The following is a 57,671-nucleotide window of genomic DNA, read 5'->3' as shown; positions in this document are numbered from 1 at the left end:
GCTACATGCACACGGTCCATAACAACACGCCGCGCACGGACGTCCATTGGGTCGACGTGCTTTCGATCGGAGGCTTCGGGATCGCCGCGCTGATCACGCTGATCGTCGCAATCCTGCTGCTGCGCGAATCAAGCAGCGGCTCTCCCGTTCCGGCGCAGGGGCCTCTTGCGAGGATTTGAGCACCCGGCGCGACGCTGCCCGCGATCACGCAACGCTTACTGCGCCACCATTTCGAGACGATCGCGCGCCGGCAGGGTCGACGCGAAGGCCCTCAGCGCGCCGGCGACGAGCTCCGGCTCCGCGGCCGGCGTGACGTAGAAGCTTACGTCACCGCGCGCGCCGGTCACCGGAATCGTGTGCAGGATCGCGACCTTCCTCCAGCTCGCCGGCACGCCCTGCGCAAACCAGCTGTCGTAGATCATGGCGACGCCGACATGATACTCGTCGGCGAGCGCGGCCATCTCGGCCGGGCCGTAGCGGCCGGCGCGCTTCGCCTTGCGCACGCGCTCCGAACCGAGCCCCCACAGATCCAGGACGAAGTTCGGATTTCCCCAGGCGACGAGTCCAAGATCGTTCACGGCAACCGGCCGCCGGTAGAGCTGCTGGGCGAAGCGGCCCAACTGATAATGCTGCTCGTAGACGCCGCGCGAGGCAAACGGCGTCTCCAGGGCGGCGCTGACATAGCCCACGCTGGCAAAACCGGCCAGCCCGACGCTGGCGAGCGTCGCGGCGGTCCATTGCGGGACGCTCAAGACCGCTCGCGCGCGTGCAACCGCGTAGAGCAGAGCCAGCACCGCAAGTGCAACGATGTAAACCTCATACCGGTAGAACCAGCCATATTGGCCAAAGCCGAGATGCGCAGCGATCGCGGCGAGCACCGTCGCACAGACGATCAGGGCGCCGCGGTCGGAGCGGAGCAGCGCCATCACGGCGGCGAGCGCAAGACCGAGCAGCATCAGCCTGAAGCCGGCGGGATCAGCGAAGCTGTCGCCGAGATTGCGGAGGATGGAGGCGATGACGCCGGTCCCTTCATAGCCGGATTCGGCGATGCGCGATTTGAGCAATACCGAACTCGGCAAAAGCGGGAGACCGAGCGAGGCCATTCGCGCGAAATACGCGGCGAACGCGCAGAGCGTGACGGCAGCGGCCGCGGCGGCAAAACGGCGCTGGCCGAGCAGGGCAAACCCCATCATCGCCGCGATGGCGAACGCGATTCCCTCGAAGCGAATCAGCGGCAGCAGCACCAGCGCCGCGAAGTGCATGGCGGTCGGCGGCCGTCCGCGCGCGGCTTCGGTCAGGCCGCCGAAAGTCGCGACCGTGGCCCAAACGTGAAGACTGTGCTCCATGCCGGTCATCGGCAGGGCGATCGCGCTTGACGAAAAAATGGCGAGCAACGCGACGAAAAACAGCAGCGACTTCTCCCGGCCGGGGCCAAGCAGTTCAGCCGATTCAAGAATGCGCAGGAAAGCCACGACGGTCGCGGCCGCTGCCGCGGCATTGATCAGGAGTGGACCGAATGCGCCAAGATGCAGCGTCTCGGTCACGGCCAGCAGATAGGGCCAGATGATCGACGAGCTTGGCGACGAGACCTCGGACGCAGTGACGCCGTAGCCGCCGGACAGGATGTGATCGGCGACGGCGAGGTGGATGTAGGGATCGTCGAGGGTGAAGATCAGCCTGCCGTCGCAGAGCATGACGCTGAAGATCAGCGTCACCGCGAACAGCACGAGCCACAGCGATGCCGTCACGAGCGGGACGCTCGGCCGGATCGCGCTGGATCGCGGGAACGACGCGTGGTTGGCGGCGACGCCGGGCATCAGATACGCATCCGTTTGAAGATCGTCTCCGGCAGCGCGCAGATGATCGCCATCACCAGCCGGAAGCGGCGCGCCACATAGATCACGTCACGCGGCCTGGTCACATCGGCCCGGAAGATATCCTCCGCGACCCGATCCGGCTGCACCGTCAGGGGAGCCGGCAGCTTCATATGCGCCGTCATCCTGGTCCGCACGAATCCCGGCTTGACGGTGACGACACGGACCTTACCCGCAAGCGCCAGGCGATTGCGCAAGCCGGACAGGAATTGCGAGAAGCCGGCCTTGGCCGCGCCGTAATAATAGTTCGAGGCCCGCCCGCGATCGCCGGCGACCGAGCTCACGCCGACGATGGTTCCCGAGCCGCGCGTCGCGAAGGCTTGCGCGAACAGTTCGAGCAGCAGGCTGGGCGCCTCGAAATTGGTGCGCATGATCTTCGTCGCAAGCTCGGGATCGGTCTCGGCACGCTGCTGATCGCCGAGCTCCCCGACAACGCATACGACGGTGTCGGGAAGTGGGGAAAGACCGGCGACGAAGCCGGCAAGCTGCCCGGTCTGCAGCACGTCGAGCGCGACAACCGAGATTTCGGTACCGCTTCGCGTCTTGATGTCGTCCGCATTGCGCTGTGCCGCGGCGATATCGCGGGCGGCGAGCATCACGCGCCATCCGTCCCTCGCATAGCGCAGCGCGGTCGCGTGCCCGATGTCCGAACTGCCGCCAATCACCAGAATTGATTTTGTGCCGGTCATCAAATTCCAAGCCGTGCTGAAAGATGGGACACGAGGCGACTGTTCGCCCCGATCTGCTGGCGGATGTCGCGCAAGGCCGCAAGGCCGGGATATCCGGATTCGAATGTCGCGCGGGACTGCCGCGCATCCTTGGCGAGATAGAGCCGGCCGCCGGCATCGACCACCAGCGCGTCGAGCTGGTCAAGAAACCCGAACAGCGCGTCGGTGACCGGAAAGTCCATCGTCAGCGTGTAGCCGCGGAGCGGAAACGACATCGGCCCGCTGCCTTCGCCGAGCTGCTTGAGCACCGCGAGAAGCGACGCATCGCCGCGCCGCGACACACGATCGAGAATTTCGGCGAGAACGCGGCGCGCGCGGCTAGCCGGGATCACGCATTGATATTGCACGAAGCCGCGCCAGCCGTAGATCCTGTTCCAGTCGGCGATCGCATCGAGCGGAAAGAAATACGGGTCCCAATGGACCAGCCGTGGCTTGCCCGGATGCGCGGCGCCGCGGCGGAAGTACAGCTCGTTGAACACCCGCATCGATGCGCGATTGAGCAGCCATCCCGGAAACAGCTCCGGGACCGCGAGCCGCGACGCGCGAAGCCTGGGAAACGTCTCGAGGCCGGGCCCAAGCATATCCTTGTCGCGCCGCGTGGCGTGCTCGGCCAGATAGACCAGCGACCGGCCGAGCGCCGCGCCGCGCGCAAGGCAGTCGATCCAGGCCACCGAATAGGTGGTCGATGCGCTGCTTTCCAGCTGATCGATCGCCGCGTCGAGATTGCCGGCGACGCGGGTGTCCTGACGTAGCCAGGCGGTCTCGATCGGCAGCAGCCGCAGCGTCGCGTCGAGGATCATGCCCGTCAGGCCCATGCCTCCCAACGTCGCCGCAAACAGCGCGGCGTTTTCCGATCGCGAGCAGGTGACGATCTCGCCGCCAGGCAGCGCAATGCGGAACGAATCGACGACGGTGCCGAAGCCGCCATCGCGATGATGGTTCTTGCCGTGAACGTCGGCCGCGATCGCGCCACCGACCGTCACGAATTTCGTGCCGGGCACGACTTTGAGGAAGAAGCCGCGCGGCTCGAAAACGGCAAGGATGTCGGCGATGGTTACGCCGGCTTCGACCGTCAATCGCGCGGTTGCGGCATCGAAGCTCCGCATCCGGTTCAGGCCGCGCGACGAAATCGTGGATTGCGTTCCGATCGCGGCATCGCCATAGGCCCGCCCGGCCCCGCGCGCGACGACGCCGGACCGCGCAAGCAGGTGGTCCCGCGCGCCTGCGGGCGTCTGCGGCGCCAGCAGTTCGGACGACGCCCTGGGATAGTTGCCCCAGCCGGACAGGCCAATGCCGCCCGGACTGGAGGTCGACATCACAGCTCCTGGTAACGCAGCCGCCGGCATCGCTAGATGGCGGCGAGCATGATGGCGCCGATCGCGCCGAGCGCGACCCAGCTGACGCGATCCCTCAGCGCAAAGATGACCGGATCGTCGTCGATCAATCCGCGCTGCGCGAACAACATCACGCGGCCGATCCAGTACATCAAGATCGGACAACCGACCCAGAGCAGTTGCGGATGGCTGTAAAGCGCGCGCACCGTATCGGACGAGATGTAGAGCGTGAAGATCACGACGGCGTTGAAGCCTGACGCGGCGGCGAGGATCGCGATCATCGATTTGTCTTCGACCTGGTAGCCGCGCGCCGCCAGCACGGCGCCGTCCGGCTGGCCGGCGAGCTCGATATAGCGCTTCACCAGCGCCAGCGACATGAAGATGAACAGCGAGAACGCGAGCAGCCATTCCGACATCGGCACGCTGATCGCGACGGCGCCGCCGATCACGCGGACGGTGTAAAGCGTGGCGAGCACGACGACGTCGACGGTCGCGATGCGCTTGAGCCAGAACGAATAGGAGGTGGTCAGCGCGAAATAGCCGAGCAGGACGCCGCCGAACTCGATCGATATCGACATTGCGATCGCAAATGCGGCGACCAGCGCCAGGGCCATCGCGCCGAAGGCCCGCGATGCCGGGATGGCGCCGCTTGCGATCGGGCGGTTGCGCTTGGTCGGATGCGCGCGGTCGGCCTCGACGTCGAGAAGATCGTTCAGGATGTAGGCGCCCGACGCGCAGAGCGAGAATGCGATCACCGCAAGCAGCGACGTCGCCGCCGATCCCAATGCGAATTTGTGTGCGGTCAGCAGCGGCACCAGCACGAGGGCGTTCTTGGCGTATTGATGCACCCTGAACAGCTTCAGCCAGCTGCGCATACTGACGCGCATACTGACCCGCGCGGGCGCGGACGGCTCGGATCGAGCGGAGCGCGCGAGGCGCGATGCGGAATCGGGCAACGCGACCGCCGCGCTGCCGATATAGTCAAAGCCCTGCCGAAGCACGGGCGGCAGCTCTTCGCGCTGCGCCGGCGGCAATCGACGTTCCGGCGCGGCAGCCCAGGCGGTGAAGACGCCAAGATGCTCGGCGACCGCGCTGACGAACGGCTCGGGATGGGTTTCCGAGCAAAGGTAGACCGGGCGGCCTTCGCCCAGCACCTGCAGCAGGAACCTCACCGCGTCGGGGTCAAATTGCGCCCGGGATGGATCGAACCCCGATCGAGCTACACCATGAGTCGATCGCGCTTGCGCTCCAAGGGAAGCGGTGATCGCCGCGGCGAAAGCGCGAAGGCGGCGGATCAGATCGGATGCGATATCGGCCGGGACGGAGCTTCCCCGCACCATGACCTCGTCGACATCGACGACGAGCGGCCGGCCCTTCGAACGCAGCGGATCGCGAAGGGCATCGCCGCCCCCCTGCTCAACCCGTTCTGGAACGCTAGCTCGCATACGTGCGGTCTTCCGGTGCCCCCTCCCCATTGTCCCGGGCTTTCCCTAATTTGGGGTGAACTTGATCTCGGGTGAACTTGGGGGGAGCGAACGCCGGGGCAGATGGCGCCGAAATGCGTGGTGAAAAGCCTCACCGACAGCGCGCGGCGAGCGAAAAATGGCGATCCCGGGAAGACTCGAACTTCCGACCTACGGTTTAGGAAACCGTCGCTCTATCCGGCTGAGCTACGGGACCGCACGGCCCGCAGCGAAAGCATGCGGGCGTCGCCATCCCATAGCAGAGCTGCCGGGTGATCGCCAGCCCGCGCCACATCGGGCGCGCGCGAAGTTGCATGGCGTTTGGCGCGTCGCGCGTTACGCCACCTGGCGTGCCGGATTCGAGGCGGCATCCGCGCTGGCCTGACGCGCCGGGAGAAACTCGATGGCTTCATCCTTCAGCGAGCCGAAGCGCAGCGTCATGATATCGAGAGCATAATTCTGGTAGAGCCGCCACGGCCGGCGCGAGCCCTGCTTGGGGAACCTGGCGGCGGCGCGCTGGATATAGCCCGATGAGAAATCCACCCAGGGCAGTTCGGCGACATCAGGGTCGTTCCGCCGCGGCGTGACCTGCGCGTAGCCGTTCGCCTTCATGTGGTTGAGCATGCGGCAAACATATTCGCAGGTCAGGTCGCATTTCAGCGTCCAGGACGCATTGGTGTAGCCGAAGGCGGCGGCGAGGTTCGGCACGCCCGAGTACATCAGCCCCTTGTAGTTCATGGTCTTCGACAGATCGACGCGCGCGCCGTCGACATTGATCTCGAGTCCGCCGAGCACCTGCAGATCGAGGCCGGTCGCGGTCACCACGATGTCGGCGTCGAGCACATTGCCGCTCTTGAGCTTGATGCCCCCACGCGTGAAGGTCTCGATCTGATCGGTGACGACGGACGATCTGCCGTTGCGCAGCGATTCGAAGAGATCGCCGTTCGGCACCAGACAAAGCCGCTGGTCCCACGGATTGTAGCGCGGCGTGAAATGGGTGGCGACGTCGTAGTCCGGACCGAGTGCATGCCGCACGCCGCCGAGGATCAGCTTCTTGACGCGCTCCGGATCGCGCTTGCAGAGCCGGTAGAAATACATACCGAACAGCACGTTCTTCCAGCGCGTGAGGCCGTAGGCGAGTTTCGCGGGCAGCCGCGCGCGCAGCCAGTTGGCGACTTTGTCCTCGTCGGGCCGCGCCACGACATAGGTCGGCGAGCGCTGCAGCATCGTGACATGGGCGGCGGTCTTGGCCATTTCCGGCACCAGCGTCACCGCGGTCGCGCCGCTGCCGATCACCACCACCTTCTTGGCGGCATAGTCGATGTCGTCGATCCATTTCTGCGGATGGACGACACGGCCGGCGAAATCGGCGATGCCAGGGAAGTCGGGCGTGTAGCCGTGTTCATATTTGTAGTAGCCGCTGCACATGAACAGGAAGCTGCAGGTGAAGCGCTCGATCGTCTTCTCCGGCCCGCGCTCGACCTCGACCGTCCATTGCGAGTCCGCCGACGACCAGTCGGCGCGCACGACGCGATGGTTGAAGCGGATGTTCTTGTCGATGCCGTAGGCGCGCGCGGTCTCGCGCACATAGTTCAGGATCGACGGGCCATCCGCGATCGCCTTCGGCTCGGTCCACGGCCGGAACGAATAGCCAAGCGTGTACATGTCGGAGTCGGAGCGGATGCCGGGATAGCGGAACAGGTCCCAGGTGCCGCCAATGCAGTCGCGGCCTTCAAGAATGGCGTAGCTGCGGTCAGGGCAGTTGGCCTGCAAATGATAGCCGGCGCCGATGCCCGACAGTCCCGCGCCCACGATCAACACGTCGAAATGAACGGACACGCCTTGACCCTCCCGTGGCAGTATTGACAATACATATTGTCAGATAACTTGACATCTGACAATGCCTCGTGTCAATACACTTTCATGGCAAGCAGCCGGAAAGCCCGCCTCTATGGCGGTATGGACGCCGAGGAACGCCGCGCCGAGCGGCGGCTCAAGCTGATCGACGCGGCGATCGAGGTCTATGGCGAGGTCGGCTATCGCGGCGCCACCGTGAAGGCGATCTGCGAGGCGGCCGAGCTGACCGAGCGCTATTTCTACGAGTCCTTTACGAACAGCGAGGCTCTGCTGATCGCCGCTTACGGCCATGTCGTCGGCCACCTGCACGAGGAAATGACCGCGGCCGCTGCAGCCGCAGGCGACGATGCCGAGATGAGGCTGCGCGCGGCGCTGACGCTCTATTTCACGCGGCTGAAGCAGCACCCGAAGCCCGCCCGGGTCTTTCTGCTGGAAATTTCAGGCATCAGTCCGGCGGTCGATGCCGTCAAGCTCGACGCCTTGCGCGTCTTCAGCGACATCCTGGTGCCGCCGGCGCTCGACCCGAAGCGCAGCGGCAAGGGCGCGGCCGCCTCGCTGCTCTCGGTCGGCATGGTGGGCGCCGTCATCTCGATCGCGCTGCGCTGGGTGTCGAAGCAATATCCGCAGGCCGTGGAAGAGGTCGTCGCGATCGCCGCCAGCTTCTGCCGCGTGGCGCTGACCGAGGCCGGCCACCGTGAGGATGGTCACTTATCGTAGCGGCCGGATCGCACCGGCCAGCGGGACCCGCCGATTTTCGATCATGTTTCGCCAGCGCTTGCGGACCCGGCCCCTAGCCTGTCGCTGATTTAACTTGCATATCGGGCCCCTGGGTTTTCTTATGCCCGGTACCGGGCGCAACGAGGTGCAGCCTGTTTCGCCTGACAAAACAACGCTGTTTGCATCGGCGGAGCTGAATTTTGGTCGATCTGCACAGGCTTGACGATGTGACCGCGCGCCTCGGCGATGTGGTTCTCGATCCCTCGACCTGGCCCTCCTTCATGGACGAGGTCTGCGCCGCCGTCGGCGCGACCGGCGCTGCGATGCTTCAGAGCGATATCCGCACTGAAGACATTCCGCGCACGGAGTCGATCACCGAGTATTTCACCAAGACCTACTTCCCGCACAATCTTCACCTCACCGACATCCGCGCGGCCCGCGGCGTGCCGCTGATGCATGCCGGCGTCGATGTCATCACCGATGCGGATCTGTTCGAATCCGAAACCGAGATGCTGCGCGATCCGCTCTACGCCACGCTCGGCGAGTTCGGACTGAAATGGTTCGCGGCGATCGGCTTCCACTCCGGCCCGGCGTTATGGGCACTGACGATCCAGCGTTCGCCCAGAGAAGGCTTGTTCGACGCCGACGAGATCAAGGCGCTGCAAAGGGTGTCGGCGCCGCTCACGGAAGCCGCGACGCTCTCCGCCGTCGTCGGCCGCTCCGCACTCTCGGGCATCACCGGCGCGCTCGATCTGATCCAGGTCGCTGCGATTGCCGTCGGCCGCTTCGGCACCATCATCGGCATGAACAGCCAGGCGGAACGCTGCCTCGGCTACGACCTTGCGATCCGCAACAATCGCCTCACCCTGCTCGACCGACAGGCCAATGCCGATCTGACCAGGCTGATCGATCAGTTGGCCCACAGCTCGGACCTGCACCCATTGCCGTCGTCGCCGATCGTGGTGCGCAGGATCGACAAGCGGCCGATCGTGATCCAGATCCAACCGGTGCCTCCGGCGGCGCGCTCGCCGTTCCTCGGGGCGCGCGCGATCCTGTTGATCCGCGATCTCGAAGGCAGCGCCGCGTTCGATCAGGCGCTGCTGGCGGCGACGTTCGAGCTGACGCCGGCGCAGGCACGCCTCGCCGCGCGGCTTGCGCGCGGCGATTCGGTCGAAGCGGCCGCGCAGGCGGCCGGCGTTGCCCTTGCCACCGCGCGCAATCAGCTCAAGACGATCTTCCAGAAGACCGGCACCCACCGGCAGGCGGAACTGGTTGCGTTGCTGCACAGGGTGAAGTGAACGATTAGAGGCGAATTGTTCTGATCTCCGGCCCGTTCCGATGAGATTCTTCAATTATTCCAATCGCGAAGGCTGTGTTCCATCAGCCGCGGCAACATTCCACAGGTCAGGAAAATCGTCGGGTTCCCGGGTGACAAGTGTCACTAAAATGGCGACAATCTGCTCACTCTGTGTCGTTCGGGTTTGGTCTCAATGTCCGTGATGCCGTCACGATCATCGACGTTGGCTGTTGCCGCTTTCGCCGTCGCTTGCGTGCTGGCGCCGATGAGCGCGCACGCGCAATGGTGGCGCGGCGGCCCGAAGGACTTCGAGGACTGCGCAGACCTCGCCGAGAAGGCGAAGACCAGGGAAGACAAGACCGCGCAACTCGCCGATTGCAACGCCAAGTTCGCCGGCCGTCGCAAGCCTGGCGGTGGCTACACCTATTACGACTTCATGCAGGACCGCAGCTTCGACATCGCCGGTCCCAATCCGACGCCGGACGAGCAAAAGAAGATCGACCAGGAATATACCGGCTATCTCGAGCAGCAGCGCCGCTCGCGTATCGTCGCGGCGTTCAATGCGAAACAGCTCGAGCGGCAGGAGACACAGCCGGTGCGTCCGCCGCAGGTCCAGCAGGCGTCGTTGCACAATGAGCCGGTGCGCAGTGAGACTGCGAAGGTCCCCGTCCCTGCTGCAAGGCCGGTCAAGCCGCGGGGCGCTGCCGTACCTATTCCTGAGCCGCGGCCGCGGGCAAGCAACTGCGTGAAGGGTACGTTCTCCTGCGAATGGCCGCGGCTTTCCGAGGGATTGGACGGCCTGAAGAAGCTGTTCACGCCGACACCGCCGCCACCGACCAAGGTTGCGAAGCGAAACTGACGGTTCGCTTGGTCATTCCGGGGCTCGCGCAAGCGAGAACCCGGAATCTCTCTGCCGTCGAGATTCCGGGTTCGTCGCTTCGCTCCGCCCCGGAATGACACCGCAGGCTCAATCGGTAATCACCATCGCCCAAAACCTGCGGTACGGCGACTTCGGATTGTCGACGAAGGCGACGCCGACGCGCTTGGCGCCCGGCATCAGCAGGTTCTCGCGATGGCCCGGCGAATTCTCCCACTGCTTCAGCATCTCGGCGAAGGCGATGAAGCCGGCGCCGATATTCTCGGCGGCGCGCTGCTTCTTGAGCGGCGCGATGCGCGTGAAGAAGCTGCCGCCCGCGGAGTGGCTGACCGATCCGGTCGCCGACATCGCCTGGGCCTGCTTCAGCGCCATCGCGTTCAGCTTCGCGTCGAGCTTCACCGCGGGCATGCGGTTGGCGCGCCGGTAGGCACTGATCGAGCCGGCATAGTCGGCGGCACCTGAGGCCGTGGTGAAGCCAAACACGAAGGTGAGCGCGAGGAACAGCAGCTTCATCTGAAGTCGTCTCTGTAATGGATCAGTGCGCGTGGGTGCGCTTGTGGTGTCGGGGCGCGACCGATTTGTGCGCAGGCGTGGCCGCTCGGCTGGCTGCCGCAGCCGCCGCGCGCTGCTCCTGCAAGCGCGCATCATAGCCAGGCGACGGTGTCACGGTCGGCGGCGCCGCACGGACCGGGCCGGCCGCGAGCGCAACAAGCGTGAACAGCATGATGCTGGACCATTTCATGATGTCATCTCCTCTGTTGTTCGATCGACGTGGCGGACGATCATCGGCGTTCATGGTCACTGCCATCGCGGATCTGTTCGGGCGTTAGCCCCGGCGAGCCCTTGCCGTCCGCCTCCGCCTTCCGGATCAGCGCGATGACGCGGCGCGACAATGGCGCCTCGAGCCCGCGGCGATCCGCGATCGCGGTAATCACGCCCTGCAAATAGTCGATCTCGGTGCGGCGGCCGCGCTGCAGATCCTCCCACATCGAGGAGCGCGCCTCGGGATCGATCTTCATGGTGCGGCCGAGCAGCATGTCGAACAGCGCATCGGGCAGCCGCAGCAAAGGCGGCATCCAGTTCGACGGCAGCGGCGTCGGCGACACCGGCGCAATGCCTTCGGCGCGCACCGCGGCCAGGCCCTCGGCCATCTGATCGGCAAGCAGTCGTCGCCAGCCGCGCTGCGCGAGCTGTTGCCGCAGCGGAATATTGGACAGCGCATTGAGCGCATTGTTGAGATTGACGACCAGTTTGCCCCACAGCACGCCGTCGATATTGCCAGTGGACTTGATCGCAAGACCCGGCACCGACAGCCGCGCCGCGGTGCCTGCGTCATCCTGCGCGATCACGATGTCGCCGGAGGTCGAGCGATGGAAGCGGCCGTCGCCGAGCGCGACCACGTTGAACGGCACCATGCCGCCGAGCACCCTGCGGCCCGGCAGAAGGTCGCGCAGCAGCGGCACATTGCCGATGCCATTCTGCAGGCTGATCACCGCGGCATCGCCAGGCGCGTGGCGCGCGATCGCATCGGCCATCGCAGCGGTATCGGCGCTCTTCACCGTCACCAGCACGGTCTGAACGTCGGACAAGATCGACGGATCGTCGGACACAATGAGCCGGTCCGCGGATACCGTCCGCTCGGAGCCGTCAAAGCTGCTGACCCGCAAGCCGTTGCCTGCGATCTCCTGGATCAGCCGCGGCCGCGCCAGCAGCACGACACGGCGCCCCGCAGCCGCGAGCGTGCCGCCGACGAAGCAGCCGATGCTTCCGGCGCCCGCAATGCCGATCGGCCGGTCCTCGTTCATGTGGCCAAACGTCCATTCATCATTGGCTCGATAGCAGACCTGGGGTTGCCTGCCTATTTCGACGCACCGCGGGCCGGGTGGCCCGCCTTGTAACCGTCAGGGGCGGAAGCTATGTTTCCCGCTCGGGGCACGGTTGCGGCAGGAGACGATCATGGGTTTACTCGACGTACTCAACGGCATGCAGAACGGCCCGCGCGGTCCGAGCGCGCCAAGCACCTCATCCGACAGTTCGAGCGGCGGCGGAATGTCGCCGATGACGATGGCTATCCTCGCGCTGCTCGCCTGGAAGGCGGTCAAGCATTTCTCCGGCGGCCAGGCGGACGCGAGCGCCCCTGAGCCGAAGCCGGCGCAGGCGCCGCCGCTTCCTCCCGGCAACGTCACCGCAGGCCTGCCTGGCGGCGCCGGCAGCGGCGGGCTCGGCGATCTGCTGAAGGGCGGCCTTGGTGGCCTGCTCGCCGGCGGCGCAGCCGGCACCGTGCTCAGCGGCGGCCTCGGCGATCTGCTCAACCAGCTGCAGCAGAAGGGCCATGGCGACGCGGCCAATTCCTGGGTCAGCAACGGTCCCAACAAGCAGATCGCGCCCGGCGATCTCGCCAACGCGCTCGGCGCCGACCAGATCAACTCGCTGGCATCGCAGAGTGGCCTCTCGCGCGACGAACTGCTGCAGGGCCTCAGCCAGTATCTGCCCGACGCGATCAATCACCTGACGCCGGACGGCCGGCTGCCGAGCGGCGACGAGTTGCACCGCAGGCTCTGACGGTAGCGTTGATTCCATCTGAGGAGGACGACAGTCATGGGCGGCATCATCTGGGTCATCATCGTCGGCTTTGTCGCGGGGATCATCGCGCGGTTCCTGTCGCCGGGGCCGAACAATCCAAGCGGCTTCATTCTCACCACCGTGCTCGGCATCGCCGGCGCGTTTCTTGCGACTTTCATCGGCCAGGCGATCGGCCATTACGGTCCCGAACAAGGTGCCGGCTTCATCACCGCCACGATCGGCGCTCTGGTGGTGCTGTTCATCTGGAATCGGCTGGTCGCGGCGCGCGTGATCCCGGATATCGGAAACAGGTGACGCCGTAGGCGTCATCCTCAACGGTTATTCCGGGGCTCGCGAAGCGAGAACCCGGAATCTCGAGATTCCGGGTTCGATGCTGACGCATCGCCCCGGAATGACCGAATAACCGCAAAGCCTGCCTCAAAATGCAAATGCCCGGGCCTCGCCCGGGCATTTTCGTTTCGGCAAACCGCTCCGCAGCCGTGTCACTGAATCAGATGCATGCCGGCGTCCATGCGGACGAACTCACCGGTCATGTTGCTCGACGCCGGGCTCGCCAGGAAGCAGACCAGGTTGGCAATGTCTTCGGCCGTCGAGGCGACCTTCAGCGGCACGCGCGCCACCACGGCATCGCGCACCTGCTTGGCGCCGGCCTCGCCGCGGCCCTTGGTGAACCAGGGCGTATCTATATAGCCCGGACACACCGTGTTGACGCGGATCAACGGTGCCAACGCGCGCGCCAGCGACTGCGTCATGGTGTTGAGCGCGCCCTTGCTCGCGGCATAGGCGACCGACGAACCACCGCCGGAAATGCCTGCAACCGAGGAGACGTTGACCACAGCCGACGGACGGCTAGATGCCTTCGCGCCGGCTTCGAGCAGCGCGCGCGCGGCACGAACCATCTGGAACGGGCCGATGGTGTTGACGGCGTAGATGCGCTGGAAATCTTCCGCGGTCAGGCCGTCGAGATCGTGATGCGGCACGTGCTTGGTGGTGCCCGCATTGTTGACGAGCACGTCGAGGCGGCCCCAGCCCTGCGCGGCGGCTGCGATCTTCTTGCAGTCCTCATCGCGCGAGACGTCGCCCTGCACCACCAGCACCTCGGCGCCCTGCTTGCGGCAGACTTCCGCGGTCGCCTCGGCTTCCGCCTTGCTGTTGGAATAATTGATGATGAGGCGCGCGCCCTGCGTGGCGAGGATTTGCGCGGTGGCGGCGCCGAGTCCCGATGCCGATCCCGTCACGATCGCGCACAAACCATCCTTGGACATCTGCATTTTCCTTGTTGTTGTGAGCCAGATGAACTCCGGCGGCGGCACACCATATCGCGTGGAACGACATCTGCAAGCCGCGCCCAAAATCCTCACGTGTACGCATTCAGGCCCTTTTGCAGGCTGGCCCACTGCGCTTCGTCATGGCCGCAGATGATCTTGACGCCGGACGCCTCGAGCCTGGCGATCTCGTCGAGCGACTTCAGGAACTGGCCGACGTCAAGGCTGTTCCTCGGCGAGGTCCGCTGGTCGAGATTGGCGCGCACACTGAGCGCGTCGGAGGCGAGCAGGAATTCGCCGCTGTTGTCGAGCTTGACCAGCGCGCCGGTCGTTCCCTTCGAGTGTCCGGGCAGCGGGACCAGCGTCAGCTTGCCGTCGCCGAACACATCCATCTGCTTGTCGAAGATCTCCATCTTCAGCGGATGATCCCAATCCGCCTTGATGTATCCGCGATCGAACGCGTTATCGGCATTCGCGGCCTCGATCTCGAGTGCGTGGACGAAGATCGTCGCCTTCTTGAAGAAGGCGTTGCAGCCGCAATGGTCGGTGTGCAGGTGGGAGCAGATCACCACGTCGATGTCATCAGCGCCAAGGCCAACGGCCTTCAGGCTCGTCAGCACATGATCATCCGCCGGCATGATCGGGCGCATGTATTTGGCGAGCGTGCCGAGCCGCCCTTCAGGATCGGTCGCGACATCGGGATGGCATCCGGTGTCGAACAGCACATTGCCCTGCGCGTGCCGCAACAGCACGCAGGCGACCGGAAGCTCAATCATCTCGCCGCGCGCCGCATCGGGCAGATAGGTCCGCTTCGACATCTGGAGACGGCCGCCCGACAACATATGCATCTTCATCTCGTTACCTCCGCTTTTGGATTCAAACTACATATGAGTTTTATGGAAACTCATAATGGATTTGACAGCATATTATTCGTCCTTATAGCTTCCGCGCAACGTCGCGATCGCATGACAAATGCGCTCAACGAAGCACCCGGGCTCCTTCGGATCGGCATCGTTGGCATCGATCAGCGGCCGTCGAAGGGAAGTTTCGCCACGATGTACACCGTGTTCAGCACGTTCGCTGCGACATCCGATGCGGCAGCGTTCAAACCCTTTCTCTGCATTCCCGCGCGTGCCGACCGCGCATACTTTCCCGATGGCGTCGAACTGTCCTATGGCGGCATTGCGCGGCAGGTCTGCGCATTGCGCGATCAGTACCGCGCAGCAGGCTTCGGCCACGGCCACCGCGCCTGCCTGCTGCTGGAGAACCGCCCCGATTTCATCGTGCACTGGCTGGCGCTCAATGGCATCGGCGTCTCGATCGTTCCGATCAACCCGGCCTATCGCGCAGCGGAAATCGAATACCTGATCGCGCATGCCGAACCCGACCTGATCGTCACGCTGGCCGATCAGAAGGAATTGCAGAAGGCGCTGACCGGCGACGTTCCGCTGCTCACCGTCTCCGGTGACGATCTCGGCGCCAGCGTCGAGACAGTCCCGCACGCCCAGCGGCCGCCACCGCGCGCCGACGGGCCGGGAAGCGAGACCGAGGCTGCGCTGCTCTACACGTCAGGCACGACGGCGCGTCCGAAGGGATGCATCCTGACCAATGAATACGTGGTCTCGACCGGCCGCTGGTACGTCAGCCACGGCGGCGAGGCGACGTATCATGCCGGAATGGAGCGCCTCTACAGCCCGCTGCCGCTGTTCCACATGGCCGGCCTGACGCTGACCCCGATCGCGATGATCTTGACCGGCGGCTGCCTGATCCTGCCGGAACGCTTCAACGCAAAGTTTGCCTGGCACGACATCGTCGCATGCCGCGCCAGCGTGCTGCATTATCTCGGCGTGATCGTCGCGGCCCTGCTGGCGCAGCCGGAGACGCCGGACGAGAAGGCCCATGCGCTGCGCTTCTCGATGGGCGTCGGCGCCAATCCCGAGCAGCGCGCGCGAGCCCGCGAGCGCTTCGGCATCCCCTTCGTCGAAGGCTGGGGCATGACGGAGACCGGGCGCAGTCCGTTCAACACGGTCGAGCCGCGCCATCTCGAGACCAACACCATCGGCCGCAGCGTACCGGGGCTCGAAATGACGATCCTCGATGCCGACGGCAATACGCTGCCGGCTGGCGCAGTCGGTGAACTCTGCGTGCGCCATTCGGAAGCGACGCCGCGGCGCGGCTTGTTCTCCGGCTATCTGAAGGACCCCGAGGCCACCGAGCAGGCCTGGCGCGGCGGCTGGTTTCACACCGGCGACAGCGCCTGGCAGCACGAGGACGGCGCCTTCGTGTTCGTCGACCGGCTGAAGCATCTGGTCCGGCGCGCCGGCGAGAACATCTCGGCGGCGGAGGTCGAGGCCGTGCTGACGACGTCGCCTCAGGTCAAGCAGGCCGCCGTCATCGCCGCGCGCGATCCGATCCGCGACGAGGAAGTTGCGGCCTTCATCGTGAGCAACGACGGCGCCGATGCTTCACGCGAGCTCGCGCAGGACATCTTCCGCTTCTGCCGCGAACGCCTGGCGGCGTTCAAGCTGCCGGCGTGGATCGCTTTCATCGCCGAGTTGCCGCTGACCTCGACCAACAAGATCCAGAAGCACGTGCTGCTCGGCGCGGACAGGGATCCGCAGTCGCATCCGGGCATGATCGACCTGCGGCAAGACAAGACCAACGCCATAAGGCAATCGAACTAGAGGAAACCAGGGACAATGACATCGAGATACGGATGGATCGCCGCGAGCGCTGCAATCCTCTCAGTCGCCTTCGCCGCCGCGCCATCCCACGCGCAGATTTCCGACGACGCGGTGAAGATCGGCGTGCTGACCGATCAGGCCGGACTCTACGCCGACGCCGCCGGCCCCGGAGCGGTCGAAGCGGTCCGGATGGCGATCGCGGATTTCGGCGGCAAGGTGCTGGGCAAGCCGATCGCGATGGTCGATGCCGACCATCAGAACAAGGCGGACATCGGCGCCGGCATCGCGCGGCGCTGGTATGAGCAGGAGAATGTCGACGTCATCGTCGATTTCGCCAATTCCGCCGTCGCCTTCGCCGTGCTCGAGCTCACCAAGCAGAAGAACAAGGCGATGCTGGTGTCGTCGGCCGGCTCCTCCGATCTGACCGGAAAGGGCTGCTCGGCGAATTCGGTGCAGTGGACCTACAACACCTATGCGCTCGCCAACAGCACGGTGCGGGCGCTGGCCAAGGAAGGCGCGAAGAGCTGGTACTTCGTCACGGTCGACTACGCCTTCGGCCACGCCCTGCGCAACGACGCGGCCAAGACCGTGGAGAAGGTCGGCGGCAGCATCGCCGGCGAGGTGCGGCATCCGCTCAACAGCATGGATTTCTCGTCCTATCTGCTGCAGGCCCAGAGCTCGAAGGCTGACGTGATCGCCTTTGCCAACACCGGCGGCGACCTCGCCAACTCGATCCGGCAGGCGCAGGAATTCGGGATGGCGCATACGCAGAAGCTCGCGGCCTTCCTGATGCAGACCAGCGACATCCACGCGATCGGCTTGCAGGCCGCCCAGGGGCTGCAGCTCGCGACCGCCTTTTATTGGGATCTCGACGACAAGACCCGCGACTTTGCCGCGCGCTTCATGGCCAGGACCAAGAAGCGGCCGACCATGGTGCAGGCCGGCCTCTACTCCGCGGTGATGAACTATCTCAAGGCGGTCGAGGAGTCCGGCACCGACGACGGCCCCAAGGTGATCGCGCAGATGAAGGACATGCCGATCGACGATTTCTTTGCCCGCAACGCATTCCTGCGCGAGGACGGCCAGCTCATCCACGACATGTATCTCGTGCAGGTGAAGTCGCCGGCCGAATCGAAGGGTGCCTGGGACTACGAGAAGCTGGTTCAGGTGATCCCGGGCAAGGAGGCGTTCGCGACGCCGGAGGAGAGCGCCTGTCCGCTGCTGAAGAAATGATCGCTCTGACGAAACTCGCAAGTCACAGGCAAGAAACTACAGGCAAGGCTGGACATCCCATGACTGAGCTGCCGCTGCTGTTTACCCCACTGCAATTGCGCGATCTCGAACTGAAGAACCGGATCATGGTCTCGCCGATGGCGACCTATTCGGCGCGGGAGGGGCGCGCCACCGATTGGCACACCGCGCATATCGGCAAGCTCGCCGCCGGCGGCGCCGGCCTCGTGTTCGTCGAGCAGAGCTCGGTGAACACCCAGGGGCGCATCACCCATGGATGCCTCGGCATCTGGGACGATGCGCACATCGCGGACCACGCCGCCCTCGCCGCGCTGATCCACAGCTTCAACGCCAAGGCCGCGATCCAGATCGCACATGGCGGCCGGAAAGGCTCCTCGCAGCGGCCGTGGGAAGGAGGCAACCCGCTCGGCGAAGCTGACATCAAGGCACGCGGCGAAGGCCCATGGCAGATCGCGGCCTCGAGCGGCATTCCCTTGGATGACGGCTGGCCGGCACCGCAGATGATGACTTCAGAGCAGATCGATGCCCTGGTGGACGACTATCGCCAGGCATTTCGTCGCGCCAGGGCGGCCGGCTATGACGTCATCGAGCTGCACTGCGCGCACGGCTATCTGATGCACTCGTTCCTGTCGCCGCTGGCGAACAACCGCAACGACGAGTATGGCGGGTCGTGCGAGAACCGCATGCGCCTGCCGCTGCGGATCGCGGCGATCATGCGCGAGGAGTGGCCCAGCCATCTGCCGGCCTTCGTCCGCATCTCGTCGGTCGACGGCGTCGACATCGGCTGGTCGATCGAGGACTCGATCGCGTTTGCGGCGGAGCTGAAGGCGATCGGGATCGACATGGTGGACTGCTCGTCGGGCGGCATGAAGCTACCGCGCGGCAATTCGCTGGTGTCGCGCACCCCGGGCTTCCAGGTGCCGTTCGCCGAGCGCATCCAGAAGGAAGTCGGCATGCCGACGGTGGCGGTCGGGCTGATCCGCGAACCGGACTACGCCGAAGCCATTTTGCGGGACGGCAAGGCGACGCTTATTGCGCTCGGCCGCGAACTGCTGTGGAATCCGAACTGGCCCGCGCAGACGGCGCTTGCGCTCGGATGCGATCCGGAGTGGACGAGTTGGCCGGAGCAATATGGCTGGTGGCTGAAGCGGCGGGTGGCGCAGCAGGGACGATAGCGATGCCGGTGGCGAAGAAGGATGTAGCGAAGGCCGGCGCGGCTGCCGGCGCGCGGTCTTTCGACGGCCCCGATTTCCCCGGCGACACCTCGCGCGACCTGCCGAAGATGGACAATGCAGTCAAGTCGGCGCGGCGCGTGTTCGACGTGCTCGAATTCTTCGAGGAGCACCAGCGCGCCGCCTCCGCGATCGAAGTCGCGGCCGCGCTCAAGTTCCCGCAATCCAGCACCTCGGCGTTGATGCGGACGATGACGGCGTTCGGCTATCTCCACTATGACACCAGCCGCCGCACCTATATCCCGACGCCGCGGATCTCGATGCTGGGGCACTGGCTGAGCCCGGCGTTGTTCACGAAGGGACGCCTGGTCAATCTGATGGAAGAGCTCTCCGCGCGGACCGGAGAGACCATCATGCTCGCGGTGCGCAACGGGCTCAGCGCGCAGTATGTCCATATCATTCAGGCCAAGCTGCCGATGCGGCTGTATGTCAAGGCCGGAACGCTGCGGCCGCTGGCGCGATCCGCGTCGGGTTACGCGCTGCTGTCGGCCTATCCGGACAAGGAGGTGCGCCGCCTGGTGCGCCTGATCAACGCCAACGAGAGCCGGCCCGATCGTCAGGTCGACATCAAGGCGCTGCTGCTTGAGCTGAAGAAGGTCCGCGCCAAGGGGCACGCTTTCTCGCTCGGCCTGGTCACGCCGGGCGCGGGCGCCGTCGCCATGAACCTGCCGCCGATTGCGGAATCGAACGAACCGCTGGTGCTGTGCGTGGCCGGATTGAACGACGCACTGGTCACCCAGGAGACCGAGTTCGCCGACCTGATGCGGAAGGCAATCGAGTTTCATCTGGCGGACTGAACTTATGTCGGCGGCCGGTTTGCGCGTGTGCGTGGCATACAAACGGGGACAATCGAAAGTTCACTATGCGGAATTCATGCGCCAAGTCCGGCTTCATGCCATCCGCGCAAGTGGCCCTGCGGGCAGCGCTTGTCACGGCTATGGCTTTTCCGCATCATTGAGCGCAAGACAACATCGCAAGCAGGGCATGGCCGAACAGCCAGCCCGAGCCAATCAACACGAGGAACGCTGTGGCGGAGAGTGAAAACATCGTCGCCGAGACCGCGGAAAAGATTTTCGCCGATCTCGCGGATGCCCAAACCATCAATCACGACAAGCAGGGCGCATGGAAGGCGCCGCTGTGGCAGGCGCTGACCGAAGCCGGCCTGCCGCTGTCCTGGGTGCCCGACGATCTCGGCGGTTCCGGCGCCAGCCTCGCCGAAGGATTCAGCGTCCTCAACGTCGCTGGGCGGCATGCGATCGCTGTTCCGCTGGCCGAAACAATGCTGGCCGGCTGGCTGCTGACGCAAGCCAGGATCGCCTCTCCCGAAGGCGAGATGACCGTGCTGCCGGCAAGCCCGAAGGACCGCGTCACGCTGAACGCCGACGGCTCGCTCTCCGGCCGCGCCCGCGGCGTGCCGTTCGCCAAGGACGCAAAACATTTCGCGGTGCTGGCTGAAGGCAATGGCGGCGTGTCGGTCGCGCTGCTCGATGCAGCGAAGTGCCGGATCGAATCCGGCATCGGGCTCGGCGGCGATCACAACGATACCGTCACGCTCGACAAGGTGCAGCCGGTCGCCACCAGGCCGGCGCCGAAGGGTTTTGACCAGACCACGCTGATGCTGATGGGCGGCGTGGTGCGCAGCCTGCAGATCGCCGGCGCGCTGGAAGCGATGCTCGACATCTCGGTGCGCTATTCCAATGAGCGCATCGCCTTCGAGAAGAAGATCTCGAAATTCCAGGCGGTGCAGCACAACCTCGCGCGGCTCGCCGGCGAAAACGCCGCGGCACTGGCCGCTGCGACCTCGGCGGCGGACACGATCGTGAACGCCAAGTCGCTGGACACTGATGCGGTGTTCCTGGAAGCCGCAGCGGCCAAGGTCCGCTGCTCGGAAGCGGCGGAGAAGGGCAGCGGCATCGCGCATCAGGTGCATGGCGCGATCGGCTTCACCATCGAGCACATCCTGCACCGCTATTCGCTGCGGGCGCTGGCCTGGCGCGACGATTTCGGCTCGGAGAGCTACTGGGCGGTCGAGCTCGGCAAGCTCGTCGCGAATCGTGGCGCCGATGAATTGTGGCCGCTGGTGGCTTCGCGCTGAGATCAGGCAGAAAGATCAGGACTGGACATCATGACTGCAGCCCTTCGTTTCGATCCGATCCGCCTGCCGGAAAAATGCGAGCAGCTCCGCAAGGAGGTGCGCGCCTTCCTCGCCGAGGAAATCGCCGCCGGCACCTTCGATCCCCACGCGCCGAACCGCGAGGACAATGACGCGCCGGAATTCTCCCGTCGCGTCGGCGCCAAGGGCTGGCTCGGCATGACCTGGCCGAAGAAATATGGCGGCCAGGAGCGCTCGTTCCTCGAGCGCTACGTGGTCACCGAGGAGATGCGGGTGGCGAACGCGCCGACCCGGCGCTTCTTCGTCGCCGACCGCCAGAGCGGGCCGGTGCTGCTGAAATACGCGCCCGAGCACATCAAGATGGACATCCTGCCGCGCATCTGCCGCGGCGAGGTCTGTTTCGCCATCGGCATGAGCGAGCCGAACTCCGGCTCTGACCTGTTCGCGGCGAAGACCCGCGCCACCAAGACCGACGGCGGCTATCTGATCAACGGCACCAAGATCTGGACCTCGTCGGCGCACATCGCCGACTACATGATCGCGATCTTCCGTACCTCGCCGCCGACCAAGGAAAACCGCCGCCACGGCCTGACCCAGTTCCTCGTCAAGATGAAGCAGCCGGGCATCCAGGTGAATCCGATCGGCCAGATCACCGGCCAGTTCGAGTTCAACGAGGTCGTGTTCACCGACTACTTCGTGCCCGACGATCACGTGCTGGGCGAGGTCGATGGCGCCTGGAAGCAGGCGACGTCGGAGCTCGCCTATGAGCGAAGTGGTCCCGAGCGCTTCCTCGAGACCTATTACGTGCTCACCGAGCTCGTGCGCGCGGTCGGCAAGAACCCGGACACCCGCAGCGCCGAGGGCATCGGACGCCTGGTGGCGCAGGTGCACACCATGCGCCGCATGTCGGTGTCGGTCGCCGGCATGCTGCAGGCCGGCAAGGAGCCGGTGGTGGAGGCCTCGATCGTCAAGGACATCGGCACGGTGTGGGAGCAGCAGCTGCCGCATCGCGTCCGCGATCTCGCCGCCTTCGTCGAGGAGACCGCGACCAACCGCGAGACGCTGGAAAAGCAGCTCGATTTCGCCATCAAGACCGCGCCCAAGCTGACGATCCAGGGCGGCACCACCGAAGTGCTGCGCGGCATCATCGCCCGCGGACTTGGCCTGCGCTAGCCGCGCGGGCTCGCCTGCGCTAATTCAACGAGGACAGATCATGACCAAGTACACTGATATCGGCGTCGAAACCCACGGCCATGTCGGCCTGATCGAAATCCGGAAACCCCCGCTGAACTTCTTCGACGTCGCGCTAATCAACCAGATCGCCGACGCGCTGGAGGAGTTCGACAACAATATCGAGATCCGCGCCTCGGTGCTGGCGGCGCAAGGCAAGGCGTTCTGCGCCGGTGCCAATTTCGGCGATCCGGCCCGCCAGGAGCAGGAGGAGCGCGCCAAGAGCGATCCGGCTTCCAACCTGCCGATCAACCATCTCTACGTTCAGGCGGTGCGCATCTTCCGCAACAAGAAGCCGATCGTCGCGGCGATCCATGGCGCCGCGATCGGCGGCGGCCTCGGCCTTGCCGTCTCCGCCGACTTCCGCGTCGCCTGCCCCGAGGCACGCTTTTCGGCCAACTTCACCAAGCTCGGCTTCCATCCGGGCTTCGGCCTGACCGCAACGCTGCCGGAACTGATCGGCAAGAACAATGCCGAGCTGATGTTCTACACCAGCCGCCGCGTCACCGGCGAAGAGGCCTATCGCTGGGGCCTCGCCAATGTGCTGGTGCCGCAGGATCAGGTGCGGGCGGAAGCGATGAAGCTCGCGCAGGAGATCGCCGAATGCTCGCCGCTCGGCCTGGTCTCGACCCGCGCCACCATGCGCGCCGGCCTCGCCGACCGCGTGCTCGCCGCAACCAACCATGAGCTCGCCGAGCAGACCAAGCTGCGCGCGACCGAAGACTTCAAGGAAGGCGTCAAGGCCACCGCCGAGCGTCGCGTCGCTAACTTCAAGGGGCGGTAGCCGCAAGCGCCGCTCTCTCCACGGGGCGTCCCGGCCTAGTGCGCAATTGCGCACGGGAGCCGGGACCCATACGCCGCGGCCCGCGGAAGGGGCACAAGCGGCGTCGGCTTCTCTTACAACTCACTTCGGTGGTTATGGGTCCCGGCGAACGCCGGGACGACACCGGGGAGATATCTAGCTAACCCCTCGGCACCACCAGCGCATCGACGATCGTGACGCCCTGCCCCTCCGGGTGCACCAGCACCGGATTGACCTCGATCTCGGCGATCTCGTTCGCGTGCTGGGCCGCCAGCACCGAAATCTGCGAGATCAATCGCGCCAGCGCCGCGACATCCGCCTTCGGCGCGCCGCGGAAACCGTGCAGCAGCGGCGCGGCTTTCAGCGTCTCCAGCACCGTGGTCGCTTCTTCCACGCTCACCGGCGCGGGGCGATAGACCACGTCCTTGAACAGTTCGGTGGTGATGCCGCCGAGCCCCACCATCACCATCGGCCCGAAGGTCGCGTCCGTCATGGTGCCGACGATGATCTCGACGCCTTTCCTGGCCATCGGCCCGACCAGCACGCCCTGGATTTCAGCGCCCGGCCGCTGCTTCTGCACCGTCTCCAGCATGTCGCGATAGGCCGTGAATGCCGCGCCCTTGGCGGCGATGTTGACGCGGACGCCGCCGACCTCGCTCTTATGCGCGATCGCGGGCGACTGGATCTTCATGACCAGTGGAAATCCGGCGCGCTCGATCGCAGCGTCGAGCCCGTCGCGGTCGGTCACCAGCACCTCATCCGGCAGCGCAATGCCGGCCGCGCGCAGCAGCGATTTGCTGTCATATTCCGACAACGTCTTCGACGTGAGATGCATGGAGAGATCGTGCGCCGGCGACGCTGATGCCGAGATCTCCGGCGCGGGCTTGAAGCCGGCATAGTCCGCCAGCCGCCGCATTGCGACGCCGACATGGGTCAGTCCCGAGAGCACCACCACGCCCGACTTCGCCAGCTCCTGCCGCGCGAATTGCGACGGCAGCGTGTAGGAATAGAACACCACCGGCTTGTTCTGCGCCGCGATCACCGGCTTCAGCTCGGCTTCCTTGAACGGCATCCGCGTCTCGCTCGACAGCGACAGCACCACCAGCGTCGCGTCCACTTCATCAGACGTGTCGAACAGCTCGATGCTCTTCTGCAGTCCGCCGGATGACACGCCCTGCGCGGTCACGTCGACCGGATTGCCCGCCGCGCCGTAGGACGGCATCCATTGCTTGATCTGGCTCTGGATCGCGGCTGAAAGCTCCGGCACGCGCAGGCCCTGCATCGAGACGGTATCGGCGCCCCAAATGCCGGCGCCGCCGGACACCGTCAGCACCGCGACGCGATCGCCCTTCGGCAGCGGATTGGTGGTCAGAACCGCGGCAATGGTCACGGCCTCGTCGAGGTCGTTGGAGACGATGAAGCCGTATTTCGCGAACACCGCGTCATAGGCCGCCGACCAGCCGGCCATGCTCGCGGTGTGCGAGGCCGCCGCGCGCTCGCCAGCGCCGGAGCGGCCCACTTTAGTTACGATGACGGGCTTTTTGAGCTCTGCGGCGCGCTTCGCCGCCGCCAAAAACTTGTCGACGTCGCGGATACCCTCGATGAACAGCAGGATCACGTCGGTCGAGGCATCCTGCACCATGTAGTCGAGGAACTCGCCGGCGCCGAGATCGCTCTCATTGCCGGCGCTGACGACATAGCTCAGCGCGACGCCGAGCGCCTTGGCGCGATGATAGATCGCAAAGCCGATGCCGCCGCTCTGCGCGACGATGCCGATCCGCCGCTTGCTGGCGACCAGATCGGGCGCATCCGGCTTGACGTCGACGGTCGGGCTGAAGGTCGCGGCGACCTTCTGCGCCTGGCTGTAAAACCCTTCGGCGTTAGGGCCACTGATCCGCATCCCGGTCCGCTTCGCCAGCGCGACGATCGCATCCTGCATGTCAGCGCTGTCGCCACCTTCCTCGGCAAAGCCGGACGAGATGATGACCGCGTTCTTCACACCGGCCGCCGCGCATTGCTCCAGCGCCGGCAGCACTGCACGGGCGGGAATGACGATAACGGCAAGATCGATCGGCGCGCCGATCTCGGCGACCGACTTGAAGCATTTCAGCCCGTCGATCTCGTCATAGTTCGGATTGATCGGATAGAGCGCGCCGGGATAGCCGTTCTTGCGCAGCATCGCGAGCAGCCGCCCGGGAATCTTCTCATGATCGCGCGAGGCGCCGATCAGCGCGATGCTCTTTGGTGCGAAGAAGGTATCGAGCGGATGCGGCATGGGGGCGTGTTCCCAATTGTTGTTGTTGCTCTTGACGATATTGGATCACCGCCGCCGGCTCAACCGCTCTCCCCGCAAGCACCAATCGTTCACCGTCACCCTGAGGTGCGAGCGAAGAGAGCCTCGAAGGGTGCACGGCCACCAGCCGGGCCGTGCACCCTTCGAGACGCCGCTTCGCGGCTCCTCAGGATGACGGGAGAAAGATGCGTAGCCCGGATACAGCGCAGCGCAATCCGGGGGCCGGTCTATCCGCGAAGAACGCGGCGGCCCCGGATTTCCCTTCGCTGCATACGGGCTACGAAATCACGCCGTCAGCTTGAACGTCACGCCGCAGAGCTGGAACTCATCGCCCTTCACCGCACAGCCTCTCGTCTTCGCCGCCTCCAGCACCTTCGCCTTGTCGGCGACCTTGAACGTCAAGCCGCTCATGATCGCGCTGTCGCCCTTGACGAAGCGGAAGGTGCTGTTCGGCAGCTTCACCACGGCACCATCGGCGGGAATGCCGATGATCCTGCCCCAATGCGTCGCCAACGCCTCAGGCTCGGGGCTCTGCATCTCGACCGTGGTCAGCGCCAAAGTCGTGTCCTTGCGGATCGACTTCTGCCAGTCGGGGCCGGCCGGCGGGTACGGTCCCAGCACGTCGTCGCTGCCGTCGGTGTGGTTGAACTCGATGAAGGCGGCTCGGCAGTCGCGCGGATGCAGCTGCACGCCGTGATATGGCGCGTGCGTGATCACGTTGGCGGTGCGCACGCCCATCGCGTTGGCCTTGGCGCCACGCGCGTCGGGATCCTCACAAACGAAGATCGCCATATAGCCGCCGCGGCCGCCGGTCTTCTCGATGAAGCGGCCGGCCGCCGTGCCCGGCCCCGGCTGGAACGGCGCGACGACTTCGAGCAGGATGGTATCGACCGGCAGCAGCGCATTCTCGAGGCCGTATTTCGCGACGTTGCCGTCGCGATAGCAGACGTCGAGGCCCATGATCGCGGAGATGTCCGCGATCACGGGCGCAAGCTGCGGCGCCACCAGGCAGATCTGCCGCAGCCGCATGTACTCGGCCATGGTCTACTGCCCCTGGAAGGTGGGCTTGCGCTTCTCGACGAAGGCTTTTGCCGCTTCCTTGTGGTCCGTGGTCTCGCCGGCACGCGTGTGGTGGATCGCCTCGCCGTCGAAGCAGGCTTCGAGGGTCATGGTCTCGGCATTGTTGATGTTGCGCTTGATGTAGCCGAGCGCCACCGACGGCCCCTGCGCCAGCGACCGGGCCAGCTCCAGCGTCTCGGCCTCGACGTCGGCATCAGGCACCACCTTGGAGACCATGCCGAGATTGTATGCTTCCTGCGCCGACAGCACCGGCGACATCATGTAGAGCTCGCGCGCTTTCGCGCTGCCGAGCATCTTGGTCAGGAAGTAGGTGCCGCCGTAGTCGCCGGAGAAGCCGACCTTGGCGAAGGCGGTGGTGATCTTGCAGGAGGCGCCGGCAACGCGGAGATCGCAGGACAGCGCGATCGAAAGCCCGGCGCCGGCCGCGGCGCCGTCGAGCTGCGCCACCACCGGCTTCGGCATCTGGTGCAGGATGCGCGAGACCTCCATGCCGCGGCGCAGGTTGGCCATCTTGGCCTCGAACGGCAGCGGGGCGCGGCCTTCCGCCATCGACTTGACGTCGCCGCCGACGCAGAAGGTGCCGCCGGCGCCCCGGATCAGCACGGCGCGCACCTCGGTATCGTCCTGCGCCCGCCGCGCCGCCTCGACGAGGCCGCGCGTCATGTCGGGATTGAGCGCGTTGCGCCGATCGGGGCGGTTCATGGTGATGGTGAGCAGGCCCTTGTCGAGGGATTGGAGGACCATCTGATTATCGCTCATGGCGTTTTGCCTTTCGTTGTTATTTTGAATCCGTCATTCCGGGATGGTGCGTAAGCACCAGACCCGGAACCTCGAGATCCCGGGTTCGTGCTTCGCACGCCCCGGGATGACTGCGTGACTTCGTCACTTCGTCACTTCTTCACCAGCGGGCAGCGCGACTCCGACAGCGGCTGGAAGGCCTGGTCGCCCGGCACGGTCGCCACCAGCTTGTAGTCGTCCCAGCGGCCCTTCGATTCCGACGGCTTCTTGACCTCGAACAAATACATGTCGTGCACCATACGGCCGTCCTCGCGGATCTTGCCGTTCTTGGTGAACATGTCGTTGATCGGGCTCTCCTTCATCACCTTCATGACGGCGGCCGCATCGGTGGTGCCGGCGGCCTTCACCGCCTTGAGATAGTGCGTCACCGAGGAATAGACCCCGGCCTGTGCCGAGGTCGGCACCCGCTTGGTGCGCTCCATGAAGCGCTTCGTGAAGGCGCGGCTGTCGTCGTTGAGATCCCAGTAGAAGGCTTCCGCCAGCAACAGGCCCTGCGCGGTATCGAGCCCGACGCTGTCGATGTCGGTGACGAAGGCCAATAGCGGCGACAGTTTCTGGCCGCTCTTGGTGAGGCCGAATTCGGCTGCCTGCTTGATCGCGTTGATGGTGTCGCCGCCGGCATTGGCAAGGCCGATCACCTTGGCCTTCGACGCCTGCGCCTGCAGCAGGAAGGACGAGAAATCCGAGGTGTTGATCGGATGCCGCACGCTGCCGAGCACCTTGCCGCCCGACTTCACCACGACGTTGCTGGTGTCCTTTTCCAGGTCCTGACCGAACGCGTAGTCCGCGGTAAGGAAGAACCAGGTATCGAGACCGGATTTCACCGCGGCAAGGCCGGTCACATTGGCCTGCGCGAAGGTGTCGAACACGTAGTGCACGGTATAGGGGCCGCAGGCCTCGTTGGAGAGGCGGATCGAACCCGGACCGTTGAACATGATGATCTTGTTGCGCGCCTTGGCGATTTCGGCAGCGGCGAGCGCGGTCGCGGAGGCCGCGACGTCGAAGATCATCTCGACGCCCTGGTTATCGATCATGTCGCGGGCGATGTTGGCGGAGAGGTCAGCCTTGTTGAGATGGTCGCCGACCACGATCTCGACCTTGCGGCCGAGCACCTCGCCGCCGAAATCCTCCACCGCCATCTTGGCAGCGGTTTCGCTGCCCGAACCGGTGATGTCGGCATAGAGGCTCGACATATCGAGGATGCCGCCGAGCTTCAGCGGAGGCTTGTCCTGCGCCAGCGACGCATTCGCCGAGATCGCAAACGCACAGGCCAACACGCCGGCCAAAACTCGTCTCATTCCAATCCTCCCTTGCAGCGCGGACCTCGTTCCAGCAGGTCCGTTTCGAGGGCCGGATCATGCCGCATGGCCTGCACTGCAGCAAGCCGCAGCGGCAGCAATCTGTTTTCCACTAAGCGGAATGAAGCGCCGCGCCGGAGCTTTCGGCCGCGCTGCGATCAGAGATGAAAGTCGGGAACGGTCTGATGGGGCGTTCCCGCCGGCAGGCCGAGGAACAGGTACTGCATGCCATAATGTCCGGCGAATGCCGATGCCGTTGCATCCATGATGATGCGACCGCCCAGATCCAGATGCAATTCTGGCCGGGTAATGGCCCCGAGTGTGTAGGCCGGCACGATGGTCTCGTTGATATGCAGGGCGTCGAACACGGCGGACACCGTCGAAAGCGAGGCCGCATTGCCGGCCAGGTCGACGACATCGGCGCCATTGGCGGCGAAGCTGGTCACCGCCAGCGAGCCGGCGCGATCGGTCGACGACACGATGTGATCGAATACCAGCTTCGAGGAATCGCCGAGCAGCGCCGTCGCCGCGGCGTCGTAGATTGCGGTGCCGCCATCGTTCAGCGTCAGGCTCGGCGTGCCGCCATTGACATGCACCGCCTCGTTGAAGCCGACCGTCAGCTGGACCAGCGAACCCGGCGTCGCGACGCCACCGGAGGGCGTCGCCGTGATTCCGGTGAGATGAGGCGCCGTGGTGTCGAGGGTGAAGGTCAGGTTGGACGATGCGCTGACATTGCCGGCGGCGTCGACCTCCTGCACCGTGACGGAGTGCATACCATCAGTCGTAAAGACCGGCGCCGCCGTGGAGAAGCCCGACGCGCCGTCGGCCTTGTAGCGCAGCGTGTCGGCCGCATCGAACTTGGTGTAATCGATCAGCGGATTGCTGGTGATGTGGTCGGCGCTGGCGACGCCGGTGTCGCGGTGCAGTGCCAGCGTCGGCGCCGATGGCGCCTTGGTGTCGCCGGTGAAGCTGACCGCATTGCTCGCTCCGCCGGCATTGCCGGCGATGTCGGTGTAGCTCGCCCCGGCAACCGAAAGGTCAGCCGCCAGATGGTCGGTGACATCGGCCGTGAAGGTCGCGGTGTAGATATCGTGACCTGCGCCATTGATGCCGACATGGACGAGGCTGCCCAGCAGGCCGCCATGGACCGTGACGTCGCCGAGTCCGAAACCTGCGACCGCCTCGGAGAAGGTGAACGTCATCAGCGCGGTGTCGCCGGCGTGCAGCAGGGTGTGATCGGCCGCCACCGATACCGTCGGCGGATGCGTGTCGCCACCGATCGTCGCGGTATTGCTCGCCGCGCCGATATTGCCTGATACGTCGGCATAGCTCGCGGCGGTGACCCGGATCGAGCTCGCCACGACGTCGTTGATATCGGGCGTGAAGGTCGCGGTGTAGACGTCCTGCCCCGACACGTTGAGCCCGACATGGACCAGATTGGTCACCGTGCCGCCGGCGACGACGGTATCGCTGAGCGCAAAGCCCGCGACCTGCTCGGAGAAGGTGAAGGTGACAACCGAAGTCTGGCCCGAAAGCACCGTGCTCGGGCTCGCGGCAACCGACACCGTCGGCGCCCTGGTATCGCCAGTGAAGCTGATGGTGCCGCTCGCCGCACCGGTATTGCCGGGAACATCCGTATAGCTCGCGGCGGTGACTTGCACCGAGCCCGCTTCAGTGTTGCTTTCGTCCGGCGTAAAAATTGCCGTGTAGACGTCCTGGCCTGATGCGTTGACGCCGACATGGACCAGATTGCCCAACGCCCCGCCATGCACCAAGACGTCACCGAGCGCGAAGCTCGCGATTTGTTCGGAGAAAGTGAACGTCACCAGCGCGGTCTGGCCCGCCAGCAGCGCGTGACGGTCAGCCGCGATCGACACCGTCGGCGCCAGCGTATCGCCGCCGATCGTCGCGGTGTTGCTTGCCGCGCCGGCATTGCCGGCCACATCGCTGTAACTGGACGCATTCACCTTCACCGAGCCGGTCTCGGTGTCGCTGACATCGGGCGTGAAGGTCGCGGTGTAGACGTCCTGCCCAGCACCGTTGAGCCCGACATGCACGAGATTGCTCAGCGCGCCGCCATGGACGGTGATGTCGCCAAGGGCGAAGCCCGACACGGTCTCCGAGAAGGTGAAGGTCGCGACCGAGAGGTCGCCGGCCAGCACCGTGTCGGGATTGAGCGTGACGGAGACCGTCGGCGCCAGCGTGTCACCGGTGAAGTTGATGGCGTTGCTGGCAGCGCCGGCGTTGCCGGCCGTATCGCTATAGCTCGATGCATTGACCTGCACCGAGCCAGCCTCGGCGTTGGTGACGTCGGGCGTGAAGGTCGCGGTGTAGATGTCCTGGCCGGCGCCGTTGACGCCGACATGGACAAGGCTGCCCAACGCGCCGCCGCTGACGCTGATGTCGCCGAGCGCGAAGCCCGCGACGGCCTCGGAGAAGGTGAAGGTCACGACCGCGGTCTGACCGGCGAGCAGCGTACCATGGTCAGCCGAGACCGATACAGTCGGCGCCTTGGTGTCGCCGCTGAAGCTGATCGTGTTGCTCGACGAGCCGGAATTGCCGGCCGTATCGCTATAGCTCGATGCATTGACCTGCACCGAACCTGCCTCGGTGTTGGTCACATCCGGCGTGAAGGTCGCGGTGTAGACGTCGTGGCCGGCGCCATCGATGCCGACATGGGTGAGGTTGCCCAGCGAACCGCCCTGGACCGTGACATCATCCAATCCAAAGCCGCTGACGGCCTCGGAGAAGGTGAACGTGACAACCGCGCTATCGCCGGCAACCAGCGTGGTGTGATCGGCTGCAACCGCCACCGTCGGCGCCTTGGTATCACCGGTGAAGCTGATCGCGCTGCTTGCCGCGCCGGCGTTTCCGGCGCTGTCGGTATAGCTTGACGCGTTGACCTGCACCGAGCCCGCCTCGGCGTTGGTCACGTCGGGTGTGAAGGTTGCCGTGTAGATGTCCTGGTGCGCGGCGTTGACGCCGACATGCACGAGGTTGCTCAGCGCGCCGCCGCTCACCGTCGTGTCCGTCAACGCGAAGCCGGTAACCGCCTCGGAGAAGGTGAAGGTGACGGTCGAGGTCTGCCCGGCCAGCAGCGCGGTCGAGCTCGCCGCAACCGACACGGTCGGCGCGATCGCGTCGATCACGAGATGCAGGTCGGTCGCCGCATGGGTCACGTCGGCGTCCTGGCCGCCGGGATCCCTGATCGTGCCGCCGTTGAGCGAGAGGCTCTGCACCTGAAGATCGGACGTGCTGTCGCCGTCCTGCACCGTGTAGCTGAACACCAGCGCCTGCGAGCCGCTGCCGCTCAGATAGGTCGCGGCCTTGCCGTCGTTGAGCAGCAACTCCGGCGCGCCGGTCACGTTCACCGTGTTGCTGAAGTTGACGGTGATGGTCACTACCTTGCCGGCGTTCAGGATCGTGAGATGATCGGTGGTGTCAGAAGTGACCGAGGCGATGCTCGCCTGTGACCGGATCTCGAGATGCGGAGAGGCCGAGCCGTCGGACGCCAGCATCAGCGAGCCGGCCGAGGCGCCAGCGCCAAAACTCAGGTTCAGTGATGCGAGCGTCGTGCCGCTGCCGCTTTTCACCAGCAACACGCCGTTCGCATAGGACAGCGTCGTCGTGGCATCATAGGCGATGTTGCCGAAGTCGACGGTGTCGCCGCCGGCAAAGCCGGTGATCGACGTGCTGAAGGAGGCGCCGGAGAATGCCGCGGCATCGAGCACGAGTTTTTCGGTACTGCCGTCGGTGAAGGCGATCGCGCCGGTCCCTGCCGCGCCGTTCGCCGCCAGCTCCAGGATGGAGCCCTTGATGACGGTGCCGCCCGAATAGGTGTTGTGCGCGGACAGCACCAACCGGCCGCCGCCGGTCACCTCGACATCACCAGGCGTCGTGCCATCGGAAATGACGCCGCTCTGGGTGACGGTCTCGCCGGCGGCGACGTTGAAGACCGGATCGCCCGCGACGGTGATGTTGCGGGTCTGCGTGAAGCCGTCGGTGAAGCTGATACCGGTGCCGTCGCCAAGCTTCAGCACATTGGTCACCGCGCCGAGATTCACGTTGGCGGAGATCGACACCCGGGTGCCGGCGCCGCTGACCGTGGTATTGCCGGTGTAGGTGTTGTTGCCGCCGAGGAAGACGGTGCCGCCGCCGCTGATGGCGAGGCCCCCAATGCCCGCATTGGCACCGGTGCCGCCATTGCCGCTCTGGTCCGCGATGTCGTTGGCAACCGTCAGCGTCTGGCCGCTGGCCGGCGTGAAGCTGAGATTGTTGTTGCCCTGGATGAAGATGCCGGAGCCGAAACCCGAGCCGCTGGCCTGGCCGATGCCATTGGTGCCGCCCTTGACGGCGCTGAAGCCGGAATCGTTCGACAGCGAGCCGCCCTTGACGGTCAGCGAGCCGCCTTGCTGAACGAAGATGGTGCCACCAGCGCCGAGGCCGCCACCCCCACCCGCCGTGCCATCACCGCCGCCGAAGCCGCCGAGCCCGCTGACGCCGCCACCGCCGCCGAAGCCGCCACCGCCGCCATAGCCGCCGCCACCACCGAAGCCACCATTGCCGAACGCCCCGCCGCCACCGCCGTAGCCACCATTGCCGCCGTCGATTGCGTTGCCGCCGCCGACGCCACCGCCGGTACCGTGCGCGCGGTTGTTGTTGCCGAAGAAGCCACCCGCGCCGCCGCCGCCATTGGCGCCGCCCGTTCCGCCATACCAGTAAAGCATGGTCCCGCCTCCGAACGGGATCAGGTAGCCGTCGACGCCTTTGCCGCCCCCCGCGGCGCCGGGAACGATGCCAGCGGCCCCGTTCTGAAATGCGGCAGAGTTCGCACCCTGTGCGTGAAGGCCGATGCCGCCACCGCTGCTGTTTCCGCCTTGGCCCCCCATGCCGCCACCACCGCCGAAGCCGTCGATGTTGGCGTTGCTCGCGGTACTGCCGGTTCCGCCGTTGCCGCCGATCGCGGCACTGTTGTGAAATACGACATTGTCGATCGTGGCGCTGCCGTTCGCCGAGACGAACAGGGCGCCGCCGAGCCCGGCGCCACCGCCGCCGCCGCCCTGGATGATGCCGCCGCCGGCCGCCACCGTGTTCTGGATGGTCAGGTTCTCGAGATTGACGTTGCCCGCATAGACGAAGAAGCCACGCTGGGCGTTGAGGCCGTCGATCGTGTGCGTGCCGCCGTGGCCGTCGCTGCCGTTGATGGTGACGCTCGATCCGCTCAAGAGATTGAGCGCGTACAGCTCCGACGAGAGGCTGAAGCTGGCGGTGATGTTGATGGTGTAGTTGGCATTCGGCGCGGCGTTCTGGCCGCCGGAATCCATCTGCAGGATGGCCGCATTGAGCTCGGTGACGTTTGAGACATTGAAGACGCGGGTCGACACAAGCTGCACGACCGTGCCGCCATTCGCATCCTGCGAAAGCTGGAAGCGGGCGCCGCCGTCGAGCCCGTTCACCGTCAGCGTATCCGTCACTGTGCCGTTCGAGATCGAGAGCGTGTTGCCGGAAAGACTGACCGTGTTGAGCGAGGTATTCTGGGTGTTGTAGTGCAGCCCGGTCAGGTCGATGGACTGGCCGGGATTGAAGTTGGAGATGCTGTTGGTGAGCGCGTTGCCGGTCAGCGCGGCGTCGTCGATCTTCAGCGTGCCGGGAAGGCCGGTCGTGAAGGAGATGTTGCCGGTGCCGGCTGCGCCGGCCGTCGCAAGCCACACTGTGCCGGAATAGATCGTCGTGCTGCCATAAGTGTTGGCATGGCCGAGCACGAAGGTGCCGCCGCCGTCGATGCCGAGATTGCCGCCGCCACTGATCAGGGCGGTATCGGTGACGGTTGCGCCGTTCGCGATCTTCAGGAGCGAGCTGCCGCCGACCGAAATTGAGTCGTCGAACGTGCCGCCCGTCGTCAGCGAAAGATGCGCGCTGCTCAGGTTGAGCGTCCCGGTCAACCCCGCGAGCTGACCGAGCCCGAGCTGCAACGTGCCGGCGCCCGACAGCGTGAACGTACCGGAGCCGCTGATCGCGCCGGTGTCGGCAATCGTGCCGGACGAGATGTCGAAGGTGCCGCCAGCGGCGGTGACCTGGATGTTGTGGGTGAAGGTGTAGCCGCCGGTCGTGGTCAGCGTGCCGCCGTTGAGGATCAGCGCACCGGCCGAACCGCCGATGTTGTTGTCGGCCGTGATCGAGAGAGTGTTGCCGGCATCGATCTGCGTGCCGCCGACATAGGTGCTCGCACCCGTCAACGTCAGCGTACCGCCGCCGGAGACGACCAGCTTGCCAGTGGTGCCGCTGCCGCTGATGCCCCGCTCATCGGCGATGCTGTCGCCGATCGTCAGCGTGGTGACGGTCTGCAATCCCTCGAAGACCGTGGAAACGGTGTGCGTCGGCGTGACGACCATCGTGCCCTGGATGAAGATGTCACCATAGGCGGAGCCGTTGCCCGCACCATTGGCACCGGTGCCGCCGGTCTCGGTCGCATCCATCAAGGTGCCGCCGATGACGGTCAGCGTGCCGCCTTGTTGAACGAAGATGTCGCCGCCGGCGCCAAGGCCGCCGCCACCGCCGCCGGCGAGCGAGCCGCTGCCGGCGCCGAATCCGCCGGTGCCGGGCGTGCCGTTCGAACCGCCGCCTCCGCCGCCGAAACCGCCATTGCCGCCGGTATGCGCGTATCCGCTGCCGTTACCGGAGCCGCCGCCACCGCCGGCGAAACCACCATTGCCGCCGCCATAAATGCCGCCGCCGCCACCGCCGCCCATGCCGCCGGCGCCGCCGAAGCCGATCAGGGTGCCCGAGGGGCCGCCGCCCACCGAGTTGGCGCCGCCGATGCCGCCGCCGCCGCCACCGACACCGCCGCCACCACCGCCGCCACTCGCGCCACCGCCGGCATGTGCTCCGTAGCCTGAGCCGCCGTAATTGTCGGCGCCCTGTCCGCCGCCCGCCGCACCTTCGATCGTCGCCGGTGTGCCGCCCGCGGTCTGCGCCCCGGTCGAGGGATGCTGGCTGTCGGAGCCCGCCTCGCTGTAACCGCTGCCGCCATTGCCGTGATAGCCGTAATAGTCTTGGCCGCCGAAGCCGCCGCCACCACCACCGCCGCCATTGCCGCTGCCGCCATCGGCACCGATGCCGCCGCCACCGCCGCCGCCGGCCGGATCGACCACGCCGCCATCGCCGCCCTTGGCCGTGTTGCTGCCGAAATTGACGTTGTTCAGCGTGACGTTGGCGTTCTGTCCGACGAACAGGCCGCCGCCGAGGCCCGCGCCGCCGCCGCCACCGCCGACCCCGCCATTGCCGCCGCTCGCAACCGCGTTGACGATCGTGAGGTTCTTGAACGTCACCGTGCCTGATGTGACGACGAAGCCTTGATAGCCGCGCGCATCGATGATGTCGCTATAGTCCTGTCCGCCGAGTTGATTGTTGTAGTCGGAGTTGCCGTCGAAGGTCAGCGTTGAGCCGTTCATCAGATTGATGGCCGGCAGATCGTCCAGCAATTGCAGCGTGCGCGCGCCGGACGAGAGCGAGAAGTTGATGACGTAATCGGTGTTGGCCGCAGCCAGACCACCGCCGACGCTGATCGCCGAGATCGCGTTGTAGAGCTGGAGATAATCGTGCAGCGGATCGCTGGTCGTCAGCGTCAGAACAACGGGATTCGACACAAGGACCTCGGCAATATGCGTGAGCGACCGCAATCGGTCGCCTTTCAAAAAATTGCCGAATAGTTACCTTGCGCCGCAAGTCATTGGCAACAATAACGAATTCTCATTCCGCGCACGGAGTTGCAATCATGAATGGGTAAGGTTGACGCGTGTGAGGGCCGCTCGACGCACGATCGGACGGCAATTTTCGTCACGACAAGGGGTGCTGAAGACGAGTTCGTCCCGCGACAGGCACGCATTGATGTGAAACACCAATTTCGCCTGTGCACGCGATGAGAAGCGCCGCAGAAAAATTGACCACCGAATCAACGATGGCATCCCTCGATGCGATTTCGCTTCGCTTGTGGTGGCTCTGAAGCGATCTTTCCGTCAGACTGTCCTTGTTGGCGACCACGCTCCGAGCGGAGCGCGCCGGAGTGACGAGTGCCGCATGACGCCTTCACGCGATAGAGCATGGCGTCGCCGTCCGTGGGCGGTGATGATGACAGCATGCGTCCTCGCGATCGGCGCGTGCAGCGGACGCGCCGAAGCGGCTGGATGCAATTTCGAGATTCAGGGCGAGGGTCGCGTCGCCGCCATCGTCGATGCGCGCAGCCTGCGGCTCGACGACGCCCGTGAGGTCAAGCTCGCCGGTATCGAGGTGGCCGACAAGGCGAAGACCATCGCTGCACTGACGGCGCTGCTGGTCGGCCGCGAGGTGACGCTGCGCGGACAGGACGACACGCCGGACCGCTATGGCCGGCAGCCGGCCTACGCATTCCTCGAAGGCAGTGAGAAGCCCGTGCAAAGCGAGTTGCTGCGCCAGGGCCTCGCTGTGGCGTCATCCGAGGTCGCCGACAAGGACTGTGCGGCGGCGCTGATGGCGGCCGAGGCCGAGGCCAGGGCCGCCCGATCGGGAACCTGGGCCGAGGCCACCGTCATAAAAAACGCCGAAAGTTCCGCCGATATTTTGACCGGGATCGGGCGTTTTACAGTGGTCGAGGGCAGGGTTTTGTCCGTGCGTCAGGCGGGCGCGACGACCTACCTGAATTTCGGTCGAAATTGGACTCAGGACTTTGCTGCGACTATTTCAAGGCGCATAGTCCCTGCGTTCGAGGCGGCCGGGCTTGCGCCCAAGTCTCTGGAAAATCGTAAGATTCGTGTACGAGGCTGGGTGGAAGCACGACGTGGGCCGCGAATCGAACTGCTCCGGGTGGGGCAGCTTGAAGTGCTCGGCGGGAACTAGAGGCCCAAGGGACTCAAGAGACCCAGGGGCCATGCCCCGGTCTTTTTACGGGACAATTTGTGAGTTTTTGACGTGATTGAGCGCGCAGGACGGCGTGAAGAGGGGACTGGCCGCCGCCTTTTGGCTGCGCCGGCGCTCGTCTGCGCCGCCCTGACGCTGTCGGCCTGCGGCAATGTCGGCCGGTTCGAGCAGGCCGCGCCCACGGCAGCAGCGGCGCCGGTAAAGCCGAACCGCGTGGTACAGCAGACGCCCACGAGCGAACGCGAACATGAGCGCATCCTGTCGTCCTATGGCGGCGCCTACGACGACCCGAAGCTCGAGGCCCTGATCAGCAAGACCGTCGAGCGGCTGGTCGCCGCCTCCGAACGGCCCGACCAGGCCTACAAGGTCACGATCCTCAATTCCGGCGCGGTCAACGCCTTCGCGCTGCCGACCGGCCAGCTCTATGTCACGCGCGGCCTGATTGCGCTCGCCAGCGACACCTCCGAGCTCTCCTCGGTGCTGAGCCACGAGATGGCGCATGTGCTGGCCAAGCACGCGGCGATGCGCGAGGACCAGGCCCGCCAGGCGGCTGTGGTGACGCGCGTCGTCACCGACATGAGCACCGATCCCGATCTCACCGCGCTGGCGCTCGCCAAGACCAAGCTGACGATGGCGAGCTTCTCGCGCCAGCAGGAGTTCGAGGCCGACGGCATCGGCGTCGGAATCGCCGCTCGCGCGCATTTCGATCCCTACGGCGCGGCGCGCTTCCTGACCGCGATGGAGCGCAATGCCGCGCTCAAGATCGGCAAGACCGCGCTCGATCCGCGGGCGCAGGACTTCACCTCGTCGCATCCGGCGACGCCCGAGCGCATCAACAACGCGCAGACCACCGCACGGCAATACTCATCGCCCGAGAGCAACGAGCGCGATCGCGAGACCTATCTCGCCGCGATCGACAACATCGTCTATGGCGAGGATCCCAGCGAAGGGTTCGTGCGCGGCCGCCGCTTCCTGCATCCCAAGCTCGGCTTCACCTTCACCGCGCCCGATAATTTCACGCTCGACAACACCGCGCAGGCGGTGATCGGCGTGCGCGAGGGCGGCAGCCAGGCGATGCGCTTCGACGTGGTGCGGGTCCCGGCCGAGCAGTCGCTCGGCGACTACCTGAATTCGGGCTGGATGGAAGGGGTCGAGAAGTCCTCGACCGAGGACCTCAACATCAACGGCTTTCCGGCGGCGTCGGCCACCGCCCATGGCGACCAGTGGCAGTTCAAGGTCTATGCGCTGCGCTTCGGCAGCGACGTCTACCGCTTCATCTTCGCCGCCAAGCAGAAGTCCACCGAGAGCGAGCGTAACGCGCGCGAGACCGTCAATTCGTTCCGCCGCCTGACGCTCGACGAGATCCAGGCCGCGCGCCCGCTGCGCATCAAGGTCATTAACGTGCAGCCCGGCGACACCGTGGAATCGCTGTCGCACCGCATGTCCGGCGTCGATCACCCGGCCGAGCGCTTCCGCGTGCTCAACGGCCTCGACGCCCATGCCCAGGTCAAGCCGCGCGACCGCGTCAAGATCGTGGTGGATTGAGGCCGCGAGGCGTCGTGCTCGCGCCTCACCACCGCTGTCGTCCCGGCGAAGGCCGGGACGACAGGCTACATTCTACTTCGCCTTCTCCTTGAGGAAGGCAATGATGTCGGCGCGATCCTTCGGGTCCTGAACCTCGTAGAACATCTTGGTGCCCGGAACCATCGTGTCCGGACCGGTGAGCCATTTGTCGAGATTCTCCTCGGTCCACACGATCTTCGAGTTCTTCAGCGCCGGCGAGTAGTCGTAGCCTGCGACGGAGCCGGCTAGGCGGCCGACGACACCCTTGTGCATCGGGCCGACGTCGTTCTTGTCGATCGAGTGGCAATCGCCGCAGCCCTGGTACAGCGTGGCGCCGCGCGCCGCATCTCCCGCGGCACGGGCGCTGTTCAGGGCGAGCAGAATCGCGATGGCCGCCATCGCGGCAATTTTGGCTTGCCGCGGCGCCAGCACGCCTGCGATCGAACGAATGCTCATTCCCGGGGCTCTCCTGTTTGCCACCACAACAGGAGCAGGCATGCCGCGATTCTATTCCCTGGAATGCCGCGCGCTCGCGCGACCGGCGACTGACGAAGATTTTTGAGCCAACCGGGAATTTCCCCGCGCGCCGCCGATCTCTATCGAAAGCTGCCACCTCCGCAGCGGCGCCGGGCTATTGGAGCATCCCCAGTGTTTCAGAATCGGTTCGGCGCCGTCGCTCGACTTGCCGAACTCGGGTGCGTGCTTGCTGCGCTCACACTCGCAGCAGCCACCGCCGCGCGCGCGGACGGCTGTCCCAAGCCGGGCGACGAAATCGCGACCGACCGGCCCGACGTCACCAATTCGAGTATCGTCGTGCCGGTCGGGAGCCTGCAGAACGAGAACGGCATCAACCTGACCGGCCGGAGCAGTGGCCGCAGCATCGACGGCAGCAACAGCCGCTGGCGGCTCGGGATTGCGCCCTGCCTCGAGGTGCTGATCGACCTGCCGAGCTATGTCGGCACCGTGAAATCGCCCGGCGCGTCGGGCTTTTCCGACGTCGCGCCTGCCATCAAATGGCAGATCAGTCCGCTGCCGGGGAAGATCGACCTCTCGATCACGGCCGGCGTCGCGCTGCCGACGGGCGCTGCCGAAATCGCCGGTCGCGGCGCGCAGCCCTACATCCAGTTGCCGTGGTCATGGGAGTTGCATGACGGCTGGGGCGTCAGCGGCATGTTCACGGAATTCTTCCGCCCTGCCGAGCTGACCGGCCGGCACATGTCGGAAGCGACCTTCGTGATCGAGAAGAAGCTGACCGAGCGGATCAGTGTGTTCACCGAATATGTCGGCGACTATCCCGACGGTGCGCGGCCGACCCAGCTCATCAACTCCGGCGGCCTGTACCAGATCACGCCGACCCAGCAGGTCGACTTCCATGTCGCGTTCGGACTCAGCCGCAACTCGCCGAACTACATCGTCGGCCTGGGGTACTCGTTCCGCGTCGACGGATTGTTCCGCTAGCCCACCTCCCCTTGAAAAGGGGAGGTCGCTTTGCTCGCCAGAGCAAAGCGGGTGGGGATCTGCTCTCTCCGCTTGCAGCGGAGCCTATGGCTGATCCCAACCTTCCCCTTTCAGGGGGAAGGAGAAGAGTTCAACCCTCGGCTTCGCGCAATCCGCTCAGCCACAGCGCCAGCAGCGTCCACACCGCGCCCGACAACAGGTACGCACCGGCCGAGATCAAGCCGAAATGCGTCGCCAGCAGCAGCGCCGCGAGCGGCGCAAAGCCGGCACCGAACAGCCAGGCTAAATCCGAGGTCAGTGCCGAGGCCGTGTAGCGATAGTTGCGCGCGAAGCTCGAGGCGATCGCGCCCGACGACTGGCCGAACGACAGGCCGAGCAGCACGAAGCCGAGCACCATGTACACCGTTTCGCCGAACGCGCCGGCGTCGAGCAGCTGCGGGGCAAAGCCGCTATAGACCGCGATCGCGACCGCAGACCCGAGCAGCAGCGGCTTGCGGCCGACACGGTCGGCGATCATGCCGGAGGCGATGATCGCGGCGACGCCGACCATGGCGCCGATCATCTCGATGATCAGGAAGCGCACCGGGCTTTCCTTGGTGAACAGGAACACCCAGGACAGCGGAAACACCGTGACCATGTGGAACAGCGCAAAGCTCGCCAGCGGCGCGAAGGCGCCGAGCAGGATGTTGCGGCCCTCCTGCGCGATGGTCTCGCCGACCCGCGCCGGCTCGAGATCGCGGCTTTCGAACAGCTCGGAATATTCATCCGTCGCCACCATGCGCAGCCGCGCGAACAGCGCCACCACGTTGATCGCGAAGGCGACGAAGAACGGATAGCGCCAGCCCCAGTCGAAGAAATCATCCGCCGAGAGGTTGCCGGCGAAGAAGGCGAACAGCGCGCTGGCCACGATCAGCCCGAGCGGCGCGCCGAGCTGCGGCACCATCGCGTACCAGCCGCGGCGATGCGCCGGCGAATTCATCGCCAGCAGCGAGGCAAGGCCGTCCCAGGCGCCGCCCCAGGCGATACCCTGCAGCACGCGCGCGGCGGCCAACAGCCAGATCGCCGCGACGCCGATCGTGTCGTAGCCGGGCAGAAACGCGAGCGCCACCGTGGCGGTGCCGAGCAGGAACAGCGCGATGACGAGCTTGGCGCCCTTGCCGTGGCGGCGGTCGACCGCCATGAAGATGACGGTGCCGAGTGGCCGCGCGGCGAAGGCCAGCGCGAAGATGCCGAATGAATAGAGCGTGCCGGTCAGTTCATTGACGAACGGGAACACCAGCTTCGGGAACACGATGACCGAGGCGATCGCATAGACGAAGAAATCGAAGAATTCCGACGTGCGTCCGATGATGACGCCGATGGCGATTTCGCCGGGTTTCGCCTGCCCGTGACCTGATGCGGTCGGGGTGCCGTGAGCCATTGCTGGGGCTTGTGCCATCGCCGGAGAACCGTCCTTTGGAGCACGATCAAACCGGTTTTCCGAACAGACCGTGCTCAAACAAGAAAGTGAGGCCACGGGCAGATTGCCACGCGGTCCACCTCACCTTCTGACCCTTCATCCCGCAGTGCAACATTGGACAAATTGTCCAATGTGAACTTTGCTGCATCGCAGCTACCCCTTGGCGGAACTCATAAAATTCAAGTGGGGTGAGCCGTGCGCGCCTTGAAATTATTGGCCTTATTGCCGTTCGCGGCGCTCCTTGGCGGGTGCGATTTCGTCGTCCTGGCGCCTGCCGGCGACATCGCCGCCCAGCAGCGCGACCTCGTCGTCATCTCGACCGTGCTGATGCTCATCATCGTGCTTCCGGTGATGGCGCTGACCGTGTTCTTCGCCTGGCGCTACCGCCAGTCCAACACCGCGGCCCCCTACGAGCCGGAGTGGGATCACTCCACCCAGCTCGAGCTCGTGATCTGGTCGGCGCCGCTGCTGATCATCATCTGCCTGGGTGCGCTGACCTGGATGGGCACCCATCTGCTCGATCCCTACCGCTCGCTCGGCCGCATCGCCGCCGACAAGCCGATCGAGAGCAAGGACGCCCCGCTCAATGTCGAGGTGGTCGCGCTCGACTGGAAGTGGCTGTTCATCTACCCGGATTACGGCGTCGCCGCCGTCAACGAGCTCGCAGCTCCAGTCGACCGCCCGATCCGCTTCCGCATCACGGCGTCCTCCGTGATGAACTCGTTCTATATCCCCGCGCTCGCCGGCCAGATCTACGCCATGCCCGGCATGGAGACCAAGCTGCACGCGGTCGCCAACAAGGAAGGCACCTATCGCGGCTTCTCGGCCAATTACAGCGGCGCCGGCTTCTCCGGCATGCACTTCGACTTCAAGAGCCTGTCTGGCGCCGATTTCGACAAGTGGATCGCCACCGCCAAGACCAGCGCCAATATGCTCGGCCGCACCGACTATCTGCAGCTCGAGCGTCCGAGCCAGAACGATCCGGTCCGGCTCTACCGCTCGGTCGACCGCGATCTCTACAAGGCGGTCCTCAACATGTGCGTCGAGCCCGGCAAGATGTGCATGAGCGAGATGATGGCGATCGACGCCAAGGGCGGCCTCGGCCGCGAAGGCTTCAACAACACGCTGCCGCTGACCTACGACAAATACGCCCGCCGCGGCGCGCCGCTCGGCTCTGAGCCGACCTTCGTCGCCGGCATCTGTTCGATGGACGAGATCAAGGACGCGCCGTCACACGAGGTCACCGCGCCGCTCGACCTGACGCCGCTGCGCGGCTTCGGGCTGAAGCGCCCGCCGCTCTCGCCCGCGCACCCCTCGTCGACATCCTTGCTGCTCGGTCAGCGTCCGAAATCAGAGTCCTGAGGAGGACCGCATGAATCCCGATCTCGTCAAGATGATCTTCGGTCGCCTCAATCTGGAGGCGCTGCCGATCCACGAGCCGATCCTGGTCGGCACCTTCGCGGTGGTGGCGACCGGCGGCCTCGCGCTGTTTGCGATCGTCACCTATTTCCGGCTCTGGACCTATCTGTGGCGCGAGTGGTTCACCACCGTGGACCACAAGCGCATCGGCATCATGTACATGATCCTCGGCATCGTGATGCTGCTGCGCGGCTTCGCGGACGCGCTGATGATGCGGCTGCAGCAGGCGATCGCCTTTGGTGGCTCCGACGGTTATCTGCCGGCCCATCATTACGACCAGATCTTCACCGCACACGGCGTGATCATGATCTTCTTCGTGGCGATGCCGCTGGTCACCGGCCTGATGAACTATGTGGTGCCGCTGCAGATCGGTGCTCGCGACGTCTCCTTCCCGTTCCTCAACAATTTCAGCTTCTGGATGACGGTCGGCGGCGCCGTGCTGGTGATGATGTCGCTGTTCGTCGGCGAATTCGCCCGCACCGGCTGGCTCGCCTACCCGCCGCTGTCGAACATCGGCTACAGTCCCGATGTCGGCGTCGACTATTACATATGGGGACTACAGGTCGCCGGCGTCGGCACGACGCTATCGGGCATCAACCTGATCTGCACCATCGTCAAGCTGCGCGCGCCGGGCATGACGATGATGAAGATGCCGGTGTTCACCTGGACCTCGCTCTGCACCAACGTCCTGATCGTCGCCTCCTTCCCGGTGCTGACGGCGGTGCTGGCGCTGCTGTCGCTCGACCGTTACGTCGGCACCAACTTCTTCACGAACGACTTCGGCGGCAACCCGATGATGTACGTGAACCTGATCTGGATCTGGGGCCACCCCGAGGTCTACATCCTGGTGCTGCCGGCGTTCGGCATCTTCTCCGAGGTGACCGCGACATTCTCCGGCAAGCGGCTGTTCGGCTACACCTCGATGGTCTACGCCACCGTCGTCATCACCATCCTGTCCTACCTGGTCTGGCTGCACCACTTCTTCACGATGGGCTCCGGCGCCAGCGTGAACTCGTTCTTCGGCATCACCACCATGATCATCTCGATCCCGACGGGCGCGAAGATGTTCAACTGGCTGTTCACGATGTATCGCGGCCGCATCCGCTTCGAGCTGCCGATGATGTGGACGGTGGCATTCATGCTGACCTTCGTGATCGGCGGCATGACCGGCGTGCTGCTGGCGGTGCCGCCGGCCGATTTCGTGCTGCATAACAGCCTGTTCCTGATCGCGCATTTCCACAACGTGATCATCGGCGGCGTGCTGTTCGGCCTGTTCGCCGGCATCAACTACTGGTTCCCGAAGGCGTTCGGCTTCAGGCTCGATCCGTTCTGGGGCAAGCTGTCGTTCTGGTTCTGGGTCTCGGGCTTCTACTTCGCCTTCATGCCGCTCTATGTGCTCGGCCTGATGGGCGTGACCCGAAGGCTCCGCGTGTTCGACGATCCCTCCTTGCAGATCTGGTTCATCATCGCGGGCTTCGGCGCGTTCCTGATCCTGCTCGGCATCGTCGCGATGCTGGTGCAGTTCGCGGTCAGCATTCTGCGCCGCGAGCAACTGAAGGACACCACCGGCGATCCCTGGAACGCGCGGACGCTGGAATGGGCGACCTCGTCGCCGCCGCCGGACTACAACTTCGCGTTCACGCCCGTGGTCTACGACAACGACGCTTGGTGGGACATGAAGCGCCGCGGCTACAGGCGCCCGCTGACCGGCTTCAAGCCGATCCACATGCCGTCCAACACCGGCACCGGCATCATCCTCGCCGGCCTCGCGACGGTAATGGGGTTCGGCCTGATCTGGTACATCTGGTGGCTCGCCGCCGTCAGCTTCGTTGCGCTGCTCGCGGTCGCGATCGGCCACACCTTCAACTATCACCGCAACTTCCACATCCCGACGGATGAGGTGGTGCGGACTGAAGACGCGCGAACACGCGTGCTCGCCGCGGGAGCCCAGACATGAGCGTAGCAACAACCGTCTCCACCCAGGACTCCGAGCCGATCTTTCACGTTGTGGACGAGCACGATCATCCGGAAGGCGCCAGCACCATGCTGGGCTTCTGGATCTACCTGATGAGCGATTGCCTCATCTTCGCGATGCTGTTTGCGACCTATGGCGTGCTCGGCGGCAACTATGCCGCTGGCCCATCGCCGAAGGACCTGTTCGACCTCAAGCTGGTCGCGCTCAACACCACGATGCTGCTGCTCTCCTCGATCACCTATGGCTTCGCCATGCTGACGATGGAGAAATCGAGGATCGGCGCGACGCAAGCCTGGCTCGCCATCACCGGGCTGTTCGGCCTCGCCTTCCTCGGCATCGAGCTCACCGAGTTCGCGCATATGATCCACGAGGGCGCGACGCCCCAGCGCAGCGCCTTCCTGTCGTCATTCTTCACCCTGGTCGGCACCCACGGCCTGCACGTCACCTTCGGCCTCGTCTGGCTGGTGACGCTGATGGTGCAGACCGCGCGCTTCGGCCTCATCGAAGCCAACCGGCGCCGGCTGATGTGCCTCTCGATGTTCTGGCACTTCCTCGACGTGGTCTGGATCGGCGTCTTCACCTTCGTCTATCTCCTGGGAATGCTGCGATGACAACAAAAGCTCACGCCAAAGCTCATACGCTCGAAGCCAATGCCAGCCACGGACATGGCGATCACGGCGGCGCGGCTCACGGCTCGCTGCAGAGCTATCTGATCGGCTTCGGTCTCTCCGTCGTCCTCACCGCGGTGCCGTTCTGGCTGGTGATGACCGGCGCCATCGCCGACAAGCAGGTCACCGCGCTGATCGTGCTGGTGCTCGCCGCGGTGCAGATCGTCGTGCACATGGTGTACTTCCTGCACATGAACACGCGGTCCGAGAACGGCTGGACCATGATGGCGATGATCTTCACCGTGATCATGGTGGTGATCGCGCTGACCGGCTCGCTGTGGGTCATGCATCATCTCAATGTCAACATGATGCCGCTGCACGACATGAGCCAGATGCCGTGATCATGCGGTCTGCCAGACCATCGCTTGTGCTGCTCACGCTCGGCATGCTGGGCGTGGTGCTGCCGAGCGCGCTCGGTATCTGGCAGATCGAACGCCGGACCTGGAAGCTGGCGCTGATCGAGCGGGTCGAGCAGCGCATGCATGCCGCGCCGGTCGCGCCGCCGCCCCCATCGTCATGGCCGGCGGTCACGGCCGCGAGCGATGAATACCGCCGCGTCACCCTACGCGGCACGTTCCTCAACGCCGACGAAACGCTGGTGCAGGCCGTCACGGCCGAAGGTCCCGGCTTCTGGGTACTGACCCCGCTGCAAGCCGCCGACGGAACCACCGTGCTGGTCAACCGCGGCTTTGTTCCCGCTGATAAGCGCGATCCCGCGACACGGCGCGATGGCGAGCCGCAGGGCGCCGTCAGCGTCACCGGACTGCTGCGGATGTCGGAGCCGAAGGGCGGCTTCCTGCGCAGCAACGATGCTTCGGCCGGCCGCTGGTATTCCCGCGACGTTGCCGCCATCGCCGCCGCGCACGGATTGTCGCATGTAGCCCCCTTCTTCATCGACGCCGATGCGACGCCAAATCCGGGCGGCTACCCAATCGGCGGGCTCACTATCGTGCGGTTTCCGAACAACCACCTGATTTACGCGCTGACATGGTTCGCGCTGGCCCTTATGCTGGCGGGCGCGCTCCTGCGCGTCATCAGCGGCAGGAGCTGCGCCGGCGCCTCCGATCCAAGGTGGGGCTCACGGCGCGCCGCCGTGCGCCGCCTGATCGGCGCAGCCCGCAATCTGTCTCGCGACACAGGCCCAGATGCTCGAGCGCACATCGGATCTGCATGACGACAAGGCCGCGAACGGCGCGGCGGTGATGCCGTCCGCCGCGGGCGCGGCTGCCGGCATGCCGTTCGATCTCGCCGCGCCCGCCGACATCGCGACCAATCGCAAGAACATGGCCCTCCTGGTCCAGCTGCGCTGGATCGCCGTGATCGGCCAGATCGCCACCATCGGCTTCGTGCAGTTCTGGATGGGTGTCGCGCTGCCGCTGCTGCCCTTGGCGGCCGTGATCTCCGGGCTGGTGGCACTCAATGTCGTCAGCCTGCTGTGGCTGCGCTACCGCGCCGACATCAACAATCGCGAGCTGCTGGTCGCGCTGGCGCTCGACGTCGCGGCGCTGACCGCCCTGCTCTATCTCAGCGGCGGCGCCACCAACCCGTTCACCTCGCTCTATCTGCTGCAGGTGACGCTTGGCGCGGTGCTGCTCGACGCGCCCTCGACCTGGTCGCTGGTGGCGCTGGTCTGCATGAACTTCGCCTGGCTGACCAGCTATTACCGGCCGCTGGAGCTGCCGCAGCAAGGCTTCGCCGATGCCTTCAACCTCTATATCGCCGGCACCTTCATCGGCCTCGTGCTCGATGCCGTGCTGCTCGTGGTGTTCATGACCCGGATCAACCGCAATCTGCGCGATCGCGACCTGCGCCTCGCGGCGCTGCGCCAGCACGCCGCCGAGCAGGATCACATCGTCCGGATCGGCCTCCTGGCCTCCGGCGCCGCGCATGAGCTCGGCACGCCGCTCGCCTCGCTCTCGGTCATCCTCGGCGACTGGCGCCGGATGCCCGCGCTCGCCTCCGACCCTGAAATGTCGCAGGACCTCGGCGAGATGGAGATCTCGGTGCAGCGCTGCAAGTCGATCGTGACGGGCATCCTGCTCTCGGCGGGCGAAGCCCGCGGCGAAGGCTCCTCGCCGACCACGGTCACGGCGTTCCTGACGGCATTGGTGGAGGAATGGCGGACGACGCGGCCGTCGGCCACGCTGTATTTCCGCAACGCCTTCGGCGCTGATCTCGCGATCGTATCCGACATCGCGCTCAAGCAGGCGATCTTCAACGTGCTCGACAACGCCGCCGAGGTGTCGCGCGACTGGATCGAGCTGACCGCCGAGCGCAATGCCGACACGCTGGTGCTGTCGGTGACCGATCGCGGCCCGGGCTTCTCGCGCGAGATGCTGGCGCATATCGGCAAGCCGTATCAATCGACCAAGGGCAGCCCCGGCAGCGGCCTCGGCCTGTTCCTGGTGGTCAACGTGGTGCGCAAGCTGGGCGGCGTGGTGACGGCGCGCAACCGGCCGGACATCGGCGCCGCGGTCAGGCTCGAGCTGCCGCTCTCGACGCTCGCGATCGGAGACCATCTTGACGGATGAACGCCAGCTCCTGATCGTCGAGGACGATGCGGGTTTCGCCCGCACATTGAAGCGCTCGTTCGAGCGCCGCGGCTATGATGTGGCGGTGTCGGCCTCGCTCGACGAGGTCCGCCAGCTGCTCGAGCAGCAATCGCCCGGCTATGCGGTGGTCGACCTGAAGCTCGCCGGCGGTGCATCGGGCCTTGCCTGCGTCGAGGCGTTGCACACGCATGATCCTGAGATGCTGATCGTCGTGCTGACCGGCTTTGCCAGCATCGCGACGGCGGTCGAGGCGATCAAGCTCGGCGCCTGCCACTATCTGGCCAAGCCGTCAAACACCGACGACATCGAGGCCGCGTTCCTTAAAGCGCAGGGCAATGCCGCCATCGAGGTCGGTGCGCGGCCGACGTCGATCAAGACGCTGGAATGGGAGCGCATCCACCAGACCCTGATGGAGACCGACTTCAACATCTCGGAAGCCGCCCGCCGACTCGGCATGCACCGCCGGACATTGGCGCGCAAGCTCGAGAAGCAGCGGGTGAAGTAGGCGATAGAGGCGGATGACGCCGACGACATCCGCGCATGCGCGCCTGCCTCTTGCTTTGTCACGACATCGCGGCAACATCCGCCGCAGTGTCAATGTACTCCTGAAAGCGGACCGCCTTCCCGTCACGGTACTTGAAAACGTGGGCCCATTCGTTCGTTACAGTCTTGCCTGTTTTCTTTGCCCGCGCCGTGAGTGTACCCAGGACCACGACGGTGTCGCCCTGCTCAATCATCTCACGCGGCGCGAACTCGCTGAATTCCAGATTCTCGCCAACCTGGACGAAGAAGTTTGCAATCTGCTGCTTTCCCTTGAAGGTCCCGGCCCAAGGCAGTTTGTCCTGGGGACCCGGGGTTATCCACGTGCAGTCGTCATCGATCAGATCCCTCATGAGCGTCGGAATGTCACCACGTTGAAAGGCCTCATAACCCTTCCTGGTTGCCTCAACATTGGATGCCATCGAATTTCTCCTCGCTGCAAATTGATGGGGTCAGTTTAATGTCGATCAAATAACGGCAGGGCGGTCAGCATAGCACGCCGCGCTCCGGTTGCCGTCGTCATCCATGAAGCAAGACAAGACGATACTGGTCAGGATCGTTTACGTAGCTTCGAGCGTCATTGCGGCTCGCTTCGCTGCCAGTGTAAAGCGACGGCATGAGTAATGCCGACAAGCTCTTCCAACCCGACCCTGACAATGCCGACCATGCGGCCATGATCGCGGCGGCGATCCGCTGCATCGACGATTTCACCGACCGCTTCAACGCTCGCGATCTCGCCGGCATGGACGCGCTGCTGCACTTCCCGCACGTCATCCTGTCCGGCGAGCAGCTCGTGATCTGGGATGGCCCGGGCCAGCTGCCGCCGTCGTTCTTCAACGATCTGGCGCGCACCACAGGATGGACGAAGAGCACCTATCAGTGCAAGGAGCCGGTGCTGGTCGGGCCGCGCAAGGTGCATCTGCTGGTCGAATACAGCCGCGACCGCGCCGACGGATCGATTGCCAGCCGTCACCGCAATCTATGGATCGTGACCTCCGAGAACCGCCGCTGGGGCATCAAGCAGCGCTCGTATTGAGCACGCGGCGCGGCAGCATCAACGGCGTAGCCGACGGGCTACCGCCGAGCCAGGAAGACCCCCAGCAAGAATGCAACGGCCAGCGATTGAAGCGGAGCCGCCATGGTCGCTTCACTCAAGTGATGCAGCCACCGATCTTGTTCCGGCAAAGGTTCGAATACGCCGCGCTCAGCCATCTGACGGATCGCCTCTGACGCCTGCTCTATGCGTTGTTCAGGACTGGCAGTTGAAGCAATGGAGTTTTCGTTAGCCATCAGACGAACGGGCCTTCTGTATCAGCACTAACGTCCCTCGATTGCGGACTGTTCCTCGGCTCCTTCACTAAAGCGATGCGCTCAGTCATTCCTGAAGAAATTCGCGAACGGACGCGGCGGGGAGTCATCGTCTTCAGACGCCATGATCGGCACTTCGTGGCGTCGCGCCTGCTCCAAGAGCACCGGAGCTTCGCGGCGTTGCTCGCCTTGTTCGATGCGCCGCTGTTGACGCCTCGCCTGCTCGGTCGCGACGCGCTTCGCCTTGCGTTCGGCGTAGCGCTTACGCCGCTCCTTTTCTGCAATGTCAGATTTTCTCGTGTCCACCACGTCCGCCTGCTTCTCGACAGGCGCTTGTACGTCCTTGACCGGCTCCAGTGGCGGCTGCGGCGGTGAGGCTGCGTCTGGCGTGGCGGGCTCTCGTTGGGTGGCAGGCTGCGGTGGCTGCGCAGCTTCTGCCGTGGATGGCAGGATAACGCGCGCTGGTTCCGCGGGCGCTGGCGAAGAGACGCGCGCGGGGGCGCCGGCAGAATCCTTAAGCGCCGAATTCGCCATGAACAGTCCACCACCGAACCCAGCGCCTAGGATAATAAAAGTTGTTCCAACGCCTGCGAAAAAAATGCCTGCCTTTGATGTCATGGTCCGCTCTCCTCATTGGCGAGCGAACGCGCGAAAGTTACCGGCGTTCCGTTTCGGGATAAGTCGGCAACGAGTGCCGCTGGTCCAAGAGTCCAGCGGCGCGGACAGTTTGGAATATCGATCTGCCCGGGCGAAGATCGCGGTCGGGGGCTGCAACTTGCGGAGAGCCTGCACCCTCACCCGGATTGCATTTGCCATGCAATCCGACCTCTCCCACAAGGGGAGAGGTAAGCGTGCCCCACGGACACGCCGCCAAAGCAAAAAGCCCGGTCTTGCGACCGGGCTTTTGTTTTCAATCCGTCGAACCCTTTCAGGCGGCTTCGTCCTCGACGGCGGTATCGTCGCCATCGGTATCGGCATCCTCGCCGTCGGCATCACCCTCGCCTTCACCCTCGGCTTCTGCCTTGGCGCCGCGGCGCGGGCTCTTGGCGAGCTGGCCTTCGATCTCCTTGATCGCCTCGGTCTCGGTCGAGTGCTGCACGACCGCGATCTCGCGCGACAGGCGGTCGAGCGCCGCTTCATAGAGCTGGCGTTCGCTATAGGACTGCTCGGGCTGCGATTCCGAACGATAGAGGTCGCGGACCACCTCGGCGATCGCGACGATGTCGCCCGAGTTGATCTTCGCTTCATATTCCTGGGCGCGGCGCGACCACATGGTGCGCTTGACGCGGGCACGGCCCTTCAGCGTCTCCAGCGCCTTCTTGACCAGCGCCGGCTCCGACAGCTTGCGCATGCCGACATTGGCGACCTTCGCCGTCGGGACGCGGAGCGTCATCTTGTCCTTCATGAAATTGATCACGAACAGCTCGAGCTTGGCGCCCGCGATCTCCTGCTCCTCGATCGCCAGGATCTGGCCGACGCCGTGAGCGGGATAGACCACGAATTCATTGGCCTTGAAGCCCTGACGCTGCGTCACGACCTTCTTCGGCTCCTCGACGCGCGGCGCGGCGGCCGGCTTGGCGGCAGCCTTCGGAGCAGCGGCGGGGACGGCAGCCTTCGGGGCGGCCGGCTTCGGCGCAGCAGCCGTCTTGGTCGCGGCAGGCTTGGGGGCGACCTTGGCAGCAGCGGGCTTCGCAGCTGCCGCTTTCGCGGCAGTCTTGGCAGTCTTTTCTGGCATCACGCTTCTTTTGTTCTTTGAGGACTTTGCAGCCGCCGCCTTCTTGGCCCCCTTCACGGACGCCTTGGCACGGCCCTTGGTTGCGCTGCGAGCAACGACAGCGGCTTTTTTCGTCGTCTTTGAAGCACTCTTTTTACGCGTTTTCTGTGACACAGCCTGCGCGCGGAAACTGCCACGCCCCTGTTCGAGTTTGCGGGAACCTCGAAGCCACAAGGTACGCATGGCAGGGGGTTCTTGGCCTGTAATGTGTCAGATATAGCACATTTTCCGGAAAAATCAATGGTTTACGCCCGATTCCGGGCATAACAGGGGCCGTTCAGGTCATATGTCCGTCATTAGGGTTAAATCGGCGGCCGAACGGAGGGCCGCGGCGGAGCAGGGCCCGACCTTACCACGGTATTCCCCAGCGAATCAGTCGCCGCTGCCGGGATTCGGAGAAAAATATTTATCGAACTTGCCTTCCTTGCCTTCCCACTCCTTGGCGTCTTCCGGCGAGTCCTTCTTCTGGGTGATGTTCGGCCAGCTCTTGGCGTAGTCGCGGTTGACCTCGAGCCACTTTTCCAGGCCCGGCTCGGTGTCCGGCTTGATGGCGTCCGCCGGGCATTCCGGCTCGCACACGCCGCAATCGATGCATTCGTCGGGATGGATGACCAGCATGTTCTCGCCCTCGTAGAAGCAATCGACGGGGCAGACCTCGACGCAGTCGGTATATTTGCACTTGATGCAGGCTTCAGTGACGACGTAGGTCATCCAAAACTCCGGAACGATCGATTTTTCTGGGGTTGCGTAGCGCAGGAATACCGGGGCCGCAAGGGAAGCGGCCCTCGAAAAACGCCAGTATTCTCACGCTCCTGCCACCCAAATTGAGATAGCAAGCGCTAGATAACTACTCCTTACCGGCCTGCAAATTGCCGGCCTGCAAATCCTCGTACAGCACCCGCGCCGCGTTGGCATCGCCGCGCCGCTCGGCAAAGCCGATCACCTTGAGCACGCGGACGCTGTTGTCGAGCGCGACGGTGACGACGTCGCCCGCCTTCACCGCATGGCCCGGCGATTTCTCACGCGCGCCGTTGATCCGGACATGCCCCGATACGACGAGTTCAGCGGCACTGGTGCGGGCCTTCACCAGGCGCGCATGCCACAGCCATTTGTCGAGGCGCTGTCGATCCAAACTAGACCAAGCGTTAAACTAAGGGTTGGACTATTCCTTCCGGCCTGCGAGCTGCTCTTTCAGGGCAGCGAGCTTGGCGAATGGCGAATTCGGATCGATCGGCCGGTCGCGCTCGCGCGGCGCGCTCGAGGCGTAGGGCCGATGCGACGGGCCGCCCTCGCGCTTGTCGCGGCCGCCCTTGCCGAAATCGCGGCCGCCGCGGTCACGATCGCCGCGCTCGCCCTTGCGGTCGCCGCCAAACTTGTTGTCGCGGCGACGCTCATTGTCGCGATCGCGACCCTTGCCTTCGAAGCGTTCGCGGCGCTGGCCCTTGTTGTCCCTGTTGTCGCGGGCCTGCGCGCCCTCGGCGGGCGCCGCAGCCGGATCCGCGGGCGCGCCTGGACGCGGCGCGCGGAAATCCTGGTGACGGCGCGGACGGCGATGCTGTTCGCGCTTGCTGTCGCCCTCGCCGCCGCCTTCAGCGGCCTGCGCGCCCTCGGCGGGCTTGCCCTGGTGACGGCCGCGGTTGCGATCGTGGCCGCGATGATGCGGACGGCGCTCGTCGGAGCGGCCGCCGGGACGCCAGACTTCGACCAGCTGCGGCTCGGCCGGCGTCTCCGCGGCGGCGGCTTCAGCCGGTGCTGCCTCGGCACTCGCGGTCTCCGCGGCCGCCTCAGTGGCGGTCTCGGAGGGTGTCTCTGCAGTGGCTTCCACGGCAGGCGCGGGCTCGGATACTTCCGAAGCGGGCGCCTCAGCAGCGGGCTCTTCGGCGACAGCGGCGGGCTCCGCGGCAACTTCTGCCACGGGCTCGGGCTTGGTCTCGACGACGACCGGCGTCGCCTCGCTGGACACCACCTCGGCAAAGCCGACATCGGGCAGCAGCGCGGCCGACGGTGCGGGATCGCCCGACACCGGCTGATCCGTGGCAGCCTCGGGCGCTTCGGCCACAACCTCGGCAGTGGCACCGACCGGCGCATCCACGGCGGCCTCAGAGGTGGCCTCGACCGGCGGCGTCTCGGCGGCGACCGTCTCGGTGGTCCCGGCCACGGTCTCCGTGGTCTCGGCGACGGCCTCCGTGGCCTCGGCCGGCGCGGCCTCGACGGGCTTCGGCGGCAGCGGCGGACGGCGGTCCATGCGGTAGCCGAGCGCGCGCAGGATCGAGGCAAAATCCTCGCCTGCGGAGCCGGTCAGCGAGGTCATCGCCTGCGTCACGACAAAGCCGCGGCCGTCGAACGCACCCGCAGGCTTCTCGCCCGGCGAGGTCTCGCGCCAGGCCAAAGCGGGGCGGATCAGGTCGGCGAGCCGCTCCAGGATGTCGACGCGCACCGCGCGCTCGCCGCACTGGCGATAGCCGAGTACGCGATAGGCATCGCGCGGCAACGCCTTGTCGACCGGGAACGAGGTGCGGCCGCTGGAGGCGAGATGCTGCACATTCGACAATGCCGCCATGTCGGCATTGCTCTGCTTCTCGGCCCACAGCAGCGAGGCCAGCGAGCGCGCCGCGGGCTTCAAGAGCTGCGGGAAATAGATGTGGTAGGCGCCGAACCGCACGCCGTATTTGCGCAGGGCCGCGCGCGAGGGTTGGTCGAGATCCTTCATCTCGGCCGCGATCTTCGCGCGTTCGAGCACGCCGAGCGCTTCGACCAGCTGGAAGGCGATGCCGCGGGCGATGCCCTGAAGATCCTCGGCCTTGGACAGTTCGAACAGCGGCCCGAGCAGCTTTTCGATATGCGTCTTGAGCCAGAGGTCGAGCCGGGTCTGCACCGCTTCGCGCGAGGCGCCGGTCAGCCGCTCGTCGGAGATGATGCGCAGCCGCGGATGCAGCGCGTCCTCGGCGGCCACCAGCTTGGCGACCGCATCGCCGGTCCAGCGGATGGTGCCGTCGGAGGTCAGCACGAACTGCTCGTCGGGGGCGGCGCCCAGCTTCTCGGCGCGCGCATCGATCTCGCGCGCCAGCACCTGCTGGGCGGCGGCTTGCAGCGCCTTGGCGTCGCTGCCGGCCTCGGCCGCATCAGGTGCGAAGGTGAAACCATCGAGCCGGCCGATCACGTGGCCTTCCACGATCACTTCACCGGTCTTGCCAATTTCCGTATTCAAAACTGAGTTCTCCCGCAGGCGGCGCATCAATACACTGGTCCGCCTGTCAACGAAACGCTCCGTGAGCCGTTCATGCAGCGCATCGGATAATTTATTTTCGAGCTCGCGCGTGATCCCCTGCCAGTGGTCCGGGTCGTAGAGCCAGTCCGGCCGGTTGGCAACAAAGGTCCAGGTCCTGATCTGCGCGATCCGGCCCGATAGCGTGTCGATATCGCCGTCGGTCCGGTTGGCCTGGTCGACCTGGGCGGCAAACCATGCGTCAGGGATACGCCCCTTTTGCATCAGGAAGCCATACAGCGTGGTCACGAGTTCGGCATGGGCGGCCGGCGACAGCTTCCGGTAGTCCGGAACCTGGCAGGCCTCCCACAGCCGCTCCACCGCGGCCGCCCCATGCGCGAGATTGCGCACCTCGGCGTCGCGCGCAACATGCTCGAGCACGCGCAGGTCCTCGGCCACCGGGGCCCGCGTCAGTGCCTCATGATTGGGCGACAGCGCCAGCGACACCTGCAACGCGCCGAGCGAGGCGAAGTCCAACTTCGCGTTGCGCCATTGCAGCACCTTGACGGCATCGAAGGTGTGGTTCTGCAGCGCGTTGACGAGCTCCGGCTCGAACGGCGCGCAGCGGCCGGTGGTGCCGAAGGTGCCGTTGCGCGTCGCGCGGCCGGCGCGGCCCGCGATCTGCGCGAATTCGGCCGGCGTCAGGCGGCGGAACTGGTAGCCGTCATACTTGCGGTCGGAAGCGAAGGCGACGTGATCGACGTCGAGATTGAGCCCCATGCCGACCGCGTCGGTGGCGACGAGGTAGTCGACGTCGCCGTTCTGGAACATCGCGACCTGGGCATTGCGCGTGCGTGGTGAGAGCGAGCCCAGCACCACGGCCGCGCCGCCATGCTGGCGGCGGATCAATTCGGCGATCGCGTAGACTTCGTCGGCGGAGAACGCGACGATTGCCGTTCTGCGCGGCTGCCGCGTGATCTTGCGGTCGCCGGCGAATTCGAGCTGCGACAGCCGCGGCCGCGTGATGATCGAGGCACCCGGCAACAGCCGCTCGATCATCGGCCGCATGGTCGCCGCGCCGAGCAGCAGCGTCTCGTCGCGGCCGCGGCGGTTGAGGATGCGATCGGTGAACACATGCCCGCGCTCGAGATCGGCCGCGATCTGGATCTCGTCGACCGCGAGAAAGGACACATCGAGATCGCGCGGCATCGCTTCCACGGTCGAGACCCAGAAGCGCGGCGCCTTCGGCTTGATCTTCTCCTCGCCCGTGACCAGCGCGACGTTATCGATGCCGGCACGATCCGCGATCTTGTTGTAGACCTCGCGCGCCAGCAGCCGCAGCGGCAGCCCGATCAGGCCCGACGAATGCGCCAGCATGCGCTCGATGGCCAGATGCGTCTTGCCGGTGTTGGTCGGCCCGAGCACCGCGGTGACGCCTGCACCGGGCACGCGGTCATTTCCGAACGAAGTTGAGAAAGCCATATTTTGCAGGTGTTTCTTGAATTGTTGGGGCGCTCTCTGATCCGTCATCCCCGGTACAACGGCGAATTCGCCGTTGTACCTATGAGCAGCGCGTCAGCGCGTCTCGAAGGATGCACGGCCGAGATCGACCCGTTTGCGGCGATCTTGATGAGACAGCAGGGCCGTCGCCCTTCGAGAGGGCCGCCGCACGGCCTCCTCAGGGTGACGGTGAGGGATTGACGCTCTGGTCTTCACTCCTTCACGCGTCCTTTTCACAAAATCTGTCTCACAATGCGACGCTTTCCGCGCCTACCTTAAGCTCTGGAACGACTCTAGAACGAATCGCGGCCGAATCGCTGACTCTATTCCGGGCTCGGAACGTTCACCGCAACATCTCGGGTAGGCTGACGGCGGCGGCACTAGATCAAGTTTGAGAGGGCTCCACAAGCACAGGATATGCGGACTGAATTCCTTAAGTTCCAGGGGTGGCCGAGTCGAATCAGAAGCGGACAAGAGTCAACTGGATTCCGGTGACATTTGTTGTTGGTCCGCGCCTGCCTCTGTCTGTCATTCCGGGGCGCGCGTAGCGCGAACCCGGAATCTCGAGATTCCGGGTTCGCG

General features: G+C 65.3%; 48 protein-coding genes and 1 tRNA gene (1 of these 49 running past the window's edge). 24 read left to right on the top strand and 25 right to left on the bottom strand.

From position 1 onward, the window contains the following. Nucleotides 1–179: the end of a glycosyltransferase family 87 protein gene (locus ACZBJS_RS31180; RefSeq protein WP_463439696.1), read on the top strand. The gene continues 1,075 nt to the left of window position 1, outside the view; the window shows 179 of its 1,254 coding nt (coding positions 1,076–1,254); its start codon lies beyond the left edge, outside the window; the stop codon is at nucleotides 177–179. A gap of 36 nt (nucleotides 180–215) precedes the next feature. Here ACZBJS_RS31180 and ACZBJS_RS31175 read toward each other — a convergent pair whose 3' ends face one another. The 6 genes from ACZBJS_RS31175 to ACZBJS_RS31150 form a co-directional block, all read right to left on the bottom strand. Then, nucleotides 216–1,817, bottom strand: a complete 1,602-nt coding sequence (locus tag ACZBJS_RS31175) for a hypothetical protein (protein ID WP_463439695.1) — start codon at nucleotides 1,815–1,817, stop codon at nucleotides 216–218. After that, nucleotides 1,817–2,563 (bottom strand): SDR family oxidoreductase, encoded by a 747-nt coding sequence (locus ACZBJS_RS31170; protein ID WP_057020153.1) that lies wholly within the window; start codon nucleotides 2,561–2,563, stop codon nucleotides 1,817–1,819. Before ACZBJS_RS31170 ends, ACZBJS_RS31175 begins: the two co-directional genes overlap by 1 nt. Then, a complete protein-coding gene (locus tag ACZBJS_RS31165) occupies nucleotides 2,563–3,918 on the bottom strand; it encodes an FAD-binding oxidoreductase (RefSeq protein WP_316395850.1) in 1,356 nt (451 codons plus the stop codon). The genes ACZBJS_RS31170 and ACZBJS_RS31165 overlap by 1 nt, the downstream gene beginning before the upstream one ends. A 32-nt stretch (nucleotides 3,919–3,950) precedes the next feature. Further along, on the bottom strand, nucleotides 3,951–5,381 hold the full coding sequence (locus ACZBJS_RS31160) for a UbiA family prenyltransferase (protein WP_463439694.1): 1,431 nt from the start codon (nucleotides 5,379–5,381) through the stop codon (nucleotides 3,951–3,953). Between the two features lie 158 nt (nucleotides 5,382–5,539). Further along, a tRNA-Arg gene (locus tag ACZBJS_RS31155) sits at nucleotides 5,540–5,616 on the bottom strand. Nucleotides 5,617–5,735: 119 nt separating this feature from the next. After that, nucleotides 5,736–7,238, bottom strand: a complete 1,503-nt coding sequence (locus ACZBJS_RS31150; protein WP_083715167.1) for a flavin-containing monooxygenase — start codon at nucleotides 7,236–7,238, stop codon at nucleotides 5,736–5,738. Nucleotides 7,239–7,322: 84 nt separating this feature from the next. Here ACZBJS_RS31150 and ACZBJS_RS31145 point away from each other — a divergent pair, with 84 nt between their 5' ends. The 3 genes from ACZBJS_RS31145 (at nucleotide 7,323) to ACZBJS_RS31135 (ending at nucleotide 10,129) form a co-directional block, all read left to right on the top strand. Further along, complete coding sequence (locus tag ACZBJS_RS31145) at nucleotides 7,323–7,973, top strand: TetR/AcrR family transcriptional regulator (protein WP_168858715.1); 651 nt, start codon at nucleotides 7,323–7,325, stop codon at nucleotides 7,971–7,973. 200 nt (nucleotides 7,974–8,173) lie between these two features. Next, complete coding sequence (locus ACZBJS_RS31140) at nucleotides 8,174–9,271, top strand: helix-turn-helix transcriptional regulator (protein WP_463439693.1); 1,098 nt, start codon at nucleotides 8,174–8,176, stop codon at nucleotides 9,269–9,271. Nucleotides 9,272–9,463: 192 nt separating this feature from the next. Beyond that, on the top strand, nucleotides 9,464–10,129 hold the full coding sequence (locus ACZBJS_RS31135) for a hypothetical protein (RefSeq protein WP_057020157.1): 666 nt from the start codon (nucleotides 9,464–9,466) through the stop codon (nucleotides 10,127–10,129). Nucleotides 10,130–10,237: 108 nt separating this feature from the next. Here the strand turns inward: ACZBJS_RS31135 and ACZBJS_RS31130 are convergent, their stop codons facing one another. From ACZBJS_RS31130 to ACZBJS_RS31120, 3 genes are read right to left on the bottom strand one after another with little or no spacing between them, the layout of a single operon-like run. Beyond that, nucleotides 10,238–10,660, bottom strand: a complete 423-nt coding sequence (locus ACZBJS_RS31130; protein WP_057020158.1) for a CAP domain-containing protein — start codon at nucleotides 10,658–10,660, stop codon at nucleotides 10,238–10,240. 22 nt (nucleotides 10,661–10,682) lie between these two features. Beyond that, nucleotides 10,683–10,889 (bottom strand): hypothetical protein, encoded by a 207-nt coding sequence (locus tag ACZBJS_RS31125; protein WP_463439692.1) that lies wholly within the window; start codon nucleotides 10,887–10,889, stop codon nucleotides 10,683–10,685. A gap of 40 nt (nucleotides 10,890–10,929) precedes the next feature. Beyond that, on the bottom strand, nucleotides 10,930–11,952 hold the full coding sequence (locus ACZBJS_RS31120) for a 2-dehydropantoate 2-reductase (protein WP_463439691.1): 1,023 nt from the start codon (nucleotides 11,950–11,952) through the stop codon (nucleotides 10,930–10,932). A 151-nt stretch (nucleotides 11,953–12,103) separates the two neighbouring features. On the opposite strand from ACZBJS_RS31120, the gene ACZBJS_RS31115 reads away from it, so the two are divergent. Then, the gene (locus ACZBJS_RS31115; RefSeq protein ID WP_076832806.1) at nucleotides 12,104–12,709 is read left to right on the top strand and encodes a YidB family protein; all 606 of its coding nucleotides are present in this window, start codon (nucleotides 12,104–12,106) and stop codon (nucleotides 12,707–12,709) included. 36 nt (nucleotides 12,710–12,745) lie between these two features. After that, a complete protein-coding gene (locus ACZBJS_RS31110) occupies nucleotides 12,746–13,024 on the top strand; it encodes a GlsB/YeaQ/YmgE family stress response membrane protein (protein WP_024582682.1) in 279 nt (92 codons plus the stop codon). 188 nt (nucleotides 13,025–13,212) lie between these two features. On the opposite strand, the gene ACZBJS_RS31105 is transcribed toward ACZBJS_RS31110, so the two are convergent. Continuing rightward, nucleotides 13,213–13,995, bottom strand: coding sequence for an SDR family NAD(P)-dependent oxidoreductase (locus ACZBJS_RS31105; protein ID WP_076832902.1), 783 nt, complete (start codon nucleotides 13,993–13,995; stop codon nucleotides 13,213–13,215). A 92-nt stretch (nucleotides 13,996–14,087) separates the two neighbouring features. Then, nucleotides 14,088–14,849, bottom strand: a complete 762-nt coding sequence (locus ACZBJS_RS31100) for an N-acyl homoserine lactonase family protein (protein ID WP_076832809.1) — start codon at nucleotides 14,847–14,849, stop codon at nucleotides 14,088–14,090. A gap of 111 nt (nucleotides 14,850–14,960) precedes the next feature. Here ACZBJS_RS31100 and ACZBJS_RS31095 point away from each other — a divergent pair, with 111 nt between their 5' ends. From ACZBJS_RS31095 to ACZBJS_RS31065, 7 genes are all read left to right on the top strand, one after another. After that, the gene (locus ACZBJS_RS31095; RefSeq protein ID WP_316395856.1) at nucleotides 14,961–16,679 is read left to right on the top strand and encodes an AMP-binding protein; all 1,719 of its coding nucleotides are present in this window, start codon (nucleotides 14,961–14,963) and stop codon (nucleotides 16,677–16,679) included. A 15-nt stretch (nucleotides 16,680–16,694) separates the two neighbouring features. Further along, entirely contained in the window at nucleotides 16,695–17,912 is a 1,218-nt protein-coding gene (locus tag ACZBJS_RS31090) for an ABC transporter substrate-binding protein (RefSeq protein WP_316395857.1), read from the top strand. A 59-nt stretch (nucleotides 17,913–17,971) separates the two neighbouring features. Continuing rightward, nucleotides 17,972–19,105 carry an NADH:flavin oxidoreductase/NADH oxidase gene (locus ACZBJS_RS31085; protein ID WP_463439690.1) on the top strand — a complete coding sequence of 378 codons (1,134 nt, stop codon included), beginning with the start codon at nucleotides 17,972–17,974 and terminating at the stop codon, nucleotides 19,103–19,105. 2 nt (nucleotides 19,106–19,107) lie between these two features. Further along, nucleotides 19,108–19,959, top strand: a complete 852-nt coding sequence (locus tag ACZBJS_RS31080; RefSeq protein ID WP_057020165.1) for an IclR family transcriptional regulator — start codon at nucleotides 19,108–19,110, stop codon at nucleotides 19,957–19,959. 230 nt (nucleotides 19,960–20,189) lie between these two features. Next, nucleotides 20,190–21,257 (top strand): acyl-CoA dehydrogenase family protein, encoded by a 1,068-nt coding sequence (locus ACZBJS_RS31075; RefSeq protein ID WP_253588227.1) that lies wholly within the window; start codon nucleotides 20,190–20,192, stop codon nucleotides 21,255–21,257. Between the two features lie 30 nt (nucleotides 21,258–21,287). Further along, the gene (locus tag ACZBJS_RS31070; RefSeq protein ID WP_018269158.1) at nucleotides 21,288–22,448 is read left to right on the top strand and encodes an acyl-CoA dehydrogenase family protein; all 1,161 of its coding nucleotides are present in this window, start codon (nucleotides 21,288–21,290) and stop codon (nucleotides 22,446–22,448) included. A 40-nt stretch (nucleotides 22,449–22,488) separates the two neighbouring features. Continuing rightward, complete coding sequence (locus tag ACZBJS_RS31065; RefSeq protein WP_028341859.1) at nucleotides 22,489–23,289, top strand: enoyl-CoA hydratase/isomerase family protein; 801 nt, start codon at nucleotides 22,489–22,491, stop codon at nucleotides 23,287–23,289. Between the two features lie 178 nt (nucleotides 23,290–23,467). Here the strand turns inward: ACZBJS_RS31065 and ACZBJS_RS31060 are convergent, their stop codons facing one another. The 5 genes from ACZBJS_RS31060 to ACZBJS_RS31040 all read right to left on the bottom strand — a co-directional run bounded on the left by ACZBJS_RS31060 (nucleotide 23,468) and on the right by ACZBJS_RS31040 (nucleotide 36,422). Further along, nucleotides 23,468–25,582 (bottom strand): acetate--CoA ligase family protein, encoded by a 2,115-nt coding sequence (locus ACZBJS_RS31060; protein ID WP_463439689.1) that lies wholly within the window; start codon nucleotides 25,580–25,582, stop codon nucleotides 23,468–23,470. A 303-nt stretch (nucleotides 25,583–25,885) separates the two neighbouring features. Beyond that, nucleotides 25,886–26,641, bottom strand: a complete 756-nt coding sequence (locus ACZBJS_RS31055) for a VOC family protein (RefSeq protein WP_316395860.1) — start codon at nucleotides 26,639–26,641, stop codon at nucleotides 25,886–25,888. A gap of 3 nt (nucleotides 26,642–26,644) precedes the next feature. After that, nucleotides 26,645–27,439, bottom strand: coding sequence for an enoyl-CoA hydratase (locus ACZBJS_RS31050; protein WP_076832822.1), 795 nt, complete (start codon nucleotides 27,437–27,439; stop codon nucleotides 26,645–26,647). 131 nt (nucleotides 27,440–27,570) lie between these two features. Beyond that, the gene (locus tag ACZBJS_RS31045) at nucleotides 27,571–28,776 is read right to left on the bottom strand and encodes an ABC transporter substrate-binding protein (RefSeq protein WP_057020170.1); all 1,206 of its coding nucleotides are present in this window, start codon (nucleotides 28,774–28,776) and stop codon (nucleotides 27,571–27,573) included. Between the two features lie 158 nt (nucleotides 28,777–28,934). Then, entirely contained in the window at nucleotides 28,935–36,422 is a 7,488-nt protein-coding gene (locus ACZBJS_RS31040) for an Ig-like domain-containing protein (RefSeq protein ID WP_463439688.1), read from the bottom strand. 478 nt (nucleotides 36,423–36,900) lie between these two features. Between ACZBJS_RS31040 and ACZBJS_RS31035 the strand changes: the two genes are divergently transcribed. Next, on the top strand, nucleotides 36,901–37,647 hold the full coding sequence (locus ACZBJS_RS31035) for a thermonuclease family protein (RefSeq protein ID WP_057015130.1): 747 nt from the start codon (nucleotides 36,901–36,903) through the stop codon (nucleotides 37,645–37,647). Nucleotides 37,648–37,719: 72 nt separating this feature from the next. Further along, nucleotides 37,720–39,213, top strand: coding sequence for a M48 family metalloprotease (locus ACZBJS_RS31030; RefSeq protein WP_076824772.1), 1,494 nt, complete (start codon nucleotides 37,720–37,722; stop codon nucleotides 39,211–39,213). A gap of 72 nt (nucleotides 39,214–39,285) precedes the next feature. On the opposite strand, the gene ACZBJS_RS31025 is transcribed toward ACZBJS_RS31030, so the two are convergent. Next, a complete protein-coding gene (locus ACZBJS_RS31025; protein WP_057015128.1) occupies nucleotides 39,286–39,687 on the bottom strand; it encodes a c-type cytochrome in 402 nt (133 codons plus the stop codon). Nucleotides 39,688–39,879: 192 nt separating this feature from the next. Here ACZBJS_RS31025 and ACZBJS_RS31020 point away from each other — a divergent pair, with 192 nt between their 5' ends. Beyond that, nucleotides 39,880–40,689 (top strand): transporter, encoded by an 810-nt coding sequence (locus tag ACZBJS_RS31020; protein WP_076824774.1) that lies wholly within the window; start codon nucleotides 39,880–39,882, stop codon nucleotides 40,687–40,689. 130 nt (nucleotides 40,690–40,819) lie between these two features. On the opposite strand, the gene ACZBJS_RS31015 is transcribed toward ACZBJS_RS31020, so the two are convergent. After that, entirely contained in the window at nucleotides 40,820–42,109 is a 1,290-nt protein-coding gene (locus ACZBJS_RS31015; protein WP_463439687.1) for an MFS transporter, read from the bottom strand. Nucleotides 42,110–42,343: 234 nt separating this feature from the next. On the opposite strand from ACZBJS_RS31015, the gene cyoA reads away from it, so the two are divergent. The 7 genes from cyoA to ACZBJS_RS30980 are packed head-to-tail and all read left to right on the top strand — an operon-like array spanning nucleotide 42,344 to nucleotide 49,267. Next, on the top strand, nucleotides 42,344–43,510 hold the full coding sequence (cyoA, locus tag ACZBJS_RS31010; RefSeq protein ID WP_316395864.1) for a ubiquinol oxidase subunit II: 1,167 nt from the start codon (nucleotides 42,344–42,346) through the stop codon (nucleotides 43,508–43,510). 10 nt (nucleotides 43,511–43,520) lie between these two features. Next, nucleotides 43,521–45,524, top strand: a complete 2,004-nt coding sequence (gene cyoB / locus ACZBJS_RS31005; RefSeq protein ID WP_316395865.1) for a cytochrome o ubiquinol oxidase subunit I — start codon at nucleotides 43,521–43,523, stop codon at nucleotides 45,522–45,524. Continuing rightward, the gene (gene cyoC / locus ACZBJS_RS31000) at nucleotides 45,521–46,153 is read left to right on the top strand and encodes a cytochrome o ubiquinol oxidase subunit III (protein ID WP_057015511.1); all 633 of its coding nucleotides are present in this window, start codon (nucleotides 45,521–45,523) and stop codon (nucleotides 46,151–46,153) included. The genes cyoB and cyoC overlap by 4 nt, the downstream gene beginning before the upstream one ends. Further along, the gene (gene cyoD / locus ACZBJS_RS30995; RefSeq protein WP_456783239.1) at nucleotides 46,150–46,551 is read left to right on the top strand and encodes a cytochrome o ubiquinol oxidase subunit IV; all 402 of its coding nucleotides are present in this window, start codon (nucleotides 46,150–46,152) and stop codon (nucleotides 46,549–46,551) included. Before cyoC ends, cyoD begins: the two co-directional genes overlap by 4 nt. Before the next feature lie 2 nt (nucleotides 46,552–46,553). Continuing rightward, nucleotides 46,554–47,384 (top strand): SURF1 family protein, encoded by an 831-nt coding sequence (locus ACZBJS_RS30990; RefSeq protein ID WP_410469722.1) that lies wholly within the window; start codon nucleotides 46,554–46,556, stop codon nucleotides 47,382–47,384. Beyond that, complete coding sequence (locus ACZBJS_RS30985) at nucleotides 47,356–48,741, top strand: ATP-binding protein (protein ID WP_316395867.1); 1,386 nt, start codon at nucleotides 47,356–47,358, stop codon at nucleotides 48,739–48,741. Before ACZBJS_RS30990 ends, ACZBJS_RS30985 begins: the two co-directional genes overlap by 29 nt. Next, nucleotides 48,731–49,267 carry a response regulator transcription factor gene (locus ACZBJS_RS30980; protein WP_057015515.1) on the top strand — a complete coding sequence of 179 codons (537 nt, stop codon included), beginning with the start codon at nucleotides 48,731–48,733 and terminating at the stop codon, nucleotides 49,265–49,267. The genes ACZBJS_RS30985 and ACZBJS_RS30980 overlap by 11 nt, the downstream gene beginning before the upstream one ends. Nucleotides 49,268–49,325: 58 nt before the next feature. Here the strand turns inward: ACZBJS_RS30980 and ACZBJS_RS30975 are convergent, their stop codons facing one another. Beyond that, nucleotides 49,326–49,724: a nuclear transport factor 2 family protein gene (locus ACZBJS_RS30975; RefSeq protein WP_253638058.1), complete on the bottom strand. Its 399-nt coding sequence runs from the start codon at nucleotides 49,722–49,724 to the stop codon at nucleotides 49,326–49,328. A gap of 194 nt (nucleotides 49,725–49,918) precedes the next feature. On the opposite strand from ACZBJS_RS30975, the gene ACZBJS_RS30970 reads away from it, so the two are divergent. Further along, the gene (locus tag ACZBJS_RS30970) at nucleotides 49,919–50,338 is read left to right on the top strand and encodes a hypothetical protein (RefSeq protein ID WP_316395868.1); all 420 of its coding nucleotides are present in this window, start codon (nucleotides 49,919–49,921) and stop codon (nucleotides 50,336–50,338) included. 38 nt (nucleotides 50,339–50,376) lie between these two features. Here ACZBJS_RS30970 and ACZBJS_RS30965 read toward each other — a convergent pair whose 3' ends face one another. The 6 genes from ACZBJS_RS30965 to ACZBJS_RS30940 form a co-directional block, all read right to left on the bottom strand. Further along, nucleotides 50,377–50,592, bottom strand: a complete 216-nt coding sequence (locus tag ACZBJS_RS30965; protein WP_316395869.1) for a hypothetical protein — start codon at nucleotides 50,590–50,592, stop codon at nucleotides 50,377–50,379. An 81-nt stretch (nucleotides 50,593–50,673) separates the two neighbouring features. Further along, nucleotides 50,674–51,228, bottom strand: coding sequence for a hypothetical protein (locus ACZBJS_RS30960; RefSeq protein ID WP_156436051.1), 555 nt, complete (start codon nucleotides 51,226–51,228; stop codon nucleotides 50,674–50,676). 310 nt (nucleotides 51,229–51,538) lie between these two features. Then, complete coding sequence (locus ACZBJS_RS30955) at nucleotides 51,539–52,345, bottom strand: CarD family transcriptional regulator (RefSeq protein WP_080686805.1); 807 nt, start codon at nucleotides 52,343–52,345, stop codon at nucleotides 51,539–51,541. 411 nt (nucleotides 52,346–52,756) lie between these two features. Next, nucleotides 52,757–53,095, bottom strand: a complete 339-nt coding sequence (gene fdxA, locus ACZBJS_RS30950) for a ferredoxin FdxA (protein WP_057015519.1) — start codon at nucleotides 53,093–53,095, stop codon at nucleotides 52,757–52,759. Between the two features lie 136 nt (nucleotides 53,096–53,231). Further along, a complete protein-coding gene (locus tag ACZBJS_RS30945; RefSeq protein WP_168858670.1) occupies nucleotides 53,232–53,516 on the bottom strand; it encodes an RNA-binding S4 domain-containing protein in 285 nt (94 codons plus the stop codon). Nucleotides 53,517–53,546: 30 nt separating this feature from the next. Next, nucleotides 53,547–57,071 (bottom strand): helicase-related protein, encoded by a 3,525-nt coding sequence (locus ACZBJS_RS30940; protein ID WP_463439686.1) that lies wholly within the window; start codon nucleotides 57,069–57,071, stop codon nucleotides 53,547–53,549. Nucleotides 57,072–57,671: the final 600 nt, after the last annotated feature.

The sequence above is a fragment of the Bradyrhizobium sp. KZN70725 genome, assembly GCF_055264925.1.
This window is presented reverse-complemented; position numbering and strand designations above follow the sequence as displayed.

Excerpts from the sequence above, each read along its gene's own strand:
- ACZBJS_RS31175 (WP_463439695.1), bottom strand. The coding sequence starts at position 1,817 with ATGCCCGGCGTCGCCGCCAACCACGCGTCGTTCCCGCGATCCAGCGCG.
- ACZBJS_RS31170 (WP_057020153.1), bottom strand. The coding sequence starts at position 2,563 with ATGACCGGCACAAAATCAATTCTGGTGATTGGCGGCAGTTCGGACATC.
- ACZBJS_RS31165 (WP_316395850.1), bottom strand. The coding sequence starts at position 3,918 with ATGTCGACCTCCAGTCCGGGCGGCATTGGCCTGTCCGGCTGGGGCAAC.
- ACZBJS_RS31160 (WP_463439694.1), bottom strand. The coding sequence starts at position 5,381 with ATGCGAGCTAGCGTTCCAGAACGGGTTGAGCAGGGGGGCGGCGATGCC.
- ACZBJS_RS31145 (WP_168858715.1), top strand. The coding sequence starts at position 7,323 with ATGGCAAGCAGCCGGAAAGCCCGCCTCTATGGCGGTATGGACGCCGAG.
- ACZBJS_RS31135 (WP_057020157.1), top strand. The coding sequence starts at position 9,464 with ATGTCCGTGATGCCGTCACGATCATCGACGTTGGCTGTTGCCGCTTTC.
- ACZBJS_RS31130 (WP_057020158.1), bottom strand. The coding sequence starts at position 10,660 with ATGAAGCTGCTGTTCCTCGCGCTCACCTTCGTGTTTGGCTTCACCACG.
- ACZBJS_RS31125 (WP_463439692.1), bottom strand. The coding sequence starts at position 10,889 with ATGAAATGGTCCAGCATCATGCTGTTCACGCTTGTTGCGCTCGCGGCC.
- ACZBJS_RS31120 (WP_463439691.1), bottom strand. The coding sequence starts at position 11,952 with ATGAACGAGGACCGGCCGATCGGCATTGCGGGCGCCGGAAGCATCGGC.
- ACZBJS_RS31115 (WP_076832806.1), top strand. The coding sequence starts at position 12,104 with ATGGGTTTACTCGACGTACTCAACGGCATGCAGAACGGCCCGCGCGGT.
- ACZBJS_RS31110 (WP_024582682.1), top strand. The coding sequence starts at position 12,746 with ATGGGCGGCATCATCTGGGTCATCATCGTCGGCTTTGTCGCGGGGATC.
- ACZBJS_RS31105 (WP_076832902.1), bottom strand. The coding sequence starts at position 13,995 with ATGTCCAAGGATGGTTTGTGCGCGATCGTGACGGGATCGGCATCGGGA.
- ACZBJS_RS31100 (WP_076832809.1), bottom strand. The coding sequence starts at position 14,849 with ATGAAGATGCATATGTTGTCGGGCGGCCGTCTCCAGATGTCGAAGCGG.
- ACZBJS_RS31095 (WP_316395856.1), top strand. The coding sequence starts at position 14,961 with ATGACAAATGCGCTCAACGAAGCACCCGGGCTCCTTCGGATCGGCATC.
- ACZBJS_RS31090 (WP_316395857.1), top strand. The coding sequence starts at position 16,695 with ATGACATCGAGATACGGATGGATCGCCGCGAGCGCTGCAATCCTCTCA.
- ACZBJS_RS31085 (WP_463439690.1), top strand. The coding sequence starts at position 17,972 with ATGACTGAGCTGCCGCTGCTGTTTACCCCACTGCAATTGCGCGATCTC.
- ACZBJS_RS31080 (WP_057020165.1), top strand. The coding sequence starts at position 19,108 with ATGCCGGTGGCGAAGAAGGATGTAGCGAAGGCCGGCGCGGCTGCCGGC.
- ACZBJS_RS31070 (WP_018269158.1), top strand. The coding sequence starts at position 21,288 with ATGACTGCAGCCCTTCGTTTCGATCCGATCCGCCTGCCGGAAAAATGC.
- ACZBJS_RS31065 (WP_028341859.1), top strand. The coding sequence starts at position 22,489 with ATGACCAAGTACACTGATATCGGCGTCGAAACCCACGGCCATGTCGGC.
- ACZBJS_RS31060 (WP_463439689.1), bottom strand. The coding sequence starts at position 25,582 with ATGCCGCATCCGCTCGATACCTTCTTCGCACCAAAGAGCATCGCGCTG.
- ACZBJS_RS31055 (WP_316395860.1), bottom strand. The coding sequence starts at position 26,641 with ATGGCCGAGTACATGCGGCTGCGGCAGATCTGCCTGGTGGCGCCGCAG.
- ACZBJS_RS31050 (WP_076832822.1), bottom strand. The coding sequence starts at position 27,439 with ATGAGCGATAATCAGATGGTCCTCCAATCCCTCGACAAGGGCCTGCTC.
- ACZBJS_RS31045 (WP_057020170.1), bottom strand. The coding sequence starts at position 28,776 with ATGAGACGAGTTTTGGCCGGCGTGTTGGCCTGTGCGTTTGCGATCTCG.
- ACZBJS_RS31035 (WP_057015130.1), top strand. The coding sequence starts at position 36,901 with ATGATGACAGCATGCGTCCTCGCGATCGGCGCGTGCAGCGGACGCGCC.
- ACZBJS_RS31025 (WP_057015128.1), bottom strand. The coding sequence starts at position 39,687 with ATGAGCATTCGTTCGATCGCAGGCGTGCTGGCGCCGCGGCAAGCCAAA.
- ACZBJS_RS31015 (WP_463439687.1), bottom strand. The coding sequence starts at position 42,109 with ATGGCTCACGGCACCCCGACCGCATCAGGTCACGGGCAGGCGAAACCC.
- cyoB (WP_316395865.1), top strand. The coding sequence starts at position 43,521 with ATGAATCCCGATCTCGTCAAGATGATCTTCGGTCGCCTCAATCTGGAG.
- cyoC (WP_057015511.1), top strand. The coding sequence starts at position 45,521 with ATGAGCGTAGCAACAACCGTCTCCACCCAGGACTCCGAGCCGATCTTT.
- cyoD (WP_456783239.1), top strand. The coding sequence starts at position 46,150 with ATGACAACAAAAGCTCACGCCAAAGCTCATACGCTCGAAGCCAATGCC.
- ACZBJS_RS30990 (WP_410469722.1), top strand. The coding sequence starts at position 46,554 with ATGCGGTCTGCCAGACCATCGCTTGTGCTGCTCACGCTCGGCATGCTG.
- ACZBJS_RS30985 (WP_316395867.1), top strand. The coding sequence starts at position 47,356 with ATGCTCGAGCGCACATCGGATCTGCATGACGACAAGGCCGCGAACGGC.
- ACZBJS_RS30975 (WP_253638058.1), bottom strand. The coding sequence starts at position 49,724 with ATGGCATCCAATGTTGAGGCAACCAGGAAGGGTTATGAGGCCTTTCAA.
- ACZBJS_RS30970 (WP_316395868.1), top strand. The coding sequence starts at position 49,919 with ATGAGTAATGCCGACAAGCTCTTCCAACCCGACCCTGACAATGCCGAC.
- ACZBJS_RS30965 (WP_316395869.1), bottom strand. The coding sequence starts at position 50,592 with ATGGCTAACGAAAACTCCATTGCTTCAACTGCCAGTCCTGAACAACGC.
- ACZBJS_RS30960 (WP_156436051.1), bottom strand. The coding sequence starts at position 51,228 with ATGACATCAAAGGCAGGCATTTTTTTCGCAGGCGTTGGAACAACTTTT.
- ACZBJS_RS30955 (WP_080686805.1), bottom strand. The coding sequence starts at position 52,345 with ATGCCAGAAAAGACTGCCAAGACTGCCGCGAAAGCGGCAGCTGCGAAG.
- fdxA (WP_057015519.1), bottom strand. The coding sequence starts at position 53,095 with ATGACCTACGTCGTCACTGAAGCCTGCATCAAGTGCAAATATACCGAC.
- ACZBJS_RS30940 (WP_463439686.1), bottom strand. The coding sequence starts at position 57,071 with ATGGCTTTCTCAACTTCGTTCGGAAATGACCGCGTGCCCGGTGCAGGC.